The organism is Blautia ammoniilytica (assembly GCF_025566965.1).
Classification (GTDB): domain Bacteria; phylum Bacillota; class Clostridia; order Lachnospirales; family Lachnospiraceae; genus Blautia_A; species Blautia_A ammoniilytica.
Window position 1 is genome coordinate 1 of record NZ_JAOQJL010000002.1, and the last position, 57,671, is coordinate 57,671.

Genomic DNA, 57,671 nt, shown 5'->3' on the forward strand with positions numbered 1-57,671 from the left:
TCCAATTTCAGAAAGAGCAAAAGAGATATGGGAATATATTGCTCCCTGATATGGGATTGTTCTGGAGGAATGGAATCATGATATTGACCATGTGCATGTAATGTTTCGCGCACAGCCAAAAACGGAACTCAGTAAATTTATCAATGCATATAAAAGTGCCAGCAGCAGGCTGTTGAAAAAAGAGCATCCGGAAATCCGGGAAAAACTTTGGAAAGAAGCATTCTGGAGCCAGAGTTTCTGCCTTTTGACGGCAGGAGGGGCACCAGTTGAAGTAATCCGCCAATACATCGAAACCCAGGGAGAGAAAAAGTATTGAACATAGCATATCGTTTCCGGATCTATCCAACAGATGAACAGAAGATACTCCTTGGAAAAACATTTGGCTGCTGCCGTTTTCTGTACAATCAGATGCTTAATGATAAGATCCAGGAGTACAAAAAGACAAAGAAGATGTTAAAAAACACACCAGCTATGTATAAAAAGGAGTATCCATTTCTGAAAGAAGTAGATTCGCTGGCACTGGCAAATGTTCAGCTTCATTTGGAGAAAGCATATAAGAACTTTTTCCGTGATCCTAAGACTGGATTTCCACGTTTCAAGTCAAAACATCACTCCCAAAACAGCTACACAACAAATGTGGTCAACGGGAATATCCTGCTGGAAGGCAACCGGATCCGGCTTCCAAAATTAAAATGGATCTCCATGAAAAAACACAGGGAGCCTGCAGAAAACTGCCGCCTGAAATCAGTGACAGTCAGTATGGAGCCGTCCGGAAAGTATTTTGCAAGCCTGCTGTATGAAGGATACAGCTGTGAAAACCAAGCAGCAGATAAGGATTACAGCAATGCCAAAATACTGGGGATTGATTATGCGATGCAGGGGATGGCAGTGTTTTCAGAAGAGATCGAGCATGAAAAAGCAGGATTCTTCAGAAAAAATGAAAAAAGGCTGGCAAGGGAACAGCGTAAACTGTCAAGATGTGTAAAAGGAAGCCACAATTATGTGAGGCAGAAAAAGAAAGTTGCCAGGTGCCATGAAAAAATACGCAGCCAGAGAAGGGATTATCTGCATAAACTGAGCCGCAGGATTACAGACCAGTACGATATAGTTGCGATAGAAGATATTGATATGAAAGCGATGAGCCAGTGTCTGTATTTTGGAAAAAGTGTGCAGGATAATGGATACGGGATGTTCCGGAATATGCTGGATTATAAGCTTTCCTGGAAGGGAAAAGAATTAGTAAAGATAGACCGCTTTTTCCCTTCAAGCAAAAAATGCAGTAAATGCGGAAAGATAAAAAAAGAGCTGAAATTATCCGAAAGAGTTTACCGTTGTACGTGCGGAAATGAGATGGACAGAGATCGAAATGCAGCAATCAACATCCGTGAAGAGGCAAGAAGAATGCTGACAGCATAAAGCGTCCGTATCCGGACAATAAGCAAAAAACAAGAAAATAATGCCCGTATCCGGGCAAAAGAATCGCGGGGCACGCGAGGATAGCTTGTAGATACTTGGCTCAGTAGAGCCATTGAGCAAGAAGCCCCCACTTCAAAACCTGAGATTTAAGTGGTGGGAGCATGTCACGCTGGGTTCCAAAGATCTGACTTCTCTTACAAGCGGATATTGGATGTTACGTTATAACAAGGTTCCCCAAAAAGGCAAAGTGAAAGTTCAGATTCAGACAACGAAGAATTACAAGATTGATTCTATCACTGTTACTTATAGAAACGGTGATAAATATACATCTAAAAAGATTAAGAATGGGGCAAAAGTTTCTCTGAAAAATGCCATGTCATTGTATGTAGATTATCATACTACCGTGAAACCAAAGTATTATCGGAAACCAAGCTCTGATTATGTGGGATATTTCTTTGGCGGAAATGTTGAGAGTCCGCTTTATGAGAGCTTTTCATTAGTTATGATGTAAATATAACCGTTTGACTGTAGTGATACAGGGTATCGTTCGATCATTTGATTTGATGATTGGGCGATGCCCTTTTTTATTGAGCCGGAGACATATGGACGAATACTACGGAATGTGTATAGATACTGGAATATGAATCCACAGGTGATGTTGCAATCAAAAATCCAAATGTGAAAAAGGGTGATATATACTGAGGATGTTCAACAAAGGAGGGATGAAGTTTATCGGCTGATTATTGAAACAATGGAAGAGTTTGGGGACATTTGGACAGTGGAACAGGTGAAGGACGTGTATAGCAAAAAGACCCTGGAAGAAGCTATTGCAGATCGGCAGTCTTCCCATGCAAAGTTTGCAGACATTATCAGAACTGTTATTAACCGATAATCTTACAGTAAGATATGGAATCATTTGAAATTACTACATATATATAGTTTTTTATTTGTTGCAGATGCCTTTCGCCAAGAATTCACCGAAATTAATTGCACAGCTGGTACAATATCTAAGTATTTGCATTGCGTGGATAATATCGACAAAGTGTTTTTCATGTGTTATGATATTCAACGGATAAATGGTTCTTATAGCTGTGAAGATACGGAACAGTTAATTTTTTGATAATAACCGACGGTGGCTTGTAACAGAATTGACTGAAATCGAGGAGAAAATATTATGATTGGTATTATTGATTATGACGCTGGCAACATACGCAGCGTTGAAAAAGCACTGCATTATCTGGGACAGGAAACTGTGGTATCCAGAGATCCGGATACATTATTGAATGCTGATAAAGTGATACTGCCAGGAGTGGGCAGCTTTGGAGATGCAATGGAGAATCTTAACCGTTATGAACTGGTTCCTGTGATCCGACAGATTGTACAGGAGAAGACCCCTTTCCTTGGAATCTGTCTTGGACTTCAGCTTCTATTTGAAAGCAGTGAGGAGACACCGGGGGTGCCAGGTCTTGGGATCCTGAAAGGGAAGATTCTACGTATCCCACCATGTCCGGGACTGAAGATCCCGCACATGGGATGGAATTCCCTTCATCTTCAGCATGAAGGACGGCTTTTTAAAGGAATCCCGGAGGATACATACGTATACTTTGTTCATTCCTATTATCTGCAGGCTGATGAGCCGGAGATTGTAAAGGCTGTAACGGATTACAGTACCTGTATCCATGCTTCTGTAGAGAAGGATAATGTATTTGCATGCCAGTTCCATCCGGAGAAAAGCAGCCGCTTTGGACTGGAGATCCTTAAGAATTTTGCGCAGATTGGAAGGGAGGACTGACGTATGTTTACAAAGAGAATTATTCCCTGTCTGGATGTAAATAAAGGCCGTGTTGTAAAAGGAGTAAATTTTGTAGATCTTCGGGATGCAGGAGATCCGGTGGAGATTGCAAAAGCCTATGATGCGGCAGGAGCAGATGAATTGGTATTTCTTGATATTACAGCCTCCTGTGAGGATCGTGATACAGTGGTAGACATGGTACGTCAGGTAGCAGCAAGCGTATTTATTCCTTTTACTGTAGGAGGCGGTATTCGTACAGTTGAGGATTTTCGGAAGCTTCTTCGGGAAGGCGCAGATAAGATTTCAGTTAATTCCGCTGCCATTGACCGTCCGGAACTGATCCGGGAAGCAGCACAGAAGTTTGGCAGCCAGTGTGTAGTGCTTGCCATAGATGCAAAGCGCCGTCCGGATGGAGGATGGAATATTTATAAGCATGGCGGCAGGCTGGATACAGGGATCGATGCTGTATGGTGGGCAAAAAAAGCTCAGGAACTGGGAGCAGGGGAGATTCTTCTTACCAGCATGGATTGTGATGGTACAAAGGCAGGATACGATATAGAGCTTACAAAAGCTATATCACAGGCCGTATCTATCCCTGTGATTGCATCAGGTGGTGCAGGTACACTGGAGCATTTTTATGATGCTTTAACTGAAGGCGGTGCAGACGCAGCACTTGCTGCTTCGCTGTTCCATTATAAAGAACTGGAGATCCGTCAGGTAAAGGATTATCTGGCAGATCGTGGGATTTCCGTGAGACGGTAAAAAGACAGAAGGAAAAAAGACGAATTAAATAAATAGTTAAATAAACGAATTAAATAAACATGAACAAACTTATAGAAAAAGATTTTTGTGAAAAACTATGAGAGAGAGGTAGGAAAATGGGGGCAATTTCAGGCGCATGGCTGGAAGCACTGAAAGATGAATTTCATCAGCCGTATTATGCTAAACTGTATAAGACTGTAATGAATGAATATCAGACAAGAAAAATATTTCCACCGCCGCAGGATATGTTTAATGCTTTTGACTTTACACCACTGGATCAGGTAAAGGTGGTGATCCTGGGACAGGATCCATATCATAATGATGGTCAGGCCAATGGCCTTTGTTTTTCTGTGCGTAAGGATGTAGATATCCCTCCGTCTCTGGTCAACATTTATAAAGAACTGCACAACGACTGCGGATGCTATATTCCGGATAATGGATGTTTGGAAAAATGGGCCAGACAAGGGGTGTTGCTTTTGAACACAGTACTTACAGTACGCGCTCATCAGGCTAATTCCCACAGAGGGATCGGATGGGAGCAATTTACGGATGCGGTGATCCGTACACTGAATGAGCAGGACAGACCCATTGTGTACCTGTTATGGGGCAGACCTGCACAGACCAAGCAGTCTATGCTTGACAATCCAAAGCAGCTGGTTTTGACTGCTCCCCATCCCAGTCCTCTGTCTGCATCCAGAGGCTTTTTCGGGTGCGGCCATTTCAGCAAGACAAATGAATTTCTTGAGAAAAACGGACTTCCCCCCATTGACTGGCAGATCGAGAACGTTTCTGCCGGGGAATAAATTTAAAGGAATATAGATACTATGGGTAAAAAGAACGATAATACACTTGTAAAAAATGCATCTTTTCTGATGGTGGCAGCGCTGATCTCCAAGATTATTGGAATGCTGTATAAAAGCCCTTTGTCCAGTACTCTGGGAAGCAACAGCTATGCAATGTTTTCCTATGCACAGAATATTTATTTTATTCTGCTGATGATTGCATCTTTTAGTATTCCGCAGGCTGTATCAAAGATCATGGCTGAAAAGATCGCATTTAAACGATATAAGGACGCACAGAAGGTTTTTAAATGTGCTTTGATCTATGTATCTCTGGCAGGCGGAGCTGTTGCTCTATTATGTTACTTTGGGGCTCCTATACTGGTACCTGATTCCATGTCCGGTGCTAGACTTCCTCTTCGCATGCTGGCACCTACTATTTTTCTGTCCGGTATTCTTGGCGTATTCAGAGGATATTTTCAGGCCTACCGAAATATGATGCCTACTTCCCTTTCACAGATCATTGAACAGATTTTTGTGGCTGTGATGGCGCTTGCGATGTCAAGAGTTATGATCAGCCATTTCAACGGACAAAGTGATGTGGTTGTTCAGTCCTGGGGAGCTGCAGGTGCTACGATGGGTACAGGTGCAGGTGTGTTTTCTGCACTGATCTTTATGCTTCTTGTTTATCAGCTTAACCGGAGAACGATTAATAAAAGGATTCAGAATGATCATGCTTCCGAAAGCAGCAGCACAGGGGATGTGATGCGGAATATTATCCTTGTGGTAATGCCCATTGTGCTCAGTGCGTTTATTTACAATGTGAACGGAACCATTAACAGTTATATGTATTCTGGTATTGATGGACTGAAGGGATTGGATGACCATACTATTCAGACTATGTATGCAGAGTACAGCTTTTATATGACTTTGATCAATATTCCTCTTACTCTGGCAAGTACAGCACCGACTTCCATGATCCCTGAAGTATCCGCTCATTATGCAATGCGTGATATGAATGGAGCAAGAGAGAAGATTGATAAGGCCACCTGGCTGAGTATGTTTATTTCCATTCCCTGCTCTGTTGGGCTGGCAGTGCTTGCAGGACCTATCACAAGACTTTTGTTCCCAAGGACCAATGGTGTGGCAGGGGAGCTGATGATCCTTGGCGTGATCACCATTATCCTGAATGGCAATTCCAATATTTCCAATGGTGTGCTTCAGGGAATCGGAAAGCCGAATATTCCTATGTTCCATGCAGCTATTGCTCTTGTGGCAGATGTGATCGTGATGGCTGTGCTGATGTTTGTTACAAATCTTGGGGTATATACCATTGTGATCGCAATGATCGTGTATGCCATTGTAATGTGTATTTTAAATGAACGGGCGATGAAGCAGTACATGGGTTATAAGAATCCATGGAGAAAAGCCTATCTGTATCCGCTGCTGGCAAGCGTACCGATGGCAGTTGCAGCCGGTGGGGTTTACTATCTGGTATATGCAGTAGTTCATTCTAATGTGATCAGTCTTGGGCTGGGCGTACTTGCAGGTATGGCAGTGTATTTTGTATTCTATCTGAAAGTAAGTCATCCTTCTGATGCAGAGTTTGCCATGATGCCGGGAGGACGTTATCTGAAAAAGATGGCTGTGAAATTCAGACTGGTATAAAAGAAACAAGATAAAGAAAGACAGGTAATAAAGAATAGCAGAAAAAACCAGGAATCACCTGCAGGGCGATTCCTGGTTTTTTGCTTCAGGCTTCTTTATCCTGTTGTTTTTTCAGGTTTTTCTGGGCTGTGGAAAGCATCAGCTTGATACGGTTCAGCTGGTTTACTTCGCTGGCTCCAGGATCATAGTCAATGGCAACAATATTTGCTTCCGGATGTTCCCTACGGATCTCTTTAATAACACCCTTTCCTACAATATGGTTAGGCAGACAGCCGAAAGGCTGGATGCAGACAATATTTGGAACATCACCGTGGATCAACTCCATCATCTCTCCTGTAAGGAACCAGCCTTCACCGGTCTGGTTACCGGCAGAAACGATAGGCTCTGCCATCCGGGCAAGATCACGGATATCTGCGGTAGGATGGAAGTGCCGGCTCTGGGCAAGGGCTTCATTAGCGGCTTTACGCATCCAGTCGATAGCCTTTATTCCTACATTGCCCCAGAAAGCTTTGGATTTCTTAAAGCCAAGGTTGTCTGCTTTGAAATTCTGGTTATAGAAGCAGTAGCTCATAAAGTCGATCAGATCCGGAACAACCGGCTCCGCACCTTCAGACTCCAGAAGGTCTGCCAGATGATTATTGGCAGCAGGAAGGAATTTGACCAGGATCTCGCCTACAATACCTACTCTTGGTTTCTTTTCATCACTGATTGGGATGGTATCAAAATCATGAACCATTTCCCTGCACATTTTCTTGAACTGACTGTGACTTAAAGAACTTCCGGATACAAAGGCAATCACTCTCTGCTCCCAGATTTTGTGCTTTCTGTTTACGATTCCCTTTTCAAGCTCATATGGACGCATTCTGTAAATGCATTTCATCAGGATATCACCAAATACAGCTGCATAAACGACGGCTTTTACAAGGGGATATGTAAGCTTAAAGCCAGGATTGCTTTCCAGACCACTTAAGTTCAGGGAAATAACAGGAATCTGTTCCATGCCGGCTTTTTTCAGTGCCCTGCGGATGAAGGCAATGTAATTGGAAGCACGGCAGCCACCACCGGTCTGAGTCATGACTACGGCTGTTTTATTCAGGTCATATTTACCGGAAAGAAGGGCATCCATGATCTGGCCTACTACGATCAGGGAAGGGTAGCAGGCATCATTATTTACATATTTCAGGCCTACATCTACAGCATGCTTATTGTCATTCGGAAGGATCTCCAGATGATAGCCGTTAGCATTAAAGGCAGCCTGAAGAAGTGAAAAATGTACCGGTGACATCTGCGGGCAAAGAATGGTGTAATCCTTGCGCATTTCTTTTGTAAATACTACCTTTTCGATAGAGGAAGGCTGAATCTGGCGAGGTTTTTTCTGTGCATCCTTTGCACGAAGTGCTGCCAGAAGAGAGCGGACACGGATCCTTGCTGCTCCCAGATTATTGACCTCATCAATCTTCAGACAAGTGTAGATCTTGTCACTCTTATCAAGAATCTCATATACTTCATCAGTGGTAACTGCATCCAGTCCGCACCCAAAGGAATTCAGCTGGATCAGATCCAGGTCATCTCTTGTCTTAACAAAGTTGGCAGCTGCATACAGGCGTGAGTGATACATCCACTGGTCGTTCACACGGATAGGACGTTCTACAGGAACCAGGTGGGATACAGAGTCTTCTGTCAGTACAGCTACACCATAGCTGTTGATCAGATCCGGGATGCCATGGTGGATCTCCGGGTCGATATGGTATGGACGGCCTGCAAGAACGATGCCTCTGTGGCCTGTTTCTTCCATATATTTCAGTGTTTCTTCCCCTTTGCGGCGTACATCTTCACGGACAGCAGCCATTTCCGCCCAGGCTGCATGGGCTGCGGCTTTTATTTCATTTGCAGGAATATCCTTGAAGATTTCTGTCAGACGTTTGGCAACGATCTCTTCAGAGGTCAGAGAAAGGAACGGATTCATGAACTTAATGGAAGGATCATGAAGCTCATCCACATTGTTTTTGATATTTTCTGCGTAAGAGGTAACGATGGGACAGTTGTAGTGGTTGACCGCATCCGGGAATTCGTTCCTCTCGTAGGGGATACATGGGTAGAAAATGAATTTTACGCCATTTTTCAGTAACCAGCTTACGTGACCATGAGCTAACTTGGCTGGATAGCATTCTGATTCACTAGGGATAGATTCGATACCAAGCTCATAAATCTTACGCGTGGAAGTTGGAGAAAGCACTACCTGGTACTTCAGCTGTGTAAAGAAAGTAAACCAGAAAGGATAATTCTCAAACATATTCAGCACACGGGGAATACCTACCTGGCCACGCTCTGCCTTGTCTGCAGATAATGGCGCATAGGAAAAGATCCGTTTGTATTTATATTCATAAAGGTTTGGAATGTGGTCCTTGTTCTTTTCTTTGCCGATACCACGTTCACAGCGGTTGCCGCTAACGAACTGACGGCCACCACTGAATTTGTTGATAGTAAGTCGGCAGTTGTTGGTACACCCATGGCAGTTAGCCATAGCTGTAGTATATTTTAATTCGTTGATTTTCTGGATGGAAAGCATGGTGGTTTCTTTGCCTTCCTGATAACGTTCCCTGGCAATAAGGGCAGCACCAAAGGCACCCATAATACCAGCGATATCCGGTCGGATAGCTTCACAGTCTGCAATACGTTCAAAGCTGCGAAGTACTGCATCGTTATAGAAGGTACCTCCCTGTACTACGATATGGCGTCCAAGCTCTGTTGCATCGGAAACTTTGATAACCTTATAAAGGGCGTTTTTGATAACAGAGTAGGCAAGACCTGCGGAAATATCAGCAACAGATGCCCCTTCCTTCTGAGCCTGTTTTACTTTTGAATTCATGAAAACAGTACATCTTGTACCAAGGTCAATGGGATGTTCTGCAAAAAGAGCGGCTTTTGCAAAATCCTGTACAGAATAGTTTAGGGATTTGGCAAAGGTTTCAATAAAAGAGCCGCAGCCTGAGGAGCATGCTTCATTCAACTGTACGCTGTCCACAGTATGGTTGCGGATCTTGATACATTTCATGTCCTGCCCACCGATATCCAGGATACAGTCAACATCTGGATCAAAGAAAGCAGCTGCATAATAATGGGAAACAGTTTCTACTTCACCTTCATCCAGGATCAGGGCTGCCTTAATAAGTGCTTCACCATAACCGGTGGAGCAGGAGTAGGCAATGTGTGCATCCTTTGGCAAAAGAGAATAAATCTCCTGGATAGAGCGTATGGCTGTTTTTAACGGGCTGCCGTTATTATTGCTGTAGAAAGAATAAAGAAGGGTGCCATCCTCGCCTACAAGTGCAGTCTTAGTGGTGGTAGATCCTGCATCAATGCCCAGGTAACAATTGCCTTTGTAAGAGGACAGATCGCTTTTTTTGACCTGATAAGCACTTTGACGCTGATTGAAGGTATCATAGTCATCCTGTGTGGCAAAAAGAGGCTCCATACGTTCTACCTCAAAGTCCATATGTATGGATCCGTGGAGCCGGTCCTTTAACTGGGTAAGAGATACGGAAGTCTCTTCCTTTGCATTCATGGCAGATCCCATGGCTGCGAAAAGGTGGGAGTTCTCAGGCAGGATGGCATGTTCATCATCCAGCTTCAGAGTACGGATAAAGGCCGCCCGCAGTTCGGAAAGAAAGTGGAGAGGGCCGCCAAGGAAAGCTACATGTCCACGGATCGGCTTTCCGCAGGCCAGGCCGGAAATGGTCTGGTTTACCACTGCCTGAAAAATGGAAGCAGAAAGGTCTTCTTTGGTAGCGCCTTCGTTGATCAGCGGCTGGATGTCTGTTTTTGCAAAAACTCCGCATCTGGCAGCGATAGGATAGAGGGCTTTGTAATTCTTAGCATATTCATTCAGGCCTGTAGCATCTGTCTGCAGAAGGGAAGCCATTTGGTCAATAAAGGAGCCTGTACCTCCTGCACAGATCCCGTTCATACGCTGTTCAATATTGCCACCTTCAAAATAAATGATCTTGGCATCCTCGCCGCCAAGCTCAATGGCAACATCTGTCTGAGGCGCAATCTTCTGAAGAGCAGTGGAAACTGCAATGACCTCCTGGACAAATGGAATCTCCAGATGGTTGGCCAGTGTGAGACCGCCGGAACCAGTGATCACCGGATGGAGAGTCAGCTCTCCAAGTTTGTCATAAGCCTTCTGTAAAAGGTCTGCAAGTGTTTCCTGGATATTGGCAAAATGACGTTCATAATCTGCAAACAACAAGGTTTCGTTTTCATCAAGGATCGCAATCTTGACAGTGGTAGATCCAATGTCAATTCCCAAGGTGTATTTACTCATAAAATTAATATAAGCCTCCTCGTTTTTCGTAAAAAATATCAAAGGCTGATGAACGGGATATCCCTCATCAGCGGAATCTGTGTGATCATACGTTTGCTTTGTAAAAATGCGTTTCATATTATTATACGATATGGGTAAAAAATACGCAACGGACAACTTTCACAAAAACAGTGGCAGGGAAAGGTGGAAATATGGTAATGGAAATCATGGATCAGCAAAGAATTTTTAAAAGTTTTCCAAAGGAAAAAGCAGGGTGCTGGTCCAAAAGTTCTTCCATTTTGTTCAGGTTTGGGTCTGAATGCTCCAGTTCTCTGGAAAAAAGATAACAAATCCGGATCTGATCCTTAAGAGCAAGGGGCTGCCTGGATTTCTGGTACATACCTACACTTAAGTCCTGGATCATCAGAGTACATACAAGGGCAAGCTTTACTTTGGCAAAAATCTGGTCATCGTATACTGCACCACAAAAATAGGTATATAGCCAGTAAAGTACCAGCTGTTCAGCCTGGATCTGCCATTTTGGCATGGTTTTCTTAAAATCCTTATATAATTGCAGGATTTCCTGGTCATTGTATTTTGTATGAAAGATCAGGTTTTCTTTTAAAAAGCTGTGCCAGGAAGGTGACAGAACTTCCATTTCAGGTATCAGAATGTTCCAGAAATCACGGATCAGTTCCGGGGTGGATTTGCTATCGTCTGACCACTGTTTAACTTTTTCCAGAAAATCCGGATCGGTTCCGGTTTGGATATGTTTTCTGCGTATGCCTTCCCAGCGGTACAATTCATTTCTGTCAAGGCATAGCTGAAAATCATGTCCCATGGCCAGAAGCTTCAGAAGGCGGGCATTCAAAGATATACTTCTGTCCTGCAAAATGGATAACATCTGCTCACGGGTATCCATCAGCTCAGTAAAGAGAAGATAATCAAAAGAATCATAAGTTTCTTCTGAAGATGGTTTTTCTTTTGTGATAAAGGCTATAGGCTCCTGCCTGGAAAGAAGCAGCCTGGCGGCCTCTGGACAGGAGAGGGAAAGAGATAATTCACGAAGCCCTTCAAATTCTTCGATATGTCTGGGATACTTGCGGCAGGTATCACACAGCATGTGCGGACCCGCTTCGGCGTAAATGTCACACAGGTTTTCTTCATTTAAAAAAGCACATCTGTGATGGTATTGGCGGAAGACCTGTTCGTTCCAGTTAATATCATTTTTCAACCGGTTTGCGAAGGGACCTTTATGGTGGGAATACCGTTTCAGGCTTTTTTTATCAATCACAATCTGCCATCCGGCACAACAGGTAGCCGGACATTCTCCTGCGATACAGGAAAACTTCTTATAAAAATCAGGTGCTGTAATCTGCATATATCTGACCTCTTTTTTGGTAAATTTTCTGCAGGCTATTATACCTTTTTGAAAGGCCAGGTGCAAGCAATTACAGAACAGGCTGGAGGAAAATAAGTAATTCTTGTTTTTTTTATGTATTCAGGATATAATTGCCAGATAGGCGGGACTTTTGTCCCTAACAATATTAGGAAAAAGGGAGCAGCATATGGCTGAATACAAAATCTTAAAAACAGAAGGCCGGGCTAAGAGAGCAGAATTTAAAACTGTTCATGGTACCATCCAGACGCCGGTCTTTATGAATGTAGGTACGGTAGGGGCGATCAAAGGGGCTGTATCCACCATGGACCTGAAAGAGATCGGCACACAGGTAGAGCTGTCCAATACTTATCACCTTCATGTACGTACAGGAGACAAGCTGATCAAAGAATTTGGAGGCCTTCATAAGTTTATGGTCTGGGATCGGCCTATCCTTACAGACTCCGGTGGATTCCAGGTGTTTTCCCTGGCAGGACTGCGTAAGATCAAAGAAGAAGGGGTATATTTCCAGTCTCATATTGACGGACATAAGATTTTTATGGGACCTGAAGAAAGCATGCAGATCCAGTCCAATCTGGGGTCTACTATTGCCATGGCCTTTGACGAGTGTCCAAGCAGCGTAGCAGACAGAGGTTATGTACAGCGTTCTGTAGACCGGACCACCAGATGGCTTGCAAGATGCAAAGAAGAAATGCAGCGTTTGAACAGTCTTGAGGACACGATCAATAAAGAACAGCTGTTATTTGGTATCAACCAGGGTGCTATTTATGAAGATATCCGTAAGAATCATGCAGATGCCATTTCACAGATGAATCTGGACGGTTATGCAGTAGGCGGACTGGCCGTAGGAGAAACCCATGAGCAGATGTATCATATTCTGGACGAAGTGGTTCCCCATCTTCCACAGGATAAGCCTACTTATCTTATGGGCGTAGGAACGCCTGCCAATATCCTGGAGGGCGTGGAAAGAGGCATTGATTTCTTTGACTGTGTATATCCCAGCAGGAACGGCCGTCATGGTCATGTATATACCAACCATGGCAAGATGAATATGTTTAATTCAAAATACGAGATGGATCCACGGCCAATTGAAGAAGGATGTCAGTGTCCGGCCTGCCGTCATTACAGCAGAGCTTATATCCGCCATCTTCTGAAAGCAAAAGAGATGCTTGGCATGCGGCTTTGCGTACTGCACAATCTTTATTTTTATAACCATCTCATGGAAGAAATCAGGGACGCACTGGATGCCGGAAACTTTGCAGAATATAAGAAAATGCGTCTGGAAGGCTTTGAAGAGGGCAGGATCAACAGTAAAAGAGGATGATTTAGTTATTTTTAAAGGATGATTTAGTTATATTAAAAAAATAACTTGATGAAATTATGTATTTTGTGTATGATATACTTTAGGCTTCGGTATGAATAAAGAAGAAGCAGGGTGCCGGGGTTTGGGACCCGTTATAACAAACGCACAGGAGGTATTTTTAAATGGACCAGAGCAGTGGAATGGGACTTGGTTTTACTATCGTATGGCTGGTAGTCCTTTTCGGAATTATGTATTTTCTGATGGTAAGACCACAGAAAAAGGAGCAGAAGAGAATCCAGGCTATGCTCAATGACATGGCAGTAGGAGACAGTGTGGTAACAACTGGTGGCTTTTATGGCGTGATCATTGATATGACAGACGAGGATGTGATCGTAGAATTCGGTAATAACAAGAACTGTCGTATTCCAATGAGAAAGCAGGCTATTGCAGAGGTTGAAAAGGCCGAGCAGGCAGAATAAGTATGAAATTAGAAGGCGGCAGCTCCTGGTGAGTCTGTCGCCTTTTGTTCTGCAACACTCTGTTGTGTTTTAGATCTTTGAGTCTGTTGACTTTTACACTTTAACAGTCTGTTGTCTTTTATGCTTTAATAGGTTGAAATCTGTTGAAAAGTGCGTTATTATAATGACAATTACCTGTCCAAGGCAGGAGAGTAAGAGAGGAAATTATTATGGATTATAACATTTCGCTGATTCCGGGAGATGGGATAGGACCGGAAATCGTCTCTGAGGCAAGAAAAGTTCTGGACAAAGTATGCGAAGTTTACGGACATACTTTTTCGTATTCCAAGGTGCTTCTTGGGGGAGCATCCATTGATGTACATGGTGTGCCTCTTACAGAAGAAGCCATTGCAACAGCAAAAGCATCAGATGCAGTACTTATGGGTTCTATTGGCGGAGATGCAAAAACATCACCCTGGTACAAACTCGAACCATCCAAACGGCCGGAGGCCGGACTTCTGGCTATCCGTAAGGCACTGAATCTGTTTGCCAATTTAAGACCTGCATATCTTTACAATGAATTGAAAGATGCCTGCCCGCTTAAAGAGCAGATCATCGGGGACGGATTTGATATGATCATTGTAAGGGAACTGACAGGAGGCCTTTATTTCGGAGCAAGAAAAACTACCGAAGAAAATGGGGTAAAGACAGCAGTAGATACTCTTTCCTACAATGAAAATGAGATCCGCAGGATTGCTATCAAAGCTTTTGATATTGCTATGAAACGCCGCAAAAAAGTAACAAGCGTAGATAAGGCAAATGTACTGGATTCTTCCAGATTGTGGAGAAGTGTTGTGGAGGAGGTTGCCAGGGATTATCCGGAGGTAACGCTGGAGCATATGCTGGTAGACAACTGTGCAATGCAGCTGGTACGTGATCCTAAGCAGTTTGATGTGATTCTTACAGAGAATATGTTTGGAGATATCCTTTCAGATGAAGCCAGTATGGTGACAGGCTCGATCGGAATGCTTTCTTCAGCCAGCTTAAATGAGACAAAGTTTGGTCTTTATGAGCCCAGCCATGGTTCAGCACCTGACATTGCAGGCCAAAATAAAGCCAATCCTATTGCAACGATCCTGTCTGCAGCTATGATGCTGCGCTATTCCCTGGATCTGGACAAAGAAGCAGATGCAGTAGAGGCGGCAGTACAGAAGGTACTTACAGACGGATATCGTACAGGAGATATTATGTCAAAGGGCTGTACCCTTGTTGGAACAAAAGAAATGGGCAACCTGATCGCAAAAGAGATCTGGTGATTCGTTAAGATAAAGGAGAGAACAGATATGAGAAGCAATGCAGTAAAGAAGGGGTCCCAGCAGGCACCTCACCGTTCACTGTTTAATGCACTTGGAATGACTAAGGAAGAAATGGAAAGACCATTGGTAGGTATTGTTAGTTCCTACAATGAGATCGTTCCGGGACATATGAATCTTGATAAGATCGTAGCTGCTGTAAAGCAGGGAGTAGCAATGGCTGGCGGTACACCGGTTGTTTTCCCGGCAATTGCTGTCTGTGATGGGATTGCTATGGGACATATAGGGATGAAATATTCCCTTGTGACAAGGGACCTGATCGCAGATTCTACAGAGTCCATGGCCCTTGCACATCAGTTTGATGCACTGGTTATGGTGCCTAACTGCGATAAGAATGTACCGGGACTTCTCATGGCAGCAGCCAGGATCAATGTTCCTACTGTATTTGTCAGCGGAGGGCCTATGCTGGCCGGTCATATCAATGGACACAAAACAAGCCTTTCCAGCATGTTTGAGGCTGTAGGTGCATATGCAGCAGGCAAGCTGGACGAGGAAGGCCTTACAGAATATGAGAACAAAACATGTCCTACCTGTGGTTCCTGTTCCGGTATGTATACTGCCAACAGCATGAACTGCCTGACAGAGGTTCTTGGCATGGGACTTAAGGGCAACGGTACGATCCCTGCTGTATATTCTGAGCGTATCCGTCTTGCAAAGCATGCTGGTATGCAGGTTATGGAAATGTACAGGAAAAATATCCGCCCCAGAGATATTATGACAAAAGAGGCATTACTGAATGCTTTGACTGTAGATATGGCACTGGGATGCTCTACAAACAGCATGCTGCATCTGCCAGCTATTGCCCATGAGATTGGTTGGGATTTTGATATCAGTTTTGCAAATGAGATCAGTGAAAAAACACCAAACCTGTGCCATCTGGCTCCTGCAGGTCCCACCTATATGGAAGACCTGAATGAAGCTGGCGGCGTATATGCTGTGATGAACGAACTGAATAAAAAAGGACTTCTCCACACAGAATGTATGACTGTTACAGGAAAGACGGTAGGGGAAAATATTAAGGACTGCATCAATCTGAATCCGCAGGTGATCCGCCCAATTGACAATCCTTACAGTCAGACCGGAGGACTTGCTGTACTAAAGGGAAATCTTGCACCGGATGGCAGTGTTGTAAAGCGTTCTGCAGTTGCACCCGAGATGATGGTACACGAAGGTCCGGCAAGAGTATTTGACTGTGAAGAAGATGCTATTGTTGCTATCAAAGGCGGAAAGATCAATGCAGGTGATGTGGTTGTGATCCGTTATGAAGGACCAAAAGGCGGTCCGGGCATGCGTGAGATGCTGAATCCTACTTCTGCAATTGCAGGTATGGGACTTGGCTCATCTGTAGCACTTATTACAGACGGACGGTTCAGCGGTGCGTCAAGAGGTGCATCTATTGGACATGTATCACCGGAAGCAGCAGTAGGCGGACCGATTGCTCTTGTAGAAGAGGGTGATATGATCTCCATCAATATTCCGGAGCTTTCCCTGAGTCTGAAAGTATCAGAGGAGGAACTGGAAGCAAGAAAAGCAAAATGGCAGCCAAGAGAGCCAAAGGTTACAACCGGATATCTTGCAAGATATGCAGCAATGGTAACATCCGGCAACAGAGGAGCCATTCTGGAAGTGCCAAAGGCAAAATAAAAGAAATACGATAAGGCAGCAGGAGGAACAAACATGCAGCTTACAGGTGCTGAGATCATTATAGAATGTCTTTTGGAACAGGGTGTGGACACTGTGTTCGGTTATCCGGGCGGAGCCATCCTGAATGTATATGACGCCTTGTACAAATATAGCCATAAGATCAGACACGTACTTACCTCCCATGAGCAGGGAGCGTCCCATGCAGCAGATGGTTATGCCCGTGCTACCGGCAAGGTAGGTGTATGCCTGGCTACATCCGGACCAGGAGCTACCAATCTTGTGACAGGTATTGCAACTGCGCAGATGGATTCTGTGCCGGTGGTAGCCATTACATGCAACGTAGGGACAGCCCTCCTTGGAAAGGATTCTTTCCAGGAGGTGGATATAGCCGGGATTGTTATGCCGGTAACAAAACACAGCTACATTGTCAAAGATGTGACAAAACTTGCGGATACCATCCGTAAAGCTTTTGTGATTGCAGGCAGCGGGCGTCCGGGACCTGTCCTTGTGGACGTTCCAAAGGATGTAACAGCAGCATCCTGCGAATATATCCAGCATAAGATTACAAAACCGGAACCAGTGACAGATACCATTCGTAAAGAGGATGTAGAGCAGGCCGTTCAGATGATCAGCCAGTCTAAGAAGCCATTTCTCTTTGTTGGCGGCGGTGCTGTGATCTCTGATGCATGGCAGGAAGTAAGAGAGCTTGCCCACAGGATCCAGGCACCTGTATGCGATAGTCTGATGGGAAAGGGTGCTTTTTCAGGCGAGGACGATCTTTACACAGGACCAGTTGGAATGCATGGTACCAAAACATCCAATTATGCTATGTGTGAATGCGATCTTTTGATTGCTCTTGGCACAAGATTCAGTGATCGTGTAACCGGAAATACACAGACCTTTGCACCAAATGCAAAGATCCTTCAGATCGATATTGATGCAGCAGAGATCAACAAGAATGTTCAGGTGGATGCCTGTGTAACAGGAGACCTGAAAATGGTTCTTAAGCAGATCCTTGAAAAGCAGGAAAAAATGGATCATTCCCAGTGGGTGGCACATATCATGGAAATGAAAGAAAAGTATCCGCTGAATTATGATCATACCCAGCTGACAGGCCCTTATGTGATTCAGAAGCTTTATGAGCTGACTGGTGGAGATGCAATTATTTCTACTGATGTTGGACAGCATCAGATGTGGGCAGCACAATATTTCAAATTTAAAGAGCCAAGGACATTCCTTACATCCGGAGGCCTTGGGACTATGGGCTATGGTCTTGGGGCAGCCATTGGTGCCCGTATGGGATGTCCGGATAAAACTGTTGTGAATATTGCGGGAGATGGATGCTTCCGCATGAATATGAATGAGATTGCCACAGCTGTACGGTGCAAAAAGCCACTGGTACAGATTGTGTTAAATAACCATGTTCTTGGAATGGTGCGCCAGTGGCAGACACTGTTTTATGGACAAAGATATTCCCAGACTATTCTGGATGATGCGGTGGATTTCGTAAAGCTTTCAGAAGCAATGGGGGCAAAGGCAATCAGGGTTACCAGAACAGAAGAAGTGGAACCGGCACTTAAAGAAGCTCTTTCCAGCAAGGGAACAGTGGTTCTTGACTGCTGGATCGACCAGAATTTAAGTGTATATCCAATGGTTCCCGCAGGTGCAAGTCTGGATGATGTATTTGACGAGGAGGATATGAAAGAAAATGAGCAGAGTATTTAATTTTTCAGCTGGTCCGGCAGTTCTTCCGGAAGAGGTTCTGAAAGAAGTTGCTGATGAGATGTTAGACTATAATGGAACCGGCATGTCCGTTATGGAAATGAGTCACAGGAGTGCTGCCTTTCAGGAGATCATTGATACAGCAGAAAAAGACTTACGGGATTTGATGAATATTCCTGATAATTATAAGGTGCTGTTTCTTCAGGGAGGTGCTTCCCAGCAGTTTGCCATGATTCCTATGAACCTGATGAAAAACAAAGTAGCAGATTATATTGTTACAGGACAGTGGGCTAAAAAAGCATATCAGGAAGCACAGAAATATGGAAAGGCCAATAAGATTGCATCTTCCGAGGATAAAACCTTTTCCTACATCCCGGATTGCAGTGATCTTCCTATCAGCCCGGATGCAGATTATGTATATATTTGCGAAAACAATACCATCTATGGAACAAAATACAAAAAGCTTCCAAATACAAAAGGGAAAACACTGGTGGCAGATGTTTCCTCCTGCTTCTTGTCAGAGCCGGTAGATGTAAGCAAATACGGACTGATCTATGGTGGTGTACAGAAAAATATCGGACCTGCAGGCATGGTGATCGTGATCATCCGTGAGGATCTGATCTCAGAGGATGTACTTCCGGGAACACCTACCATGCTTACATACAAAACACATGCAGACGCAGGCTCTTTATATAATACTCCTAATGCTTACTGCATTTATGTATGCGGAAAAGTATTCAAATGGTTGAAATCCATGGGCGGACTTGAGGAAATGAAGAGACGTAACGAGGAAAAAGCAAAGATCCTTTATGACTTCCTTGACAGCAGTTCTCTGTTTAAAGGCACAGTTGTGCCAGAGGACCGTTCCCTTATGAATGTTCCTTTTGTTACCGGAGATAAGGAAATGGATGCAAAATTTGTAAAAGAGGCTACAGCCGCAGGCCTGGTAAACTTAAAAGGCCACAGAACCGTAGGCGGTATGCGTGCCAGCATTTATAATGCAATGCCTAAGGCTGGGGTAGAGGCTCTGGTTGCGTTCATGAAGAAGTTTGAGGAGGAAAATAAATAATGTATCAGTTTCATTGTTTGAATCCGATTGCCAGTAAAGGTCTGGATATTTTTGATGAGAATTACCGTAAATCCGATACAATGGAGGACTGCAATGCAATTCTGGTCCGCAGTGCCAAAATGCATGATATGCAGCTTCCTTCCACAGTTTCCGTGATCGCAAGAGCCGGAGCCGGAGTTAATAATATCCCGGTAAAGGAATGTGCAGAAAAAGGAATCGTTGTTTTCAATACACCAGGCGCCAATGCAAACGGTGTAAAAGAACTGGTTCTGGCAGGTATGCTGCTTGCATCCCGTGACATTGTAGGCGGTATTGAGTGGGTTCAGAAGGAAAAAGATAAAGAAGATATTGATAAGCTGGCTGAGAAGCAGAAAAAACAGTTTGCAGGCTGTGAGATCATGGGCAAAAAGCTGGGTATCATAGGACTTGGAGCGATTGGCAGCATGGTTGCAAATGCAGCCACAGGTCTTGGCATGGAGGTTTATGGATATGATCCTTATCTGTCTATTGATGCAGCTTGGAATCTGTCCAGAACCATTCATCACAGCAAAACACTGGATGAGATCTACAGCCAGTGTGATTATATTACCATTCATGTTCCACTTCTGGATGCAACTACCAGAATGATCAACCAGGAAGCACTTGCAAAGATGAAAGACGGAGTTGTAATCCTGAACTTTGCAAGAGACCTGTTAGTAGATGAGGATGCACTGATCGCAGCTCTTGACAGTGGAAAAGTAAAGAAATATGTGACAGACTTTGCAAATCATACAGTAGCAGGCCACGAAGGCATCCTGGTTACTCCTCACCTGGGAGCTTCCACAGAGGAGTCCGAGGAGAACTGTGCAGTGATGGCAGTGAAGGAAGTGCGTGATTTCCTTGAAAACGGAAACATCAAAAACTCTGTGAACTTCCCCAATTGTGATATGGGCACCTGTGTGGCAGTTGGCAGAATTGCGATTACCCATAAAAATATCCCAAATATGATCAGTCAGGTAACTAAGATCCTTGGAAGTGAAGGATTGAATATTGCAGATATGACCAATAAGAGCAAAGGTGAGTATGCATACACTCTCATCGATCTGGAAAGTGCAGCTTCCCAGGAATCACTGGAAGCACTGGAAAGTATTGAAGGTGTTTCAAAAGTAAGGGTTGTAAAATAATCCATGAATACAAAAGAATGCAGATCCCGGATAGTAGATGAATTTATTGAACTCACTCAGATTGATGCAGTCAGCTACCGGGAAAGAAAAATCGCAGATGTACTGAAAGAAAAGCTGCTGCAGCTTGGGTTTGAAGTACAGGAGGATCAGGCCGGTACTGCTTATGGAAGCAGTACCGGGAATTTATATGGATTTTTAAAGGGGAGTCTGCCTGGTGGGGCGATTCTCTTTTGTGCGCACATGGATACTGTGGAACCAGGACTTGGAAAGCATGCTGTATTTCATGAGAATGGCAAGATCACTTCTTCCGGAGACACCATTCTGGGGGCAGATGATGTATGCGGACTTGTGGAGATCCTGGAAGCTGTGCGGATCCTTAAGGAAAAACAGATTCCTCACAGGGATATAGAGGTGGTTTTTCCTATTGCTGAAGAGGTATTCATTAAGGGAACCGATCAGCTTGATTTTACAAAGTTAAGGGCAAAAGAGGCTTATGTGCTGGATTTAAGTGGTGCCCCTGGATCAGCAGCCCTGCGTGCCCCTTCCCTTATTTCTTTTTCTGTTACAGTAAAGGGAAAAGCAGCACATGCAGGTTTTAATCCAGAAAAAGGAATACATGCCATTCAGATCATGAGCCAGGTGATCGCTGGTCTTCCTATGGGACATGTTGGAGATGATACCACTTTTAACATTGGTACAGTAGCAGGTGGAAAGCTTGTGAATATTGTGCCTGAGGAATGTACCTGTAAAGGGGAGATCCGCAGTTACAGCCATCAAAAAGCCTTGGAATTGTTGGAAAAGATAAGGGCTTCCTTTGAAAAAGCAGTCAGGGAAAAGGGAGGAAGCTTTTCTATGGAGCATGAAGTAAACCTTCATGCTTATGAAACTGACAGAGAAGCGCCGGTTGTGAAACGGTTTGAAAGAGCCTGCGAAAGGCTGTCTCTGCCGTGCACATTGACCGAAACCTTTGGCGGCAGCGACAATAATAATTTTGCTTTACACGGAATTTCGGGGATTGTGATTTCCTGTGGCATGTACCAGTGTCATTCCACTTTGGAATATACGTATGAGAAAGATCTTAAGACGGGTGCTGCACTGGTAGCTGCCCTTGTGTCAGAAAGGGAAACAGAGTTATGAAAACACCTCTTCGTTATCAAATGACTGAATATGATTGCGGGCCAACCACAATGATGAATGCCATCAGCTGTCTTTTTGACAGAGAGGATATTCCGCCGGAAATCGCAAGAAATATTATGCTGTATTGTCTGGATTGTTATGGAGAAGGAGGTGAACCTGGGAAAAGCGGTACCTCTAGGATGGCTATGCTTTTTTTAAGCAATTGGATCTGCCAGTTCGGACGGATCGGGAATCTTTCCATCCGTACCAGATACCTTTCCGGCAGCTGTGTTTATATCGGACCGGAGAGCAGGATCAATGATGCCCTTCACAGAGGAGGGGTAGTAGTATTGCGTTTGTTTTATGAAGTGGAGCATTACGTACTTCTTACAGGAGAAAAAGACGGTCTGATCTATATGTTTGATCCTTATTATGAGGATGAAAATACATATGAAGAGGATGATATCCTGATGGTGGATGATCATCCCTGTGAATATAACCGTTTGGTACCAGCAAAGTACTTTAATTGTCAGGGATGTTCTACCTATGCACTGGGTCCGAAAGCTGACAGGGAGGCAGTTCTTCTTTTTAATTCAGAAACAGAGCTTACACCTGAAAAAACCATTGAATATTTTATTTGATGAATATCAGGACAGGATTTAAAATAAGGGCGTGTGAAAATGAGATACCATTTTCACGCGCCCTTTTGACGGCTATAATTGGAATTTAAAAGCTTAACGGCCTGATGAAGCAATAAATTCCAGCACTTCTTCACGGCTGGGCATCACTCTTAAAGCTCCTTTTTTGGTGGTAATGAGAGATGCTGCTCCGTTGGCAAAGGTAAGCATTTCCGTAAGATTCTCTTCTGTAAGGTCTGTAAGTCCATGATCCAGCACGTAATTCAGCATACTTGCACAGAAAGTATCTCCGGCACCTGTAGTCTCAATGGTGTTCTCCTGAAGGAAAGGAGCCACTTCTACACGAAGGTCTTTGTAATAAACACGGCTGCCTTCCTTGCCAAGGGTGATACATACAAGAGGAATATTGTATTTCTCACGGATCAGGGCTGCACCTTTGTCATAATCGGTAGTGCCAAAAAGAAATTCAACTTCATTATCAGAAATCTTCAGCACATCGCACTTGGTCAGACCATACTCGATCTCACGCTTTGCATCATCCAGGGATTTCCACAGAGGTGGACGCAGGTTAGGGTCAAAAGAAATGATACAGCCAGCTTTTTTTGCAAGATCGATGGCATATCGTGTGGCTTCCCTTACACCTTCATGAGTGGAGGAAAGGGTGCCAAAATGAAAAATACGGGAGTTTGCGATCAGATCACTGGAAATCTCCTCTTTTTTCAACATCATGTCTGCACCTGGATTACGGTAAAAAGAGAAATCCCTGTCTCCATCCGGATAGGTGTGAACAAATGCCAGTGTGGTATGTACTTCTTCATCGGTTATAAGATTATCAGTATTAATGCCAACTTCTTCCACGGCCTTGCGAAGCTGGTCACCAAACATGTCTTTTCCTACTTTTCCAATGAAGGCTGTTTTCTTGCCAAGGCGTTCCAGCATGGCAAGTACATTACAGGGAGCACCACCTGGGTTGGCTTCCAGAAGAGGATTCCCCTGGGGGCTGATGCCGTTTTCTGTGAAATCGATCAGCAGCTCTCCTAAAGATGTTACATCATAAAGTCTGTTTTCCATAAAGGACCTCCTAAGTTCAAAATAGTCAGTTTCAGCCATTTGGGAAACTGTAGTAACTGCTCAATAGAAAGTATCCCACAAGGGTACTGAACAGTTACAAGCTGTAAACAGTGTATCCCAGAGGTGTTTTTTTGTCAAATAAATTCCTTCTTTTTTCTTCCTTTATTTTTAGTGATAAAGATGGTAAAATTATGTACAGAAACAGATTTTCGTGCAGGGAGATATCCCTGTAGAATAATACACAGAAAAGAATACAGCGAAGGAGCGAAAAATATGAACGAGAAAGCATATAGTTATATGGACTGGCCCAGGATCGAGGCGATTGTATATGCAGAGGAGGCATCCCCAAAGGATGTGATGAGTCCAAGACTTACACCGGATGGAATACTTATCCAGGGCTTTTTCCCGGGGGCAGAGGAAGCCGCCGTTCTTGTTGGAAATAAAGAATATCCTATGGAACAAGAGGATGAGGCAGGATATTTTGCTGCAATGATCCTAGGACGGAAGATCCCTGCTTATCAGTTCCGTGTAAAGACAGAGGGAAAAACAGAAGTTTTCTATGATGCGTATGCTTTTCCAGGAATGCTTACAGAAGAGGACGAAAAGGCTTTTGTAGCAGGCGTATATTACAATGCTTATGAGAAATTAGGAGCGCATTCGGTGATAAAGGATGGCATAGAGGGCACCAGCTTTGCGGTATGGGCACCTAATGCTGTGCGTGTCAGCGTAGTAGGAGATTTTAATCACTGGGATGGCCGCAGGCTTCCTATGCACAGGATGCCCATGTCTGGTATTTTTGAATTGTTTGTTCCAGGAGTTCAGCCAGGAGATATCTATAAATATGAGATTCTGGTAAAGGGTAAAGGGACACATTTGAAGGCAGATCCATATGCCAACAGGGCAGAACAGCCAAGAGCCTGCGGATCAGTGGTAGCAAAAGTAGATGATTTTGTATGGAATGATCAGGCATGGATGGCAGACAGAAAGAAATATGCAGATCGTGATCAGCCGGTTTCTATTTATGAGACAAGCCTGACCAAATGGAAAACAGCTGGAGAGCTGGTGGATTTTGTATCAGATCTTGGCTATACCCATGTAGAACTTCATCCGGTTATGGAATATATGGAGGATCAGACAGACGGGTATTCAACCTCTTCCTATTTTGCACCTACTTCCAGGTTTGGCACTCCTGAGGATTTCCAGAAGCTGGTGGATGCTTTGCATCAGAAAGGCATTGGTGTGATCCTGGACTGGACTCCTGCCCAGTTCCCCAGATATGAGGGCGGACTGGAGAATTTTGATGGCACACCTCTTTACGAATTAAAGGATCCTGCTGCAGCAGTCCATCCTATATGGGGCACGCTGCTTTACAATTACGAAAGCCCTATGGTGAAGGATTTCCTGATCTCCAATGCATGCTTCTGGATGGAAGTTTATCATGTGGATGGGCTTCGCCTGGACGATGTGGACGCTATGCTGTATCTGGATTTTGGCCGGAAGGCAGGAGAGTGGCAGCCGAATATGTATGGTTCTAATGAGAACCTGGCTGCAATTGAGTTTCTGAAGCATCTGAATTCTATTACAAGAAAGAGAAATCCGGGTGTGCTGCTTATTGCCCAGGAGGACGGATTATGGCCTGAGCTGACGGACAGTGTGGAGAATGACCATCTTGGATTTGATTATAAATGGAGCGGTGGATGGACAAGGGATTTCCTGTATTATCTGGCTGTACCGCCGGTAGGCAGGAAGAACTGTCATGATCAGCTGACCCTTTCCAGTGTTTATGCATATTCTGAGCATTATATCCTTACTCTTGGCCTGCGGGATGTGGGAGATCTGGAGGACTTTAAGAACCGTTTGCCAGGGTCTGACCAGGAGAAGGAAGCACAGGTCCGAGAGGCATATGCTTACATGATGCTTCATCCGGGATGCAAGATGAATGCTCCGGATCCGGATATGTCATCTGCACTTCAGGCATGCGTCAGGGATCTGAATCAGGTTTATACACAGCATCCTGCTCTGTATCGTATGGACAATGATTATGATGGATTTGAGTGGATCCAGCTGATGAAATATGATGAGAATGTGATCACCTTTATTCGCAAAACTGACAAGCCGGAGGAAACATTGCTGGCTGTATGCAATTTTGCAGGAATCCCATATAAGGATTATCAGACAGGTGTTCCCTTTGCCGGAAAATATAAAGAGATCTTTAACAGTGATGACAAGAAATACGGTGGAGAGGGCAAAACAAATCCTAGGATGAAACGTGCCAAAAAAGAGGAATGTGATGAAAGGGATTATTCTATCAAGCTTACCCTTCCAGCCCTTGGTGTAGTGATCATGACCTGCACGCCTGAAGAAGAAAAGAAGCCTGTGAAAGCAACTCAAGCAAAGAAGGCAGCTGTAAAGAAAACTGCGGTAAAGAAAACTGCGGTAAAGAAAACTGCAACAAAGACTACGGCTGCAAAGAAGACAACAGCAATAAAGAAAAAATTATCATAAGGGATTTATAAGTTAAAATACAGAAGGCATTACAGTTACAGGTTTTGTAATTGTAATGCCTTTTTTTCTGATGCTGTTTTACGATAGCCGGAAGCTATAATGTGAATATATATTTTTAAATGCATATCCAAAAGGAGCAGGAATCTACAGCAGGGTTTCTTAAATGGGGAAGAAGATTTTTCTGGTTTTCACTTTTGATCCTTACAATAGCGGGTGTGTTGCTGTTAAAACCGGAAAATTAATTTAGTGAAAATTCCATATAAACAGGATCATGGTCAGAATAGGAATAGCCTGTATTCAGATCCTCATAAGAGCCCATGGTGATATTATCTGAGAAAATAAACCCATCCAGAGTAACTGTATAGCTGGCATCCGGGTCGTATGGAATGTCCGTGTTTCTGGAAGTGTTCCACAGGTCAGCTTTTTCCTGCTGAGATAAAAGATCCATACCAAAGGTAAAATGCTCCGGCAGTTCTTTTCTTGGGAAAGGGTAGGCCCAGGAATGGTGCTCACTTGTATCGTCCTCTGAGGCTTTCAGGTCATGATTGAAATCCCCGCCGCATAGTACATAATTGCCGGCCTGATATTCTTTTTCCATGTCCTGGCACAGCATCCGGATCTGTCCCTGACGGATCTGGTCGTCGTTTCCATAGGCAGACATGTGCAGGTTGAAGACCACCAGTTCCTTGTCATTGTCTACCGGAACCCTGGAAATGCTGTAGCACCTGTCAAGATCAAAAAATTTCTTAAAGGTTGTAGCAATGGGAAAGCTTCTTCTTAAAGAGGAAGTCACCGGGTATCTGGAAAACAGGGTGATACCGGATCGGCTTTTGCCATGGGGCTGAGTCAGCGGGTAAAAAAGAAAGGGTGAATCATAATTCTGGGCGAACACGGAATAATAATCAGCAAATGTGTCTTTCAGGATATCATATTGGTTTACATGATAGCTTCTTGTAGAATTAAGATCTACTTCCTGGAAGAGGATAAAGTCAGGATTTTGGGATGCAGCAAAATTTCCGGCACCGTTGATGTTTGACTGGACATTTTCTTTGCTTTTAGCCCAGGAGGACTTACCACCATCCATAAAAAAGCTGAAGTCAGGGGAATAAGCTCCAAAGCCAACATTGTAGGTAAGGGCAGAATAGGTCTGGCCTGTGGTCAGAGATGCTGTGTGTGCCTGTTCTGTTGGGGCTTCAACAGCCAGTTCCTGGTTGTCAGGGATCCTGTGGTAGGCTGCGTAAAGGTAGATCACATAAGCCAGAAGAATGACCAGGATCGCAGCCAGGATGCCAAGAGGGATCTTGACCCATTTGGACAGTTTCTTTTTAGAAGCGTGGGGTATTGATGATTTCTTTTTCATAAGGTACCTCGTTGTTTGATTAATTTGGTGGTGAATATTTCATGGTATTGTTAAACAATATGCATGATATTCTGTAATTGGATTATATTGAGAATAAAGAAAAAAGTCAACTGTGTGTGCAAAGCACGGAACAAAGCTTGGAACATTCCGCGTAATCAGGATTTCGGTGCTTTGACATCAAAATTATTTCTGTCCGCTTCCTTATAATAAAAAAACAACTTGACAAACAAGACAAAAGCATTTAAACTAAACAACAGTTTGGGATGAAAGTTATAGTATGCTGGAACACAGCATATTTACTGGAATCCCAGTAATTACAAGAGTTCTAAGAACAACATGCTGGAATAGCTCAGTCGGTAGAGCACTTCACTCGTAATGAAGGGGTCGTGAGTTCGAGTCTCATTTCCAGCTTATAGGAAGATCCTGCGTCGATGATGACGATGCAGGATTTTTTTATAAAACATATTCCCAAAAAGATAAAACTGTGATAGTTTTATGAAAATTACGCAGCATGTGCCGGTTAAGAACAAAAGGCACAGGTTACACATGAGCAGTTACGCCGCAATGAAAGGTGATAAAAGAGATGAATCAGTACGCAGCAGGATATGCTTTTTATTATGACGAGAGAACCGCAGCAAAAGCAGCGGCTTTTTTGCGTACCCTGGAATCTGCAATTGATACATGCCTTAGAAGCACTGGCGTACGTGCAGACTGGATGGAGCAGGACGGACCTGCTCTCGCTTGGCATACAATTAAATATAGATGCAGAAAGTATACGGATACCATAGCTGTTTCATAACTGGCAGCAGGTGCCGTATCTTTTTTTGTCTAAAAAGACTTGTCTGCAAAGATGGACAGCTTACTATATGAGAAAGGAAGAGTTACATGTCAGTTTATTCTCTGGAATTAAAAAATATTACCAAAAGCTTCGGTAAGGACGAAGATGTGTTAAGAGGGATCAGCCTTTCCATTGAAAAAGGTGAGTTTATCACACTGCTTGGAGCATCTGGATGTGGAAAGACTACCACATTAAGGATCATAGCAGGGCTGGAAGCGCCGGATAGCGGAAATGTATATCTGGATGGCAAAGATGTTACAGACCTGGAACCAAACCAGAGAGGTGTAAACACCATTTTCCAGAACTATGCCCTATTTCCTCACATGACTGTAGCAGATAATGTAGGCTATGGACTGAAACTGAAAAAAGTACCAAAGCAGGAAATAAAGAAACGAGTATCAGAAATGCTGGAGCTGGTACAGCTTTCAGGATTTGAAAAACGAAAACCGGATCAGCTTTCCGGCGGGCAGAGACAAAGGGTGGCAATCGCCAGGGCGCTGATCAATAATCCCCAGGTACTGCTTTTGGATGAGCCTTTAGGGGCATTGGATCTGAAGCTTCGTCGGGCTATGCAGACAGAACTGAAGCGTCTTCAGAAAAAGCTGGGTATAACGTTTATCTATATTACCCATGACCAGGAAGAGGCTATTAACATGTCTGACCGGATCGCTGTGATGCGTGAAGGACACTTTGAGCAGATCGGTACACCGGATCAGATCTATAATCATCCCAAAACCAGTTATGTAGCAGATTTTGTAGGAAACGCCAATATCCTAGAAGGGATTTGCCAGGGAATGGAAGGAACACAGGCGGTTCTTCTTACAGGAGAACAGAAACTGCTGGTGGCAGCAGAAGGCATATCCCTGGAAAAAGGCGAAAAGGTTACATTTGCACTTCGCAGCGAAAGTATTCATGTGGATGAAAGCGGTACAGGAAGCCTGACAGCTACTGTGAAAGAAAAGTCTTTTGCTGGCGGTCAGCTGCGTATGCTTTTGGAATTGCCGGATGGCAGTGAGATAACAGCCAGCAGATACGGGATTGATGCAAATGTTAAGATCGGTCAGAAGGTTGGCTGGAGCTTTGAACCTGGAGACGGAGTGATCGTAGACAGGGAGGATCAGGATGAGCAATTATAATACTGAGAAAAAGAAACACAAGGTGAAAAGCCACTCTGTAGGCATGATCCTGCCATTATATATTTTTACCATCCTGTTTGTAGCATGTCCCTTGATCTATATGGTTGCGCTAAGCTTTGCTACACCTGGAGCCGTACATGGGGTAGAATGGATATTTACCCTTGATAATTATAAAAAGATCCTGGAACCGGTATATCTGAATACCTTTGTACAGTCTTTTAAGCTGGCTGTGACAAGTACTCTGATCATTGGACTGGTAGGCTATCCCTTTGGTTATTTTATGGCAAAGCTGCCTGCAGGAAAAAAGAAAAAGGCCATGCTGATCCTGATGCTTCCTTTCTGGGTGAATTCTTTGATCCGTCTGTACGGATGGATCATTATCCTTCAGAAAAAAGGAATTCTGAATTTTGTACTGAAAAAGCTGGGGATCATTGATAAGTCATTAAAGCTGCTGTACAGCTATCCGGCCATTGTAGTAGGTATGGTATACGTGCTTCTTCCTTTTATGATCCTGTCTGTGTATTCCAGTGCAGAAAAGATGGATTGGTCATTGGTAGAGGCAGCCAGAGATCTGGGCGCAGGAAGGATCAAAGCATTCTGGACGATCACCTGGAGGCTTACCCTGCCAGGCCTGTTATCCGGTGTGATCCTTACTTTCGTGCCGTCCATGGGACTGTTCTTTATAGCAGACATTTTGGGTGGAAATAAGATCGTGCTTGTAGGAAGCCTGATCCAGGATCAGATGACAAGAGGGAATAACTGGCCGTTTGCAGCAACACTGGCAGTAGTCATGATGATTCTTACAACTTTGATGATCTGGTTATACCGAAAGCTTACAAATGCAAAGGATTTGGAGGGAGTAGGATGAAAAAGAATTCAAAATTTGCAAATCTTTATCTTGTTATTATATTTTTGCTGATGTATCTGCCTATTGGGGTAGTGATCGTTTTTTCATTTAATGAGGCAAAGCTTCCGGTAAGATTTACCGGATTCTCCCTGAAGTGGTATCAGGAACTGATGGGGGACAGTGCCATGCTTCAGGCGCTGGTGAACAGCCTGATCCTTGGCGCGGCCAGCTGTTTTGTATCTGCATTGATAGGTACATTTGGGGCTGTAGGGCTGTCCAGGCTGCATCTGAAGTCCAAAGGCATTCTGGAATACATTTCCATTTTGCCGCTTATGATCCCTGAGATCATTCTTGGTATGGTCCTGATGGCATTCTTTTACATGCTGAACCTGCCATTTGGCATGCTTACCCTTCTGATCGGCCATACTGTATTTTGCGTGCCTTATATACTAATGGAGGTGAAAGCAAGGCTTGTGGGGATGGATCCGTCCCTTGAAGAGGCTGCCAGGGATCTGGGAGCATCCTCCATGCGTGCATTCTTTGATATTACACTGCCTTTGATCATGCCTGCAGTTGTATCCGGATCTTTGCTTGCATTTGCCATGTCCATGGATGATGTAGTTATCAGTATTTTTATTAATGGTCCTAAGCTGTCTACTTTGCCTATCAAGGTGTATACCCAGATAAAAACAGGGGTTACACCGGAGGTAAATGCCCTTTGTACCATTATGCTTGCTTTTACTGTGATCGTGCTGCTTCTGTACAGCCTGATCCGCAGCATACGCAGGAAAAAGAACCGGTAAAGATTTTTTTCAGCAGGAATTCCTGCTATGGAACCAAGTATTTACATTTACTGAGGAGAAAAGAGTATGAACAAACTGATCCAGCTTAAGAATCTTACGAAAAATTTTGATGACCAGCAGGTACTGCGAGGCATCAACCTGGATATTTATGAAAATGAGTTTCTCACCCTTTTAGGACCCAGCGGGTGTGGAAAAACAACCACTTTGCGTATCATAGCAGGGTTTGAGGAGCCAAGCGGCGGGGAAGTACTGTTTGACGGAATTGAGATTTCCAAGCTTCCGCCCTACAAAAGGGAGGTAAATACAGTTTTCCAGAAGTATGCCCTGTTTCCCCATCTCAATGTAGCTGAAAATATAGCCTTTGGATTAAACCTGAAAAAGGTGGAAAAATCCGTGATCGATCAGAAAGTAGGCAAAATGCTGAAAATGGTAGGTTTGGAAGGATTTGAAAAAAGGGATGTAACCCTTCTGTCCGGCGGTCAGCAGCAAAGGGTGGCTATTGCCAGGGCACTGGTAAATGAACCTAAGGTGCTGCTTCTGGATGAGCCCTTAGGTGCTCTTGATGCGAAGATCCGCAAGCAGATGCAGATCGAGCTGAAAAAGATCCAGCAGGAAGTAGGGATTACTTTTATCTATGTCACCCATGATCAGGAAGAGGCTCTTTCTATGTCAGATACAGTGGTAGTTATGAATAATGGAGAGATCCAGCAGATCGGCTCTCCTACAGATATTTACAATGAGCCGGAAAACCGTTTCGTTGCAGGCTTTATTGGTGAATCAAACATTATTGAAGGAATTATGATCCGTGATTATCTGGTGGAATTTGATGGATTCCAGTTTGAGTGTGTAGATAAAGGGTTTGAAGACAATGAAGAGATCGAAGTAGTCCTTCGCCCGGAGGATCTGGATATTGTGGAACCACAGGATGCAAAGATCACAGGAGTAGTGAAAAATATTACATTTAAAGGTGTACATTATGAGATTCTGGTAGAAACTGAGAATAGGATCTACAAGGTGCAGACAACTGATTACGCAGAAGCAGGACGGGAAGTAGGGCTGAAATTCGGTCCTGAGGATATTCATGTCATGTACAGGATGGGGGCATACTGATGAAACAGTTTAAAAGATTGATCATACCGTATTTTATCTGGGCAGTGGTCATTTTGCTGATACCGCTTTTTCTGATTGCCCTGTACGCTGTCACAAAAGAAGGAAATGAAGTCCTTACTGTTACTTTTACCTGGGGAAACTTTGCAAAATTCCTGGAAGCAACATACCTGAATGTAATCCTGAAATCCTTCTGGCTTGGTTTATTAACTACAGTTATTTGCCTGGTGCTGGGATATCCACTGGCTTATATGATTTCAAAATTCCCGGAAAAAGTACAGAGTATGCTGATCCTTCTTGTAACCATTCCTATGTGGATCAATATGCTTCTCCGCACCTATGCATGGATGAATCTGCTTTCCGACAACGGGATCATCAATCATCTGCTTTCTATGATAGGGCTTGGGCCGGTGTCTATGATGTACACGGATTTTTCCGTTATGATAGGCCTGGTATGTAACTTTATGCCATTTATGATCATTCCTATTCATACATCTTTGACCAAAATGGATAAATCCCTGATCGAGGCTGCTTATGATCTGGGCGCCAATAAGATTCAGACTTTTTGGAAAGTGATCTGGAAGCTTTCCCTTCCAGGCGTGGTAAATGGGATCATGATGGTATTTCTTCTGGCTATTTCCTCTTTCGTTATCCCAAAGCTTCTTGGAGGAGGACAGTATATGCTGATCGGTAATCTGATCGAATCCCAGTTTATCTCTGTAGGGGACTGGAATTTCGGAAGTGCGATTTCTCTGATCCTTGCTGTGATCATCCTGATATTTATGGGACTGATGAAGCGTATGGATAAACAGGATGAATAGGAGGGGACAGATGAAAAGAAAAAACGGAATATTTTCAAGATTTTACATTGCATTATGCCTGATCTTCTTTTACCTTCCTATTCTCGTCACTATGATTTTTTCCTTTAATTCATCAAAATCACTGACAAAGTTTACAGGATTTTCTCTTAGATGGTATGGTGAACTTTTACACAATGGGGAAGTGATAAAGGCGGTATATGTTTCTCTGACCATTGCCATTTTGGCCACTGTGATCTCTACCGTTCTTGGTACGATCACAGCCATTGGGCTTTCAAAGTCAAGGAAAGTGGTAAAAGAACTGCTTTTAAATATTAATAATCTGCCGATTCTGAATCCGGATATTGTAACAGCTATCGGACTGATGCTTTTGTTTTCGTCCCTTGGCTTTCGGAAGGGTTATCTGACCATGCTGCTGGCACACATTGCCTTTTGTACTCCCTACGTGATCACCAGCGTATATCCCAAAGTCAGAAGCCTTGACCCAAATCTGGCCAATGCGGCTATGGATCTGGGGGCAACGCCGGCACAGGCACTTATTAAGGTAATCGTTCCGATGATAAAGGATGGGATTTTTGCAGGTGTGCTTCTTGCATTTACCATGTCCTTTGATGATTTTGTGATTTCGTATTTTGTGTCCGGAAATGGTGTGAAAAATATTTCTATTGTTGTATATAATATGACAAAGAGGATCAATCCTACGATTAATGCCTTGTCTGCCATTGTGATCGCAGTGATTGCAGTGGTACTGATTGGGGGAAGACATATTCCTAAATTGCTGGAAAAGTTTCAGGGAAAGCGCAGCAGGAAGGTTGTACGGCTGGTCACTGTGCTGGTTGCATTGGCTCTTTTTGCCGGATTGATCCGTATGGGACAGACGGCAGGAGGAACTCATGTACTGAAGGTATATAATGCTGGAGAGTACATGGATCTGGAGCTGCTTCAGGAATTTGAAAAAGAGTATAACTGTACAGTGGTATACGAAACCTTTGAATCCAATGAGATGATGTATACCAAGCTTTCTGGCGGTGAGTCTTATGATGTGCTGATTCCTTCGGACTATATGATCGAACGTCTGATCAAGGAGGAGTACCTTCAGTATCTTGACTGGGATCTGATCCCAAATGGGAAAAACCTTCTGACAGAAGTCAAGAACAGAAGTTATGATCCGGGAAACCGGTATTCCTGTCCTTATTTCTGGGGAACGGTAGGAATTCTTTATAATAAAAATGTAGTGTCCCAGGAAGATTTGAAAGAAGGCTGGGAACTGCTTCGGAATCCGAAATATAAAGGAAACCTGTATATGTATGATTCAGAAAGGGATTCCTTTATGATTGCACTGAAAGCGCTTGGTTATTCCATGAACACAACAGAGGATGCACAGATCCAGGAGGCATTCCAGTGGCTGATCGATCAGAGAAATACCATGGAACCAATCTATGCAGGCGATGATGTGATCGACAATATGATTTCGGGAAATAAAGCTTTGGCTGTGGTATATTCTGGCGATGCTTCGTATATTATCAGTGAAAATCCGGAACTGGATTATTTTACACCGGATCAGGGTACCAACCTGTGGTATGATGCAATGGTGATCACCAAAGACTGTAATGAGGTAGAGCTGGCACATCAGTTTATTAATTTTATGCTGGATGATGAATCTGCTCTTTCCAATACTGAGGAAGTAGGTTATACTTCTTCTGTAAAGAGTGCATATGACGAAATGATCCAGGGTACATATGAAGGGATTTCTTCTTATATTCCGGATATTGATAATCCAGATAATGAGATCTTCCGTTACCAGAAGCCAAAGATCAAACAAAAGTATGCAGAGCTTTGGACAAAGATCAAGGCCGAGTAGGCCGGTACAACATGGTAGTTACCGGAGATAAAAGGCTTCGGTGATTATAAATAAGTAGAAGAGGAGAAACTATTATGAAAAAAAAGATTTTTGCAGCTGTTTTATGTGCAGCATCTGTTGCAGCATCTGTTACTCCTGCTTATGCAGATGATTCCGAGCTTGTGCTTTATACCTGGCAGGGCATGTTTCCACAGGAAGTACTGGATGATTTTGAAAGTGAGACAGGGATTAAGATCACATATTCCAACTTTGATACAGACGAGACCATGCTGGAGAAGGTTTCCATGGCAAAGGGCGGAGACTATGATGTGGTGATCGCAGATGACTATATTCTGGAAAAAGTGGTCCAGGAAGGCCTTGCTGAAAAACTTGATAAAGATAAGCTTTCTAATTTTGAAAATATCAATTCTCTGTATCAGGGACAGTTCTACGATCCTACAGATGAGTATACCGTACCTTATGGTGCAGGTATTCCGCTGATCGTGTATGATCCGGACGAAGTGGACATTGACATTGAAGGCTATAATGACCTTTGGGATCCGTCCCTGGAAGACAGTATTGCCTTGACAGCCAACTACAGGGTTATCAATGGTATCACAAACCTTGCACTTGGAAAGAGCATGAATGAAGAGGATGTGGATTCTATTAAAGAAACCGGAAAGAAACTTCTGGAACTGGCTCCCAATGTACGTATGATCCAGGATGATAATACCCAGGATGCACTTCTTAATGGGGAAGCATCCGTAGCATTCCTTTATACTTCACAGGTTACTTCTGTACTTGCAGAAAATCCGGATCTGAAGGTAGTATATCCGAAAGAGGGTCTTGGATTTGGTATTATGGGTATGTTTATTCCAAGTGAAGCACCGGACAAGGATGCAGCTTATCAGTTTGTAAACTATATCCTGCAGCCGGAAGTATCTGCTAAGTGCTTTGACTATATCGGTTACTACTGCACCAATAAAGCAGCAGATGAGTTCGTAGATCCTAACCTGGTAGTACCGGAGGATGTAACAAAGGGCGAGATTATTCAGAATGTAAGCGCAGAGGCTGACGAGCAGTACAATAAGAATTGGACGGAGTTTAAAGCAGCCTGCGATTAAGGGGATCATTTTATTATGGAAATTTATAAAGGCATGTCTACATTTGCAGGGATCGCCATTGGGAAGATCTTTTATTATGACCGGGCAGAGTATCAGCTAAGCCAGTATCTGATCAATAATGTAAAGTATGAATTGACCAGATTTGAACAGGCAAAAGACCAGGTTTTAAAAGACCTGCAACATCAGCTTAAGATGGCAGATCAGGAAGAACAAAAAGAAGATCTTCAGCATCAGATCAGCGTACTTTCCATGGGAAGCTTTGAAAAAGCAGTGGAAAGTATGATAAAAGCGGAAAAAGTCAGTGCAGTTTATGCTGTGATGACTACAAAAGAGGAATTGTCAGCCACCTTCGCCAGTCTGGAAGATCCAGCTGTGAAGGAGCAGATCCGATGTGTCCGTCAAAATGCTGACCATCTGATCACAGTTCTTGGCGGAGTACTTCCCAGGATCGATCTGGGAAAGGAACCGGTGATCCTTGTATCAGACAGCCTTTCCCCAACAGAGATCATGGAAATGGATAAGGGACAGCTGCTTGCGGTTGTGACCCAGCAGGGATCGCAGGTATCCCACGCTGCGATCTTGGCCCGCACCATGGCAGTCCCTTCTCTGGTGGGGATTTCTCCCAAAGAAGAGTGGAATGGATCAAATGCCATTGTCGATGGATATACAGGTACATTGTATATCCAACCGGACGGAGAATTTTTGAAAGAATATGAGATCCGCAGGATCGCAGATATAGAAGAACGGGAAGACCTTCTGAAACTAAGGCATCAGAAGGACGAAACAGTAGATGGACGTATAGTGCCGATCTATGCCAATATTGGCAATTTAGATGACCTAAACAGTGTGCTTTATTATGAGGCGGCCGGTATTGGTCTTTTACGAAGTGAATTTCAGTATCTGGGAAGAGAGAATTATCCCAGCGAAGAGGAATTATTTGCTGCTTACAAAAGAGTAGCCCAGACGATGGGCAAGAAAAGGGCAGTGATCCGTACAGTAGACCTGGGAGCTGATAAACAGGCGAAATACTTGAAGATCCCCGAGGAAATCAATCCTATCATGGGGAATCGGGGAATTCGTCTCTGCCTTGACAGAAGGGAAATGTTTAAGGTTCAGCTGCGTGCTATTTACCGTGCTTCCGCGTATGGCCGTCTGGCACTGATGTATCCAATGATCGATTCCATGGAGGAGATGGATGCTATAGAGCAGATTCTTGCTGAAGTAAGAGCAGAGTTGGACGAAAAAAGACAGCCATACCAGGAGATTCCAAAGGCTATTATGATCGAGACACCTGCTGCAGTAATGATTAGTGAAGAATTGGCTAAAAGAGTGGATTTCTTAAGCCTTGGCACCAATGATCTGACCCAGTATACCCTTGCCATGGACAGGCAGAATCCTTTACTTCGTAACAAGTATAATGATCATCATCCGGCTGTATTGAAGATGATCCAGATGGTGGTGGATGCAGGACATAAAAATGGACGTAAAGTATACATCTGTGGCGAGATAGCTGCAGATACAAAGCTTACACACACATTTATACAAATGGGAGTAGATGGCCTGTCTGTAGTTCCTGCTTGTATCCTTCCGGTACGCCGGGCAGTGAGAAATACAGATCTTACAGAAGGGAAGGACTGATTTATGGAGCAAAAAAGCAGAGTGATTCTTCTTCCTTGTAAGGAATATGAGGAAGAAGAAATTTATTCTCTTCTTAAAAAAGGGCTTGCACTGCTTGGAGGTGTTGAAAGCCTGATCGGAAAAGAAGAACAAATCCTTTTAAAACCAAATCTTCTGAAAAAAGCAGAAATAGAAAAGGCTGTGATCACGCATCCTATTGTGGTCGGTGCGCTGGCAAGGATCCTGCGGGAAGAAGGTTATAACCGGATCATGCTGGCAGATTCTTGCGGAAATGGAACTACCAGTAAGGTGATACAAGGAACAGGGATGGATGCTTATTTGGAAAAGTATCACATCCCTGCTGTTGATTATAAAGAACCAGTAATGGTTTCCTATCCTCAGGGGATCCAGGCAAAGGAATTTATATTGCCTAAGGAGCTTACAGAGGCGGATTGTGTGATTTCTGTGTCAAAAATGAAAACACATGCACTGGAGCGGATCACAGGGGCAGTAAAAAACAGTTATGGATTTATATATGGAAGACAAAAAGCCATTGGACATACCAAGTATCCCAGTGCGGATAGCTTTGCCAGAATGCTGGTTGATTTGAACAAGATGGTAAAGCCCAGGCTGTATCTGATGGACGGCATTGTTGCCATGGAGGGCAATGGTCCGGGAGCAGGTGATCCTGTGCCTATGAATGTACTGCTTATGTCCACAGATCCTGTGGCCCTTGATAGTATGTTTGCAAGACTTGTCTATCTGGATCCTGCATTGGTTCCAACAAATTATCATGGAGAAAAGATGGGGCTTGGTACATGGAAGGAAGAGGAAATCTTAGTTCTCCTTCCTGAAGGAAAAGAGATTTCCATTTCAGATGCTGTGAAACTGTTTGGCAAACCAGATTTTCATGTGGATCGGAAAAGACTCCGGCAGAACCTGTGGACCAGGATGGCTAAAGCATTGAATCTGTTCCAGAAAAAGCCCTATATTCAGGCGGATTTGTGTGTTAAATGTGGTATCTGTGTGAATAGCTGTCCTGTGCCGGAAAAGGCGGTGGACTTCCGTAAGGGGAAAGACCAGCCGCCTGTTTATGATTATAAAAAATGTATCCGGTGTTTTTGCTGTCAGGAAATGTGTCCTAAAAAGGCAATTAAAGTAAGATAACAGAAGGGGAATCAAAGGCTGCGGATCAGTTGTGCGGTCTGACGGATAAATTCCGGTGTGGTGCCGCAGCAGCCTCCTATCACAGAGGCACCATTTTCTATCAGTACTTTCATATGTCTGGCAAAATCTTCTGCGGTCATATTGTATACAGCATGTCCCTGGTCATCAATGGAAGGCATACCTGCATTGGGCTTGGCAACTACAGGTATGGATACGTTTTCGTGTATATTCCGTATCACAGATACCAGCTGATCTGGTCCCACAGAGCAGTTCACTCCTACAGCTGATGCACCGGCTGCCTCCAGGGCAAGTGCTGCTTCAACTGCATTGCCGCCGCTGAAAATACTGCCATCTGCTTCTACAGTCATGGTGCAAAGGATAGGAAGATCGCATATACTGGAGACAGCATCTACAGCTGCCAGTGTTTCTTCGATATTGATCATGGTTTCTGCTGCAAAAAGATCCACACCGGCATCTACCAGGTATCCAGCCTGTTCTTTGTACATTTCATAGGCGTTTTCATACGTCATTTCGCCTGCCGGAACCATCATCTTGCCGGAGGTGGTAATATCACCGGCTACATAAGCCCTGCCCTTGGCAATCTCTTTCGAATAGCTGACCAGTGTATGATTGATCTGGCTGGCTTGATCCTGAAGATTGTGCAGGCTAAGACTGCACCGATTGCCGCCAAAGGTAGGAGCGTAGATGATCTGGCTTCCTGCTTCGATATATTCTTTCTGCAGTTTCTGAATCACATCTTTGTGGCTGAGCACCCATTCTTCGGTGCATACGCCTCTTGGCATTCCTGCTGCCATCAGATTGGAGCCTGTGGCGCCATCAAGGAGCAGGATTTGGTCTGCAAGCTGTAAAAAAGTATCTTTGGTCATGTATAATGCCTCCTATAATGTGAGATTTTCCGCAATTTGGTTAGAATTATAGCATACACGTTGAAAAATATCCATTTTAATCCCATAATTTATAAAAAGAATCTTAAATTTAAGCTGCATAAGGATTCTCCTCTTGATTTTCATGTATCCAGCGTATAAAATATGGGGTGATTTTGAATATCAGCTGGGAGATGACTCCCACCTCTATAGGTGGTGAGAAACAAGCTGGTATCAGTGGTGGGAGTCAATCCCCCAGCTGATATAGCCTCCGGCAGGATTGCAGAGGTGCGCAGGAGAAGTATGTCATGCAATTGCATGACGCGCACCTCGCAGCAAGAATGCCGAGGCATTCTTGAAATATGTGATGAAAAGGAGAATGCAAGGATGAATTGGAAGAAAAAGTTTGACAGGGTGCCAGGTCTGGTGATCACTGTGCTTTTACTGGTGGTTTCCGTGATCTTTATGGTTATGCTTGCCAGAACAAAGATGATTCCAGATACCTACATGATTGTTGCCGGTGTGATCCTGCTTTTGTTTGTGGTCCTCACTGCAGCCCTTGTATGGCGAATGAGCAATAAGATCCGGTTTACTGTCGGGGCTTTGCTTGGGTTTGTATTTATTGCAATTCTTGCCATTGGCGGTGCTTACGTGAATCAGACAAGGACAGCCATCACCAGGATTTCCGGAGAAAAGACTGAGATCACCAAGATATCTGTTTATGTAAAGGCTGAGGATACAGCAGATTCTGTGGACGCCACCAAGGGGGACACTTATGGTATCCTTCAGGCTCTTGACCGTACCAACACAGACGGAGCTGTTGCCCATCTGAAAAGCCAGTTTGATACAGATGTGAATACAGTAGAGTTCCCAGGGCTTACAGAACTGGCAGATGGTCTTCTGAACGGTCAGGTACAGGCACTGATCCTTAACCAGGCTTATGTGGAAGTCTTGTCCGAGATGGAAGGATATACAGACATCCAGTCAAAGATCAAAGAAGTTGGTACAGTAGATGTGGAGAATGTGATCGCCGAGAAGGATGAAGAGCCGGTGAAGCCGGTAGAGACTGCTGGCGGCGGCAAGATCTATACCATTTATATTAGCGGTATTGATACAAGAGGCGAGATGACTGCGTCCAGCCGAAGTGATGTGAATATCGTGGCCACCATCAATACAGAGACAAAGCAGATCCTGCTTGTGTCCACACCACGAGATTATTTTGTTCCTCTTTCTATTTCCAATGGAGCAAAGGATAAGCTGACCCATGCCGGTATCTATGGTATTGATGTATGTATGGATACATTGGGTATGCTTTACGATGAAGATATTCATTATTATTTCCGCGTGAACTTTGGAGGATTTACAAAGATCATTGATGCACTTGGCGGCATTGATGTGGATTCTGATTATGAATTTGATTCCAGAAACATTCTGGGATGGCATTACAACAAAGGCGTCAATCATCTGGATGGAGAGTCTGCTCTTGTATTTGCAAGAGAGAGATATGCATTTTCTGAAGGTGACAGACAGAGGGGCAAGAACCAGATGGCTGTGATCAAAGCAGTGATCGCAAAGGCAATGTCTCCGGACATCCTGAAGAATTATTCCAGTGTGATCGAAGGCCTGGATGGCTGTTTTGGCACGAATATTACTTATGAGGAGATTGCTGAGATCCTCCAGGATCAGCTGAAGAATGGGGGTACCTGGAATGTGGTTACTTACAGCGTGAATGGTACTGGTGCAAAGGAAAAGCCATACTCCTTAAGTCAGCCTGCTTACGTTATGATCCCGGATGAGACTACAGTAGATAAGGCCAAAGAGCTGATGGCAAAGGTACGTGACGGACAGACCATCACTCAGGATGAGGCTGCTTCTGATACATCTACCCAGGATATGGGAATCCCGGAGGACGGTCCTATCACTCCATCCCCTGTTCCGGGGCAGGAGGGCAGTTCAGATGCACAGGAAGGTACAGCTGCAGATACTGCAGCAGACACTACAACAGCAGATAGTGCTGCATAAATTTGGGTAAAACGAATATGTTAAAAAAGACCTGCAAAAGTATTTTTCGTACTTTGCAGGTCTTTTGCTGTCAGGGATAAACCAACCTGAAATTGTTTTTAATTATCAGAAATCCAGTTCTTTTAAGTATCTAGCAAGTGCATCCTGCCAGGTGGGAAGAGGAGTAAATCCGCATTTGGCCAACTTGCTTTTATCCAGACGGCTGTTAAATGGTCTTGCTGCTTTTGAAGCACCATATTCAGCAGTAGTCACCGGATATACGTGGCAGTGATCAGGAGCATATTCTGGATGTCCAAGGGCTTCCGCCTGACGGAAGATCTCCTTTGTGAAGTCATACCAGCTGATGTAGCCCCCCTCATTGGTAGCATGATAATATCCGTATTTGTCGGTCAAAATCATATCTACCATCAGACGGGCCAGGTCAAAGGTGTAGGTAGGGGTGCCAATCTGGTCATTTACCACACGAAGGGTATCGTGTGTTTTACCAAGACTTAGCATGGTTTTGATAAAATTCTTTCCGTTTTTTCCAAACACCCAGGCAATACGGATAATGAAGAATTTGGAAACAAGACCGGAAACAGCAAGTTCACCGTCCAGTTTGGTCTGTCCGTAAACATTTAATGGCTTGTAATCCTTGCAGTCCGGATCCCAAGGCGACTCTCCTTGTCCGTCAAATACATAGTCGGTAGAAAGGTACATCATTTTAATGTCCAGCTTCTGGCATACCTTTGCAATATTTTCTGTGCCTGTTACGTTTACCAGGCGAACCTTTTCCTGTTTATCCTCATCTTCGGCAGCATCAACAGCTGTCCATGCAGCACAATGGATCACAGCATCCGGTTTGATCTGTGTCAGGATATTTTCTACGGCCCTGGCATCTGTAATGTCCATGGAAACATAAGGCATTTCAGTAACCGGGGAATGATCCTGTATACCGCTGTAGACCGGTGCAATATCAGACCCAACGCCTTTAAAGCCCCGCTTGTGCAGCTCATTCATCACATCATGGCCAAGCTGTCCTGCCACACCTGTTACAAAAAACTTCATAGCGTCCTCCTTACGATCCTTATATCAGCGATTGCCGTACATTTTTTCGTAGTAATTCTGATACTCACCGGAAATAATGGTTTCCCACCATTCCTTATTGTCAAGATACCAGCGGATGGTTTTTTTGATTCCGTCTGCGAATTTTGTTTCCGGAAGCCAGCCAAGCTCATTATGGATCTTGGTAGGATCGATGGCATAACGCATGTCATGCCCCTTACGGTCTGCTACATAAGTAATAAGGCTTTCCGGTTTGCCTAGTTCTTTACAGATGATTTTTACAATATCGATGTTCTTCATCTCGTTATGTCCGCCGATGTTGTAAACTTCGCCTACGCGGCCTTTATGAATGATCAGGTCGATTGCCTTGCAGTGATCTTCTACATACAACCAGTCACGTACATTTTCGCCCTTTCCATAAACCGGAAGAGGCTTGTCATTCAGCGCATTTGCGATCATAAGAGGAATCAGCTTCTCAGGGAAGTGGTATGGACCGTAATTGTTGGAGCAACGGCTGATGGTTACAGGCAGGCCGTAAGTTCTGTGGTAAGCAAGTACCAGAAGGTCAGCGCCTGCTTTGGAAGAACTGTAAGGGCTGCTTGTATGGATGGGAGTTTCCTCAGTAAAGAACAGGTCCGGGCGGTCCAGAGGCAGATCTCCATAAACTTCGTCAGTGGAAACCTGATGGTAACGCTGGATTCCGTATTTGCGGCATGCATCCATCAGAACAGCAGTGCCGATAATATTGGTGTTCAGGAAAACCTCAGGGTTTTCGATAGAACGGTCTACATGGCTTTCTGCTGCAAAGTTTACAACCATATCCGGATGCTCTTCTTCAAAAAGTTTGTATACAGCTTCTCTATCTGTAATGCTTTCTTTTACAAAACGGAAATTTGGATTGTCCATTACAGGTGCAAGAGTGGAAAGATTACCTGCGTAGGTCAGGCAGTCCAGGCAGATGATCCGGTAATCCGGATATTTTTTTAACATGTGAAAAATAAAGTTGCTTCCGATAAATCCGGCACCGCCGGTAACAATGATCTTCATTTTATAAATTCTCCTTTCAGTGCAGAACATCCAGATATTTACCATCCAGAACGTCTTTTAAATACTGTCCATACTGATTCTTTTTCAGAACTTCGTATACCTTTAAAACGTCTTCCTTTGTGATCCAGCCATTTAAGTAGGCAATTTCCTCCAGGCAGGCAATCTTTCTGTGCTGATGGCTTTCCATAGTTTTTACAAAGTTGGTTGCCTCCACCAGACTCTCATGTGTGCCGGTATCCAGCCAGGTAAAGCCCTGTCCCAGAAGCTCTACATTTAAGGTGTTATTCTCAAGATAGATACGGTTCAGATCTGTGATCTCCAGCTCTCCTCTGGCACTTGGCTTCAGGTTCTTTGCATATTCAACCACCCGGTTGTCATAGAAATAAAGGCCTGTTACGCAGTAGTTGCTCTTTGGATTTTCCGGCTTTTCCTCGATGGAAACTGCTTTTCCGTCTTTGTCGAACTCTACGATACCGAAACGCTCCGGATCATCTACATAGTAACCGAAAACAGTGGCTCCTTTGCCGGATTCTGCATTTTCAACAGCTGCTTTTAATCTTTTTTTCAGGCCATGTCCAGCGAAAATATTATCGCCAAGAACCATTGCAACGGTGTCATTGCCGATAAAATCGGCACCAATGATAAAGGCCTGTGCAAGTCCGTCCGGGCTTGGCTGTACAGCATAGGTAAGATGTACACCGAACTGATGTCCATCCCCCAGAAGCTCATGGAATCTTGGGGTATCCTGAGGTGTGGAAATGATCAGGATATCACGGATCCCTGCGTTCATCAATACGGACATGGGATAGTAGATCATAGGTTTGTCATAAATCGGTAACAGCTGTTTGGATGTTACCATGGTAAGCGGATAAAGACGGGTACCGGAGCCTCCGGCAAGAATAATTCCCTTCATAGTAATATCTTCTCCTTTGTTTTGTAAATGGTGCGTTATTTATGATAGTTTCAGTATAAAAGATAACGTAAGGTCACTTTCAAGGACTTTTTTACAATTTTTTTAAATTTGTTACTTTTTCACAAAGAAAAAGTCCTGCATCTTTAGTAATGTGAAACCCATGCTCTGTTTTTTTCTCCACAAAGGAGCGGAATTCCTTGTAATGATCCAGAATATATTGATTCTGATTGCCGTGGCAGGAAAGGATATAGGAGATCAGAGGCTGGGCATCAGGAACCACAAGGTGATCAGGATAGGATTCCCAGGTTACTGAGGAAAAATACCTGGACAGAATCCCGGCTCCGTTTTCTCTGCCAAATTTCTCATAAAGCTTTTCTGCGGAAAGAACGATCCGGTCATCAAAATCCTGAACAAGCTGACTTACCTCTCGCATATGGCTGCTGCTGTATGTGGAACACAGGAACAAACCGCCAGGCTTTAATACACGGCTTACTTCCTGGCATACATCCCCGATTCTGTCACAGTAAAAAAGTACGTGGCCTGCGATCACCAGGTCAAAGATTTCATCTGGGAAAGGTATCTGATGGCAGTCAAAGGCAGTATAGGAAAAACGGGGATCCACTCCTCCTATGGCTCTTCGGGCATCACGGAGAATACCGCTTGAAGTGTCGGAAAGGGTTACGGAAATATTCCTGGGAAGGCAGGAAAGATTCTCTGTCCATAAAGTACCGTCGCCACATCCAATCTCAAGCACTTTCATACCATCTGTCAGATGACAATGCTGGTAAAACCAGGGGAACCATCCCTGGTGGTTCACAGAATAAAGACTGTGCAGATTGATTCTGGCAGAAATATTGGAGGCATCCTGGTACTGGTTCTTCAGGCTGTTTTCCATGCCTGTAAGATGAATCAGGTTCAGCATCTGGCTCCAGTTTACTGTGTGCTCCTTTCGGATCATGTCTGCAGTATCCAGTATAGCCTGTTCTACCATTTCCATTTGTTCAATCCGGTCCCGTACAAGCTTTAGCTGCACATCCAGGGAATTAAGCATGAAGTGATAATCTGAATCATCAATGGTCATTTTACGGATATCGTCCAGAGAAAAACCTAAGTATTTTAAAAGAAGGATCTGCTGCAGACGGGCAAAATCCTCATCTGTATAAAAACGTGCTCCTGCAGGGGATACATATGAGGGCTTCAGGATGTCCTGTTTATCGTAATAACGGATGGTGCGAAGGGTAACGTGGGCCATCCTTGCAAATTCACCGGAAGAATAGTAGCCGTTTTTTTTCATGGGAAAAGTGCCTCCTTATATTCAGGGCGTGTCTTAAGGCATTCCCCCACATATGGCTGGCACAGATGGGCTCAGACCTTTTGACGCTGTAATCATATTATAAATGGAATTCTGTGACAGAACAAGAATATGTATGTTTATTTCTGAGAAAGTATGGTATCATATATAAACATTATGAAATGAAAACGAGGGATTTTATGAGAATTGAACTGGAAGATGAAAATAAAAAAAAACAGCAGGAGGAACATACCTGTCAGCAGCTGAGTCAGAAACATGAATCAGATCTTACTAAAAAAGAAAAAAGACTTCTGGAAAAAGAAAAATTAAAAGCAATGGACTGGAAAGGAAAGCTGCAGTATATCTGGATGTATTATAAAGTATGGATTTTTGTGGCAATAGGGGTGGTGTTCCTGGCTTTTGGCATACGAAGCTGGATAGAAAATGCCAGGATCAAAACAGTTTTATCCATTGCTGTGACAGATTCAGCAGGTTCTGAATCTGAAATTGTGGAAGAAAACCTGAAAGAATTATTGGGGATTGACCAGGATCCATACCAGAAGGTTGATATTACAGAAACATTTGTGACAAATGAAGATGGTACCCAGCTGGATACATACAGCCAGGTGGCTTTTGTGACAAAGGTACAGGCACAGGCCTTCGATGTGGCACTAATGCCGGAAGCACTTTGCAGTTCCTTTGAAAAGGAAGGCTATTTTATGGATCTTGATCAGCTGTTGGATCAGGATATCCTTCAGGCTGCAGGGCAAAAGATACAGGGAAATCACATTCTGGTTTCAGATCAAAGTCTGAAAGAACAGTTTGGGGTTGAATATGAGCCGGTATGTGTGGCTGTGCTTGTAAATGCCCAGAATACGGAAACGGCTTCAAAGTGGCTGAAGCAGCTGCTTATGTAGGCCGGAGAAAGACTCCGGCAATTAGTGCTTTCTCACTTTTCTTTCAATAAGATTCAGGATTCCATATAAAAGCATGGCAATGATCATCAGGATCACAATGGACATCAGTACCCAGGTAAGCTTAAAAGTCTGGCTTCCATAGATGATCAGGTATCCCAGTCCCTGTCTGGCACCGATGAACTCCCCGATGATCACTCCAACCAGGCAAAGACCTATGTTTACCTTCATGTTGCTTAGTATGGTAGGTACAGAAGAGGGAAGGACGATCTTAAATAATTCATCTATCCTGCCACCCCCAAGGGTTCGTATCAGTTTCAGCTTTTCCTGGCTGATTTCGGTAAAGCCTGTATACAGGTTGAGAATACAGCCGAAGATGGCGACGGATATGCCGGATACAATAATAGTTTTCTCGCTGGCACCCAGCCAGACAATAAGAAGTGGAGCAAGTGCGGATTTTGGCAGGCTGTTCAGAACCACCAGGTAGGGCTCCAGGATTCTGGAGATTTTTGGGAAAAGCCATAGGATCACTGCACTTAAGATACCAAGACTCATTACAAGAAAAAAGCTGATCAGGGTTTCTGACAGTGTGATGCGGATATGCAAGGTAAGAGATTGTTCTTTCAGCATTTTTACAAAGGTTTCCAGGACCAGGGAAGGACTGGAAAAAATAAAGGAATCGATCCATTGTTTCCTGGAAGCGGTTTCCCAGAAAAACAGGAAAAAAGCTAGAAGCAGGAGCCTGAATGCATGGATCAGGATTCTGTCTCTTTTTAACCTGAAAAGATATTGCTGTTGTCTGAAAGAGTGATTATTCATTCTGATTTAGCTCCTTCCATATTAGATTAAAATAATATTTAAAAAGCGAGGCATTTCTGGAGGACATAGGTGTTCTGTCTTTTAGGCCAAGCTCAATGGGGACGATCTTTTTCACAACAGCAGGACGTTTTGACAGGATCACTACACGGTCAGCCATACTAATGGCTTCTCCGATATCATGAGTCACCAGAATTGCAGGTTTATTTTCTTTCTTCAGGATTTTTCCAATATCATCGTTTACATTCAGACGTGTCTGATAATCAAGGGCAGAAAAGGGCTCATCAAGGAGTAGAAGCTCCGGCTTCAGCAGCAGGGTACGGATTAGGGCAGCACGCTGCCGCATGCCTCCAGACAACTGGGACGGTCTGGCATTTCTGAATTTATCCAGACCATAAGTGGCCAGCATCTGATCTGCCAGCTCTTTTTTGGCGGGAGTAAGCTGATGACGGATCTCCAGCCCCAGGATAATATTTCTGTATATGGATCTCCATTCCAGCAGATGGTCTTTCTGCAGCATATATCCTATACGTGTGTTTGGGGTTCCTACAGGCTGATCTCCCATATAGATGGAGCCTTTTTCAGGAGTTAAAAGTCCGCTGATCAGGTTCAGGAGCGTAGACTTCCCACATCCGGATGGACCGGCAATGGCAAGAAACTCGCCAGGCATCAGGTCAAAGGATATATTAGAAAGGGCTGGTGTTTCCCCGGAAAGGCTGTGGTAGGAGAGGCTTACATCTCTGACTTCCAGTAGTGGCTTCATATATTTTGCCTCCAATTTAATATATTTTATCATATGCTTTTGTAAGAAATTATGATATAATGCTGAGAAAAGGAATTTTAAATGAAAGAGATAATCCAATGTCAAGCAAAAGAAAAACGATTTTTAATCTGGTATTTCTGGTTGTTGTTTTTGTACTGACCATCCATTTTGTATTTCGAGGAGAGGATATCGGTGATATTCTTCAGGCAGTGAGGGATGCTGACTGGCGGTATCTGCTGCTGGGATTGGTCTGTGTGATACTTTTTATTTTGGGAGAATCAACGATCATTTTCTATATGATGCGTACTTTGGGAGCAAAGGTAAAGATGGGACACTGCGCCCTGTATTCCTTTGTAGGCTTTTTTTTCAGCTGCATTACTCCATCTGCGTCCGGAGGACAGCCAATGCAGATCTATTTCATGAAAAAGGACAAGATGCCTGTCCCTGTGACCACGCTGGTATTGATGATCGTTACCATTACATATAAGGCTGTGCTTGTACTGATCGGTGTGGTAGCAGCTATATTTGGCAGTGGTTTTCTCAGAGGATATCTTGGAGATTACATGTGGGTCTTTTATCTGGGATTGGGACTTAATATTTTTTGCGTTACCCTGATGCTGACTCTGGTATTTGCTCCTGGTCTTGCAAAATGGCTGATGGTAAAGGGACTGAAGCTTCTGGAGCATGTAAAGTTCCTGAAGAAAAAGGAAAGCCGTTTGAAAAAGCTGGAAGAGTCTATGGATCAGTACCATGCCACTGCAGCTTTTTGGGCAGGCCATAAAAGGATCATCCTGAATGTATTTCTTATTACTCTGGTTCAACGATGTATTTTGTTCACCATCACCTATTGGGTGTACCGTTCGCTGGGACTTCATTCAGTGGGCTTTTTTGCCATTACACTGCTGCAGTCCATGATTTCCGTATCAGTGGATATGCTTCCGCTGCCTGGCGGTATGGGTATCAGTGAGACTCTTTACATCCGCATGTTTGAGCCGGTGTTTGGCGATCTGCTTCTGCCGTCCATGCTTCTTAGCAGAGGATTGTCTTATTATGGACAGATGCTGATCAGTGCCATAATGACCTGTGTTGCATATTTTGTGATACGGGATGATACACAAACAGAAAAAAAGGAGAAAAGCGTATGTTAGGTTTTTATGATTATACAGTTGTTTTGACTTATATAAGTCTGGGGTTTTCCATTGTGGGTATGACACGGGCATTGGAAGGGGATTTTCGGGTAGCTATTCTGTGTCTTGCCCTGTCCGGGCTTTGCGATATGTTTGACGGGAAGATCGCCCGTACCAAGAAGAATCGTACAGAAGATGAGAAGAGATTCGGCATTCAGATCGATTCCTTGTGTGATGTGGTCTGTTTTGGAGTTTTTCCCATTATGATCTGCTATTGCCTGGGGATGCGGGGAGCATTCAGTGTGTTCATCCTTGCTCTTTACGGAATGGCCTCTGTGATCCGTCTTGCTTTTTTTAATGTAATGGAAGAAAAGCGTCAGAATGAAACTGCAGAAACCAGGAAATATTATCAGGGGCTGCCCATCACATCCATGGCGATCATTTTACCTTTCCTGTATCTGTTAAGAAAATATTGTGGCAGGTACTTCCTTTTTGTGATCAATGTGGCAGTGGTGGTTGTAGGAGTACTGTTTATCAGCGACATTAAAGTAAAGAAGCCACAGAATCCAATGATCATTCTGCTGGTTGCACTGGTAGGCATTGCACTTGCATTTATGTTCCATTTGTTATAAAGATGAAATCCGCAGGTATCACAGCCCAAACCTTTTGATCCTGGTATCATTATTTTTATTTTGGCTCTGGTACCATCATTTTATTATAAAGGTGTTGAATACAAATGAACTATATAGACAGAAAAGGAAATATCACAATTGAAGAAAACGGACAGGACAAGCTTCTCCACTTTCTGTACAATGACCGGGGAGGAAGACTTTGCCTGAAACTGCTGGTACGTCCATTTGTCTCAAAGGCAGCCGGTGTTTTCCTGAATAGTCCGCTATCAGCAGGGATGGTTCCTGGTTTTGTGAAAAAAAATCAGATTGATCTGTCTGTGTATACAAAGCAGAGATTTCGCTCTTACAATGATTTTTTTACCAGAAGGATCAGACCCGGGGAACGTATGATTGCCCAGGGAGAGAATCTGCTGATCAGTCCCTGTGACGGGAAGGTTACTGTATGCAGGATCGGGGCAGATACCAGGTTCTATATAAAGGACACTTTGTATACTGCTGCACAGCTCCTTAGAAACGAAAGACTGGCAGACCATTATAAGGGTGGATATGCTGTGATCCTTCGCCTGACGGTGGATGATTACCATCATTACTGTTATGTGGCAGACGGACAGAAATCAAAAAATGTTACGCTGCCCGGGATCTATCATACTGTTAATCCGGCAGCTAATGATGCGTTTCCTATTTACCGTGAGAATGCAAGAGAATATACTTTGATCCGTACAGAGAAGTTTGGCACCATAATGATGATGGAAGTAGGTGCCATGATGGTTGGAAAGATCACAAACCTGGAAAAGGATTCCTGCCAGGTGAAAAAGGGAGCAGAAAAAGGCTATTTTGAATTTGGAGGCTCCACGATTATTCTGTTTTTACAGCATGGAAAGGTGCGGCTGGACAGTGACCTGCTGGAGAATACAGAAGCTGGATATGAGACGATTGTAAGGATGGGCGAGAGAATTGGCGAATGTAAATTATCAAAAAGAACTGGAAAATCTGATTAAAAAAGAACAGGAGCAGGGGCATGTACCAAGGCTTTTTTTACATGCCTGCTGTGCTCCATGCAGCAGTTATGTGCTGGAATACCTTTCACAGTATTTCAGGATCACAGTTTTTTTCTATAATCCTAATATAGCACCTGCAGAAGAGTATGCCAAACGTGTGGCAGAGATTCGCAGGTTGATACAAGAGATGAAATTTGAACATCCTGTGGATCTTCTCGAAGGAGAATATTGTCCGCAGGATTTTTATGATATGGCGAAAGGACTTGAGAATGTTCCTGAAGGAGGAGAACGGTGTTTTGGCTGCTATCGGCTTCGGATGGAGCAGGCAGCCCGCCTGGCCAAAGAAGGCGGGTATGATTACTTTACAACTACGTTGTCGATCAGTCCACTGAAAAATGCGGTAAAGATCAATGAGATCGGAGAAGAACTAGGAGAGATTTATCAGGTATCTCATCTGCCGTCAGACTTTAAGAAAAAGGATGGATATAAGCGGTCTATCCAGCTTTCCAGGGAATATGGACTGTACAGGCAGAATTACTGCGGATGTGTGTTTTCCAGGAGAGACAGGAAGGAAGAACTTTCCAAACTGGATAATCTGTGATAAACTGTCATAGAAAAATGTAATGGTGCAGCAGACTTTAAGGATATGGCTGCTGAACTGTTTGCAAAAAAATAAAAGAAATGAGGAAGAAACATGGCACAGCTTTGGGGCGGACGTTTCACAAAAGAAACAGATAAACTTGTATACAATTTTAATGCATCGATTTCTTTTGACCAGAAGTTTTACGAGCAGGACATCAGAGGCAGTATGGCCCATGTGGAGATGCTGGCAAAGCAGGGGATTCTTACAGCGGAAGAAAAGGACAAGATCATGGAAGGGCTTGGCAGCATTATGGAGGATGTAAAGGAAGGAAGACTTGCCATAACTTCCGAGTATGAAGACATCCACAGCTTTGTGGAGGCCAACCTGATCCAACGTGTAGGCGATGCAGGTAAGAAGCTGCATACCGGCAGGAGCCGTAATGACCAGGTAGCCCTGGATATGAAGCTTTATGTGCGTGATGAGATTGATGCGATTGACGGTGAGGTAAAGGATCTTCTGAAGGCTCTTCTTAAGATCATGGAAGGCAATGTACAGACCTGGATGCCTGGTTTTACCCATCTTCAGAAAGCACAGCCGGTTACACTTGCCCATCATATTGGTGCATATTTTGAGATGTTCCGAAGAGACAGAGGGCGTCTTATGGATATCCGCAAAAGGATGAATACTTGTCCTTTGGGAGCCGGTGCACTTGCAGGTACTACATATCCGCTGGACAGGGCGTATACAGCACAGCTTCTGGGATTTGATGAGCCCACCAGGAACAGTATGGATTCTGTTTCTGACAGAGATTATGTGATCGAACTTTTATCAGCCCTTTCTATGATCATGATGCATCTCAGCCGTTTTTCTGAGGAGATCATTATGTGGAATTCCAATGAATACCAGTTTGTGGAGATTGATGATGCCTACAGTACAGGCAGCAGTATTATGCCGCAGAAGAAGAATCCGGATATTGCAGAGCTGGTACGTGGCAAGACTGGTCGTGTATATGGTGCTCTTATGTCTATTCTTACAACTATGAAGGGGATTCCACTGGCATATAATAAAGACATGCAGGAAGATAAGGAACTAACCTTTGATGCCATTGATACAGTTAAAGGCTGCTTGGCATTATTTACAGGTATGGTATCTACCATGGAGTTTAAGAAGGACAATATGGAAGCCAGTGCAAAGAATGGCTTTACCAATGCTACAGATGCGGCAGATTATCTGGTGAACCATGGTGTGCCTTTCAGGGATGCCCACGGGATCGTAGGCCAGCTTGTATTGAAGTGTATTGAACTTGGTACTTCCCTGGATCATCTTCCTCTTGCCGAATATCAGGCGATCAGCCCTGTTTTCCAGGAAGATATTTACCAGGCTGTAAGTATGAAGACCTGTGTGGAAAAGCGTACTACTTACGGAGCTCCGGGACCGGAGGTTATGCGTCAGGTGATCCAGGAAAACAAAAAATATCTGGAAGAGAATTAATAACAGCATAAATAACAAAAAAAGGCTTGCTTTTTTGGTAAGATTGTTATAGTATTTGATGAAAAGACAAATGTACGTGGAATAAAGACATGCCAATAGGATGTATGCGTGCAAAAAACACTGAGGAGATCATATTATGAGTGAAAAATTAAAAGTTGGTATTTTAGGAGCAACCGGCATGGTAGGTCAGAGATTTATTTCTCTGCTTGAGAATCATCCATGGTTTCAGGTAGTAACAGTAGCTGCAAGCCCAAGAAGCGCAGGAAAGACATACCAGGAGGCCGTTGGCGGCCGTTGGAAAATGGATACTCCTATGCCGGAGGCTGTAAAGGACCTGATCGTTATGAATGTTAATGAGGTTGAAAAGGTTGCTTCTACTGTAGACTTTGTATTTTCTGCTGTTGATATGACAAAAGAAGAGATCAAGGCAATCGAAGAAGAATATGCGAAGACAGAGACACCAGTTGTTTCCAATAACAGTGCACACAGATGGACACCGGATGTTCCCATGGTTATTCCGGAGATCAATCCTGAGCATTTTGAAGTGATCAAACACCAGAAAGAACGTCTTGGCACAAAGAGAGGATTTATTGCAGTTAAACCGAACTGTTCTATTCAGAGCTATGCACCTGTTCTCACTGCATGGAAGGAATTTGAGCCATATGAAGTAGTTGCTACTACTTATCAGGCTATTTCCGGTGCAGGCAAGACCTTCAAAGACTGGCCGGAGATGGAACACAATATTATTCCGTATATCGGCGGTGAGGAGGAGAAGAGTGAGAAAGAGCCTCTTCGTATCTGGGGCACGATCCAGAATGGTGAGATCGTACCTGCAAAAGAGCCGGTTATTACCTGTCAGTGTGTACGTGTGCCGATCCTGAATGGACATACAGCAGCTGTTTTTGTAAAATTCAGAAAGAAACCAACCAAAGAGCAGCTGGTTAATGCATTAAGAGAGTTTAAAGGCATTCCCCAGGAGCTTCAGCTTCCAAGTGCGCCGAAGCAGTTTATCCAGTATCTGGAAGAGGACAATCGTCCACAGGTTACAGCAGATGTTGATTTTGAACATGGTATGGGCGTTTCTGTAGGACGTCTTCGTGAGGATACGGTATATGACTGGAAGTTTATCGGACTGTCCCATAATACAGTAAGAGGTGCAGCTGGCGGTGCTGTTCTTTGTGCTGAGACTTTGAAAGCAAAGGGTTATATCCAGGCGAAATAAAAAGGAGGTGGCGATTTGGACCAGAGAGAGAAGATCCGGCTGACCACTCTTTCCCATACATCTGGGTGAGCGGCCAAATTAGGTCCGGGGACCCTTGCTCAGGTTCTGAGCAAGCTGCCAAAATTTTACGATTCAAATCTTCTGGTAGGCACAGAAACATCAGATGATGCTGCTGTCTACCAGATCAACCAGGATCTGGCCATGATACAGACTGTAGATTTTTTTACACCTGTCGTGGACGATCCTTATACCTTTGGACAGATCGCTGCAGCCAATGCATTAAGCGATGTGTATGCCATGGGTGGAGAGCCGAAGCTGGTTTTGAATATTGCTGCTTTTCCAAACTGCCTTTCTCCGGATATCCTTGGGGATATTATGAGGGGAGGAGCAGACAAGGTAAAAGAAGCAGGCGCCGTTCTTGCAGGCGGACATACGATCCAGGATGATGAGCCTAAGTACGGATTATGTGTTACCGGTTTTGTACATCCGGATCATCTATGGAAAAATATAGGGGCTTTGCCAGGGGATCGTCTGATCCTTACGAAACCTGTTGGTACAGGGATTTTGACTACCGCCCTGAAGGCTGATTTCTTAAGCAGGGATGCGGGGCAGGAAGTGATCCGGGTAATGAGCTGGCTGAACAAATATGCCAGGGATGCGGTGGCAGATCTGGAGATCCATGCATGTACGGATATTACCGGATTTGGTCTTGCAGGTCATTGTCTTGAAATGGCCCAGGGCAGTGGTGTGAGTCTGTGCATCGATCCGCTTTCAGTGCCTATACAGAAAGGAGCCCTGGAATATGCTTCCATGGGAATGGTACCAGCCGGTGCTTACCGGAATAAAGAGTTTGTAAAAGACAAATGCAGCTGGGGAGATACTGCTCCTGAGCTTATAGATGTGCTTTGCGATCCCCAAACATCCGGTGGACTTCTTCTTGCAGTATCTGAGAAGGATTCTTTGGAAGCTGTGAAAAGATTATCAAGTCTTCAATTCCCAGGCGCAATAATTGGCAAGGCAATTCCCAGGAAAGATGCTGATTTGCTGTTTATGAGAGAATAATAACAGGTATTATTATAAACTATAAAAGCCCTGAATAGGTTATTGGTAATTATTTCTCAAAGTCTATTGTGAAAAAAACATCAAAGTGTTATAATATACCGGTAGTAAAAATTAGCGACTGTAAAAATACTGTTGCAGTTGCACAAATTTCATAAACCAGCGGAGGTGTTTTTTATGAACTACGAGGATGTACAGAAACTTGCTAACGCCGCAAAAGCCAAGATCGGTCTTTTAAACGGCAATTTCCTGAAATACTTTCTTCGGGCTGTCATGGCAGGATTTTTTATTGACATGGCCATGATCTACAGTAATGTGGTGGGAAATGTATTTTCAGCGAATGCACCTGAATGGGGAAAATTTCTGGGGGCTTTGGTTTTCTCTATTGCAGTGCTTCTGATCTGCCTGGTAGGTGGAGAGTTATTTACCGGCAATAATATGGTCATGGCATTTGGCGCTTATGATAAGAGTGTGTCATGGAAGGATGCCGGAAAGGTATGGCTGGTAAGCTATATCGGTAATTTTGTAGGATGTCTGATCCTGGCTTTGATCTTTGTATGGGCAGGGGCATCCGGTACAGCAGATTATTTCGGAGGATTTATCAACAACAAGCTGACAATGCCTGCAGGCCAGATGTTCTTCAGGGCAGTGCTTTGTAACTTCTTTGTATGCCTTGGCGTGCTTTGCGGAATTAAGTTAAAAAGCGAAACAGGAAAATTCCTGATGATCGTTATGTGTATTTCAGGATTTGTTGTAAGCGGATTTGAGCATAGCATTGCCAATATGGGAATTTTTGTTACTTCCTATTGTCTGGTAGATGGGCTTTCCATCGGACTGATGCTGAAGAATCTTCTGATCGTAACACTTGGAAATATGGTAGGCGGTGCTCTGCTGCTTGCATGGCCGCTGAGAAAGATGAGTGCAGATAAATAATGTCAAAAGCTTTATACATAGCCGAGAAGCCCAGTGTGGCTCAGGAATTTGCAAAAGCTTTAAAGATCAACGGACAAAGAAGGGATGGTTATCTGGAGTCTGATACTTCTGTAGTGACCTGGTGTGTAGGGCACCTGGTCACTATGAGCTATCCTGAAAAATATGATATGAAATACAAAAGGTGGAGTTTTGATACCCTGCCTTTTTTGCCCCGTGACTTTAAATACGAAGTGATTCCAGGCGTTCAGAAACAGTTTCAGATTGTAAAGGGCCTTTTAAACAGGCCGGATATAGAGACCATCTATGTGTGTACGGACTCTGGACGGGAGGGAGAGTATATCTACCGGCTGGTGGCACAGATGGCTGGTGTAAAAGGAAAAAAAGAAAAAAGAGTTTGGATTGATTCTCAGACAGAAGAAGAAATTATGCGAGGGATCCGTGAAGCAAAGGATATTTCAGAATATGACAATCTTGCAGCTTCTGCTTACCTTCGTGCAAAAGAAGATTATCTGATGGGGATCAATTTTTCGCGTGTACTGACTTTGCGTTATGGGAACAGTGTATCTAATTATCTAAGTTCCAAATATCAGGCTATTTCTGTAGGAAGAGTAATGACCTGTGTGCTTGGGATGGTAGTACGCAGGGAACGGGAGATCCGTTCTTTTGTGAAAACACCATTTTACCGTGTGGTCAGTAGTATTGTACTTGAAGGAGAAAAATTCGAGGGTGAATGGAGGGCAGTAGAAGGCAGCTCTTATTTCCAGTCCCCTGTATTATATAAAGAAAACGGTTTTAAGAAAAAAGAAGATGCCAGAGGGCTGATCCAAAGCCTGTCATCTGTGCAGCCTTTGTCCTGTACAGTAGAGAAGGTGGAGCGGAAAAAGGAAAATAAGAATCCACCGCTTTTGTTTAACCTGGCAGAGCTGCAGAATGTGTGCTCCAAGCTATTTAAGATTAGCCCGGATGAAACGTTGGCAGTAGTGCAGGAATTATATGAGAAAAAGTTGGTAACCTACCCCAGGACAGATGCAAGGGTACTGTCAACAGCAGTGGCAAAGGTAATCTCTAAGAATATATCCGGGCTGCAGAAT

49 protein-coding genes, 1 tRNA gene and 1 pseudogene (1 of these 51 running past the window's edge) are annotated in these 57,671 nt (G+C 43.9%); 40 read left to right on the forward strand and 11 right to left on the reverse strand.

The genetic code is table 11. The features are described 5' to 3' along the window. From tnpA to OCV61_RS01100, 8 genes and pseudogenes are all read left to right on the forward strand, one after another. Nucleotides 1-316, forward strand: a pseudogene (gene tnpA / locus OCV61_RS01065) (IS200/IS605 family transposase); the annotation flags it as partial. Beyond that, the gene (locus tag OCV61_RS01070; protein WP_158420228.1) at nucleotides 313-1,416 is read left to right on the forward strand and encodes an RNA-guided endonuclease TnpB family protein; all 1,104 of its coding nucleotides are present in this window, start codon (nucleotides 313-315) and stop codon (nucleotides 1,414-1,416) included. The pseudogene tnpA and the gene OCV61_RS01070, both read left to right, overlap by 4 nt. 211 nt (nucleotides 1,417-1,627) lie before the next feature. Continuing rightward, complete coding sequence (locus tag OCV61_RS01075; protein WP_262582576.1) at nucleotides 1,628-1,927, forward strand: hypothetical protein; 300 nt, start codon at nucleotides 1,628-1,630, stop codon at nucleotides 1,925-1,927. A 177-nt stretch (nucleotides 1,928-2,104) separates the two neighbouring features. Next, nucleotides 2,105-2,308, forward strand: coding sequence for a hypothetical protein (locus OCV61_RS01080; protein ID WP_262582577.1), 204 nt, complete (start codon nucleotides 2,105-2,107; stop codon nucleotides 2,306-2,308). A 282-nt stretch (nucleotides 2,309-2,590) separates the two neighbouring features. Beyond that, nucleotides 2,591-3,208 (forward strand): imidazole glycerol phosphate synthase subunit HisH, encoded by a 618-nt coding sequence (gene hisH / locus OCV61_RS01085; RefSeq protein ID WP_158420230.1) that lies wholly within the window; start codon nucleotides 2,591-2,593, stop codon nucleotides 3,206-3,208. A gap of 3 nt (nucleotides 3,209-3,211) precedes the next feature. After that, nucleotides 3,212-3,970 (forward strand): imidazole glycerol phosphate synthase subunit HisF, encoded by a 759-nt coding sequence (gene hisF, locus OCV61_RS01090; protein ID WP_158420231.1) that lies wholly within the window; start codon nucleotides 3,212-3,214, stop codon nucleotides 3,968-3,970. A gap of 116 nt (nucleotides 3,971-4,086) precedes the next feature. After that, nucleotides 4,087-4,773, forward strand: coding sequence for a uracil-DNA glycosylase (ung, locus tag OCV61_RS01095; protein WP_158420232.1), 687 nt, complete (start codon nucleotides 4,087-4,089; stop codon nucleotides 4,771-4,773). 21 nt (nucleotides 4,774-4,794) lie between these two features. Beyond that, the gene (locus OCV61_RS01100) at nucleotides 4,795-6,417 is read left to right on the forward strand and encodes a putative polysaccharide biosynthesis protein (protein ID WP_158420233.1); all 1,623 of its coding nucleotides are present in this window, start codon (nucleotides 4,795-4,797) and stop codon (nucleotides 6,415-6,417) included. Nucleotides 6,418-6,502: 85 nt separating this feature from the next. On the opposite strand, the gene OCV61_RS01105 is transcribed toward OCV61_RS01100, so the two are convergent. Continuing rightward, a complete protein-coding gene (locus tag OCV61_RS01105) occupies nucleotides 6,503-10,744 on the reverse strand; it encodes a 2-hydroxyacyl-CoA dehydratase (RefSeq protein WP_158420234.1) in 4,242 nt (1,413 codons plus the stop codon). Between the two features lie 211 nt (nucleotides 10,745-10,955). Beyond that, nucleotides 10,956-12,104: a flagellin lysine-N-methylase gene (gene fliB / locus OCV61_RS01110; RefSeq protein ID WP_158420235.1), complete on the reverse strand. Its 1,149-nt coding sequence runs from the start codon at nucleotides 12,102-12,104 to the stop codon at nucleotides 10,956-10,958. 187 nt (nucleotides 12,105-12,291) lie between these two features. On the opposite strand from fliB, the gene tgt reads away from it, so the two are divergent. The 9 genes from tgt to OCV61_RS01155 all read left to right on the forward strand — a co-directional run bounded on the left by tgt (nucleotide 12,292) and on the right by OCV61_RS01155 (nucleotide 22,611). Then, entirely contained in the window at nucleotides 12,292-13,446 is a 1,155-nt protein-coding gene (gene tgt, locus OCV61_RS01115) for a tRNA guanosine(34) transglycosylase Tgt (RefSeq protein ID WP_158420236.1), read from the forward strand. 161 nt (nucleotides 13,447-13,607) lie between these two features. After that, nucleotides 13,608-13,904, forward strand: coding sequence for a preprotein translocase subunit YajC (gene yajC, locus OCV61_RS01120; protein WP_158420237.1), 297 nt, complete (start codon nucleotides 13,608-13,610; stop codon nucleotides 13,902-13,904). Nucleotides 13,905-14,113: 209 nt separating this feature from the next. Then, nucleotides 14,114-15,199, forward strand: a complete 1,086-nt coding sequence (leuB, locus tag OCV61_RS01125; RefSeq protein WP_158420238.1) for a 3-isopropylmalate dehydrogenase — start codon at nucleotides 14,114-14,116, stop codon at nucleotides 15,197-15,199. A 27-nt stretch (nucleotides 15,200-15,226) separates the two neighbouring features. Further along, nucleotides 15,227-16,900 (forward strand): dihydroxy-acid dehydratase, encoded by a 1,674-nt coding sequence (gene ilvD, locus OCV61_RS01130; RefSeq protein ID WP_158420239.1) that lies wholly within the window; start codon nucleotides 15,227-15,229, stop codon nucleotides 16,898-16,900. Between the two features lie 33 nt (nucleotides 16,901-16,933). Beyond that, complete coding sequence (ilvB, locus tag OCV61_RS01135; protein ID WP_158420240.1) at nucleotides 16,934-18,625, forward strand: biosynthetic-type acetolactate synthase large subunit; 1,692 nt, start codon at nucleotides 16,934-16,936, stop codon at nucleotides 18,623-18,625. Next, nucleotides 18,609-19,691 carry a 3-phosphoserine/phosphohydroxythreonine transaminase gene (serC, locus tag OCV61_RS01140; RefSeq protein ID WP_158420241.1) on the forward strand — a complete coding sequence of 361 codons (1,083 nt, stop codon included), beginning with the start codon at nucleotides 18,609-18,611 and terminating at the stop codon, nucleotides 19,689-19,691. The genes ilvB and serC overlap by 17 nt, the downstream gene beginning before the upstream one ends. Further along, nucleotides 19,691-20,854 carry a phosphoglycerate dehydrogenase gene (locus OCV61_RS01145; protein ID WP_158420242.1) on the forward strand — a complete coding sequence of 388 codons (1,164 nt, stop codon included), beginning with the start codon at nucleotides 19,691-19,693 and terminating at the stop codon, nucleotides 20,852-20,854. Before serC ends, OCV61_RS01145 begins: the two co-directional genes overlap by 1 nt. Before the next feature lie 3 nt (nucleotides 20,855-20,857). Continuing rightward, on the forward strand, nucleotides 20,858-21,991 hold the full coding sequence (locus OCV61_RS01150) for a M20/M25/M40 family metallo-hydrolase (protein WP_158420243.1): 1,134 nt from the start codon (nucleotides 20,858-20,860) through the stop codon (nucleotides 21,989-21,991). After that, nucleotides 21,988-22,611 carry a peptidase C39 gene (locus OCV61_RS01155; protein WP_158420244.1) on the forward strand — a complete coding sequence of 208 codons (624 nt, stop codon included), beginning with the start codon at nucleotides 21,988-21,990 and terminating at the stop codon, nucleotides 22,609-22,611. The genes OCV61_RS01150 and OCV61_RS01155 overlap by 4 nt, the downstream gene beginning before the upstream one ends. 93 nt (nucleotides 22,612-22,704) lie before the next feature. Here OCV61_RS01155 and OCV61_RS01160 read toward each other — a convergent pair whose 3' ends face one another. Then, the gene (locus OCV61_RS01160) at nucleotides 22,705-23,679 is read right to left on the reverse strand and encodes a carbohydrate kinase family protein (protein WP_158420245.1); all 975 of its coding nucleotides are present in this window, start codon (nucleotides 23,677-23,679) and stop codon (nucleotides 22,705-22,707) included. Nucleotides 23,680-23,952: 273 nt separating this feature from the next. Between OCV61_RS01160 and glgB the strand changes: the two genes are divergently transcribed. Next, on the forward strand, nucleotides 23,953-26,184 hold the full coding sequence (gene glgB / locus OCV61_RS01165; protein ID WP_158420246.1) for a 1,4-alpha-glucan branching enzyme: 2,232 nt from the start codon (nucleotides 23,953-23,955) through the stop codon (nucleotides 26,182-26,184). 238 nt (nucleotides 26,185-26,422) lie between these two features. On the opposite strand, the gene OCV61_RS01170 is transcribed toward glgB, so the two are convergent. Next, nucleotides 26,423-27,544: an endonuclease/exonuclease/phosphatase family protein gene (locus tag OCV61_RS01170; protein ID WP_158420247.1), complete on the reverse strand. Its 1,122-nt coding sequence runs from the start codon at nucleotides 27,542-27,544 to the stop codon at nucleotides 26,423-26,425. A 338-nt stretch (nucleotides 27,545-27,882) separates the two neighbouring features. Between OCV61_RS01170 and OCV61_RS01175 the strand changes: the two genes are divergently transcribed. From OCV61_RS01175 to OCV61_RS01225, 11 genes are all read left to right on the forward strand, one after another. Next, a tRNA-Thr gene (locus OCV61_RS01175) sits at nucleotides 27,883-27,955 on the forward strand. Between the two features lie 172 nt (nucleotides 27,956-28,127). After that, nucleotides 28,128-28,343, forward strand: a complete 216-nt coding sequence (locus OCV61_RS01180; RefSeq protein WP_158420248.1) for a hypothetical protein — start codon at nucleotides 28,128-28,130, stop codon at nucleotides 28,341-28,343. Between the two features lie 86 nt (nucleotides 28,344-28,429). Continuing rightward, the gene (locus OCV61_RS01185) at nucleotides 28,430-29,518 is read left to right on the forward strand and encodes an ABC transporter ATP-binding protein (RefSeq protein WP_158420249.1); all 1,089 of its coding nucleotides are present in this window, start codon (nucleotides 28,430-28,432) and stop codon (nucleotides 29,516-29,518) included. Then, entirely contained in the window at nucleotides 29,505-30,386 is an 882-nt protein-coding gene (locus OCV61_RS01190; RefSeq protein WP_173726665.1) for an ABC transporter permease, read from the forward strand. Before OCV61_RS01185 ends, OCV61_RS01190 begins: the two co-directional genes overlap by 14 nt. Next, nucleotides 30,383-31,168: an ABC transporter permease gene (locus OCV61_RS01195; RefSeq protein ID WP_158420250.1), complete on the forward strand. Its 786-nt coding sequence runs from the start codon at nucleotides 30,383-30,385 to the stop codon at nucleotides 31,166-31,168. The genes OCV61_RS01190 and OCV61_RS01195 overlap by 4 nt, the downstream gene beginning before the upstream one ends. Before the next feature lie 66 nt (nucleotides 31,169-31,234). Next, a complete protein-coding gene (potA, locus tag OCV61_RS01200) occupies nucleotides 31,235-32,278 on the forward strand; it encodes a spermidine/putrescine ABC transporter ATP-binding protein (RefSeq protein WP_158420251.1) in 1,044 nt (347 codons plus the stop codon). Next, a complete protein-coding gene (locus OCV61_RS01205) occupies nucleotides 32,278-33,096 on the forward strand; it encodes an ABC transporter permease (RefSeq protein ID WP_158420252.1) in 819 nt (272 codons plus the stop codon). The genes potA and OCV61_RS01205 overlap by 1 nt, the downstream gene beginning before the upstream one ends. 10 nt (nucleotides 33,097-33,106) lie before the next feature. Next, a complete protein-coding gene (locus OCV61_RS01210) occupies nucleotides 33,107-34,954 on the forward strand; it encodes an extracellular solute-binding protein (protein WP_158420253.1) in 1,848 nt (615 codons plus the stop codon). 74 nt (nucleotides 34,955-35,028) lie between these two features. Further along, a complete protein-coding gene (locus OCV61_RS01215) occupies nucleotides 35,029-36,057 on the forward strand; it encodes an ABC transporter substrate-binding protein (protein ID WP_158420254.1) in 1,029 nt (342 codons plus the stop codon). Nucleotides 36,058-36,072: 15 nt separating this feature from the next. Then, nucleotides 36,073-37,695 carry a phosphoenolpyruvate--protein phosphotransferase gene (ptsP, locus tag OCV61_RS01220; RefSeq protein WP_158420255.1) on the forward strand — a complete coding sequence of 541 codons (1,623 nt, stop codon included), beginning with the start codon at nucleotides 36,073-36,075 and terminating at the stop codon, nucleotides 37,693-37,695. A 3-nt stretch (nucleotides 37,696-37,698) separates the two neighbouring features. Further along, nucleotides 37,699-38,841 carry a DUF362 domain-containing protein gene (locus tag OCV61_RS01225; protein WP_158420256.1) on the forward strand — a complete coding sequence of 381 codons (1,143 nt, stop codon included), beginning with the start codon at nucleotides 37,699-37,701 and terminating at the stop codon, nucleotides 38,839-38,841. Nucleotides 38,842-38,852: 11 nt separating this feature from the next. Here OCV61_RS01225 and OCV61_RS01230 read toward each other — a convergent pair whose 3' ends face one another. After that, nucleotides 38,853-39,728: a homocysteine S-methyltransferase family protein gene (locus OCV61_RS01230; protein ID WP_158420257.1), complete on the reverse strand. Its 876-nt coding sequence runs from the start codon at nucleotides 39,726-39,728 to the stop codon at nucleotides 38,853-38,855. A 384-nt stretch (nucleotides 39,729-40,112) separates the two neighbouring features. On the opposite strand from OCV61_RS01230, the gene OCV61_RS01235 reads away from it, so the two are divergent. Next, a complete protein-coding gene (locus OCV61_RS01235; protein WP_158420258.1) occupies nucleotides 40,113-41,747 on the forward strand; it encodes an LCP family protein in 1,635 nt (544 codons plus the stop codon). 105 nt (nucleotides 41,748-41,852) lie between these two features. Here the strand turns inward: OCV61_RS01235 and rfbD are convergent, their stop codons facing one another. From rfbD to OCV61_RS01255, 4 genes are all read right to left on the reverse strand, one after another. After that, nucleotides 41,853-42,794 carry a dTDP-4-dehydrorhamnose reductase gene (rfbD, locus tag OCV61_RS01240; protein ID WP_158420259.1) on the reverse strand — a complete coding sequence of 314 codons (942 nt, stop codon included), beginning with the start codon at nucleotides 42,792-42,794 and terminating at the stop codon, nucleotides 41,853-41,855. Between the two features lie 24 nt (nucleotides 42,795-42,818). Then, the gene (rfbB, locus tag OCV61_RS01245; RefSeq protein ID WP_158420260.1) at nucleotides 42,819-43,838 is read right to left on the reverse strand and encodes a dTDP-glucose 4,6-dehydratase; all 1,020 of its coding nucleotides are present in this window, start codon (nucleotides 43,836-43,838) and stop codon (nucleotides 42,819-42,821) included. 16 nt (nucleotides 43,839-43,854) lie between these two features. Continuing rightward, nucleotides 43,855-44,751, reverse strand: a complete 897-nt coding sequence (gene rfbA, locus OCV61_RS01250) for a glucose-1-phosphate thymidylyltransferase RfbA (protein ID WP_158420261.1) — start codon at nucleotides 44,749-44,751, stop codon at nucleotides 43,855-43,857. Nucleotides 44,752-44,842: 91 nt separating this feature from the next. Further along, complete coding sequence (locus OCV61_RS01255; RefSeq protein ID WP_158420262.1) at nucleotides 44,843-46,045, reverse strand: MerR family transcriptional regulator; 1,203 nt, start codon at nucleotides 46,043-46,045, stop codon at nucleotides 44,843-44,845. Between the two features lie 197 nt (nucleotides 46,046-46,242). Here OCV61_RS01255 and OCV61_RS01260 point away from each other — a divergent pair, with 197 nt between their 5' ends. Beyond that, complete coding sequence (locus tag OCV61_RS01260; RefSeq protein WP_158420263.1) at nucleotides 46,243-46,959, forward strand: hypothetical protein; 717 nt, start codon at nucleotides 46,243-46,245, stop codon at nucleotides 46,957-46,959. Between the two features lie 21 nt (nucleotides 46,960-46,980). Here OCV61_RS01260 and OCV61_RS01265 read toward each other — a convergent pair whose 3' ends face one another. Together OCV61_RS01265 and OCV61_RS01270 are read right to left on the reverse strand one after the other, a co-directional pair. Next, on the reverse strand, nucleotides 46,981-47,775 hold the full coding sequence (locus OCV61_RS01265) for an ABC transporter permease (protein ID WP_158420264.1): 795 nt from the start codon (nucleotides 47,773-47,775) through the stop codon (nucleotides 46,981-46,983). Continuing rightward, entirely contained in the window at nucleotides 47,768-48,535 is a 768-nt protein-coding gene (locus tag OCV61_RS01270; protein ID WP_158420265.1) for an ABC transporter ATP-binding protein, read from the reverse strand. The genes OCV61_RS01265 and OCV61_RS01270 overlap by 8 nt, the downstream gene beginning before the upstream one ends. 98 nt (nucleotides 48,536-48,633) lie before the next feature. Here OCV61_RS01270 and OCV61_RS01275 point away from each other — a divergent pair, with 98 nt between their 5' ends. The 9 genes from OCV61_RS01275 to OCV61_RS01315 form a co-directional block, all read left to right on the forward strand. After that, entirely contained in the window at nucleotides 48,634-49,683 is a 1,050-nt protein-coding gene (locus OCV61_RS01275; RefSeq protein ID WP_158420266.1) for a lysylphosphatidylglycerol synthase transmembrane domain-containing protein, read from the forward strand. Beyond that, entirely contained in the window at nucleotides 49,677-50,294 is a 618-nt protein-coding gene (locus tag OCV61_RS01280; RefSeq protein WP_158420267.1) for a CDP-alcohol phosphatidyltransferase family protein, read from the forward strand. The genes OCV61_RS01275 and OCV61_RS01280 overlap by 7 nt, the downstream gene beginning before the upstream one ends. Before the next feature lie 104 nt (nucleotides 50,295-50,398). Next, a complete protein-coding gene (locus OCV61_RS01285; RefSeq protein WP_158420268.1) occupies nucleotides 50,399-51,292 on the forward strand; it encodes a phosphatidylserine decarboxylase in 894 nt (297 codons plus the stop codon). Continuing rightward, complete coding sequence (locus OCV61_RS01290) at nucleotides 51,249-51,893, forward strand: epoxyqueuosine reductase QueH (protein ID WP_158420269.1); 645 nt, start codon at nucleotides 51,249-51,251, stop codon at nucleotides 51,891-51,893. The genes OCV61_RS01285 and OCV61_RS01290 overlap by 44 nt, the downstream gene beginning before the upstream one ends. Before the next feature lie 93 nt (nucleotides 51,894-51,986). After that, nucleotides 51,987-53,366, forward strand: coding sequence for an argininosuccinate lyase (argH, locus tag OCV61_RS01295; protein ID WP_158420270.1), 1,380 nt, complete (start codon nucleotides 51,987-51,989; stop codon nucleotides 53,364-53,366). Nucleotides 53,367-53,502: 136 nt separating this feature from the next. Next, nucleotides 53,503-54,588 (forward strand): aspartate-semialdehyde dehydrogenase, encoded by a 1,086-nt coding sequence (gene asd, locus OCV61_RS01300; protein ID WP_158420271.1) that lies wholly within the window; start codon nucleotides 53,503-53,505, stop codon nucleotides 54,586-54,588. A 15-nt stretch (nucleotides 54,589-54,603) separates the two neighbouring features. Continuing rightward, a complete protein-coding gene (gene selD / locus OCV61_RS01305; protein ID WP_158420272.1) occupies nucleotides 54,604-55,650 on the forward strand; it encodes a selenide, water dikinase SelD in 1,047 nt (348 codons plus the stop codon). A gap of 174 nt (nucleotides 55,651-55,824) precedes the next feature. Further along, on the forward strand, nucleotides 55,825-56,580 hold the full coding sequence (locus OCV61_RS01310; protein ID WP_158420273.1) for a formate/nitrite transporter family protein: 756 nt from the start codon (nucleotides 55,825-55,827) through the stop codon (nucleotides 56,578-56,580). Next, nucleotides 56,580-57,671 carry the 5' portion of a DNA topoisomerase gene (locus OCV61_RS01315; RefSeq protein WP_158420274.1) on the forward strand. It continues 990 nt past the right edge of the window, so the window shows 1,092 of its 2,082 coding nt (coding positions 1-1,092); its start codon is at nucleotides 56,580-56,582; its stop codon lies off the right edge, out of view. The genes OCV61_RS01310 and OCV61_RS01315 overlap by 1 nt, the downstream gene beginning before the upstream one ends.

Coding starts and splice junctions, on each gene's coding strand:
- argH (WP_158420270.1), top strand. CDS start 51,987: ATGGCACAGCTTTGGGGCGGACGTTTCACAAAAGAAACAGATAAACTT.
- OCV61_RS01160 (WP_158420245.1), bottom strand. CDS start 23,679: ATGGAAAACAGACTTTATGATGTAACATCTTTAGGAGAGCTGCTGATC.
- OCV61_RS01150 (WP_158420243.1), top strand. CDS start 20,858: ATGAATACAAAAGAATGCAGATCCCGGATAGTAGATGAATTTATTGAA.
- hisH (WP_158420230.1), top strand. CDS start 2,591: ATGATTGGTATTATTGATTATGACGCTGGCAACATACGCAGCGTTGAA.
- fliB (WP_158420235.1), bottom strand. CDS start 12,104: ATGCAGATTACAGCACCTGATTTTTATAAGAAGTTTTCCTGTATCGCA.
- ilvB (WP_158420240.1), top strand. CDS start 16,934: ATGCAGCTTACAGGTGCTGAGATCATTATAGAATGTCTTTTGGAACAG.
- tgt (WP_158420236.1), top strand. CDS start 12,292: ATGGCTGAATACAAAATCTTAAAAACAGAAGGCCGGGCTAAGAGAGCA.
- OCV61_RS01285 (WP_158420268.1), top strand. CDS start 50,399: ATGAACTATATAGACAGAAAAGGAAATATCACAATTGAAGAAAACGGA.
- OCV61_RS01180 (WP_158420248.1), top strand. CDS start 28,128: ATGAATCAGTACGCAGCAGGATATGCTTTTTATTATGACGAGAGAACC.
- ilvD (WP_158420239.1), top strand. CDS start 15,227: ATGAGAAGCAATGCAGTAAAGAAGGGGTCCCAGCAGGCACCTCACCGT.
- OCV61_RS01105 (WP_158420234.1), bottom strand. CDS start 10,744: ATGAGTAAATACACCTTGGGAATTGACATTGGATCTACCACTGTCAAG.
- potA (WP_158420251.1), top strand. CDS start 31,235: ATGAACAAACTGATCCAGCTTAAGAATCTTACGAAAAATTTTGATGAC.
- OCV61_RS01185 (WP_158420249.1), top strand. CDS start 28,430: ATGTCAGTTTATTCTCTGGAATTAAAAAATATTACCAAAAGCTTCGGT.
- OCV61_RS01265 (WP_158420264.1), bottom strand. CDS start 47,775: ATGAATAATCACTCTTTCAGACAACAGCAATATCTTTTCAGGTTAAAA.
- OCV61_RS01205 (WP_158420252.1), top strand. CDS start 32,278: ATGAAACAGTTTAAAAGATTGATCATACCGTATTTTATCTGGGCAGTG.
- OCV61_RS01270 (WP_158420265.1), bottom strand. CDS start 48,535: ATGAAGCCACTACTGGAAGTCAGAGATGTAAGCCTCTCCTACCACAGC.
- rfbD (WP_158420259.1), bottom strand. CDS start 42,794: ATGAAGTTTTTTGTAACAGGTGTGGCAGGACAGCTTGGCCATGATGTG.
- OCV61_RS01275 (WP_158420266.1), top strand. CDS start 48,634: ATGTCAAGCAAAAGAAAAACGATTTTTAATCTGGTATTTCTGGTTGTT.
- glgB (WP_158420246.1), top strand. CDS start 23,953: ATGAACGAGAAAGCATATAGTTATATGGACTGGCCCAGGATCGAGGCG.
- rfbB (WP_158420260.1), bottom strand. CDS start 43,838: ATGAAGATCATTGTTACCGGCGGTGCCGGATTTATCGGAAGCAACTTT.
- OCV61_RS01235 (WP_158420258.1), top strand. CDS start 40,113: ATGAATTGGAAGAAAAAGTTTGACAGGGTGCCAGGTCTGGTGATCACT.
- OCV61_RS01195 (WP_158420250.1), top strand. CDS start 30,383: ATGAAAAAGAATTCAAAATTTGCAAATCTTTATCTTGTTATTATATTT.
- yajC (WP_158420237.1), top strand. CDS start 13,608: ATGGACCAGAGCAGTGGAATGGGACTTGGTTTTACTATCGTATGGCTG.
- ung (WP_158420232.1), top strand. CDS start 4,087: ATGGGGGCAATTTCAGGCGCATGGCTGGAAGCACTGAAAGATGAATTT.
- OCV61_RS01230 (WP_158420257.1), bottom strand. CDS start 39,728: ATGACCAAAGATACTTTTTTACAGCTTGCAGACCAAATCCTGCTCCTT.
- asd (WP_158420271.1), top strand. CDS start 53,503: ATGAGTGAAAAATTAAAAGTTGGTATTTTAGGAGCAACCGGCATGGTA.
- OCV61_RS01310 (WP_158420273.1), top strand. CDS start 55,825: ATGAACTACGAGGATGTACAGAAACTTGCTAACGCCGCAAAAGCCAAG.
- ptsP (WP_158420255.1), top strand. CDS start 36,073: ATGGAAATTTATAAAGGCATGTCTACATTTGCAGGGATCGCCATTGGG.
- OCV61_RS01215 (WP_158420254.1), top strand. CDS start 35,029: ATGAAAAAAAAGATTTTTGCAGCTGTTTTATGTGCAGCATCTGTTGCA.
- OCV61_RS01260 (WP_158420263.1), top strand. CDS start 46,243: ATGAGAATTGAACTGGAAGATGAAAATAAAAAAAAACAGCAGGAGGAA.
- OCV61_RS01225 (WP_158420256.1), top strand. CDS start 37,699: ATGGAGCAAAAAAGCAGAGTGATTCTTCTTCCTTGTAAGGAATATGAG.
- rfbA (WP_158420261.1), bottom strand. CDS start 44,751: ATGAAGGGAATTATTCTTGCCGGAGGCTCCGGTACCCGTCTTTATCCG.
- OCV61_RS01280 (WP_158420267.1), top strand. CDS start 49,677: ATGTTAGGTTTTTATGATTATACAGTTGTTTTGACTTATATAAGTCTG.
- serC (WP_158420241.1), top strand. CDS start 18,609: ATGAGCAGAGTATTTAATTTTTCAGCTGGTCCGGCAGTTCTTCCGGAA.
- OCV61_RS01145 (WP_158420242.1), top strand. CDS start 19,691: ATGTATCAGTTTCATTGTTTGAATCCGATTGCCAGTAAAGGTCTGGAT.
- OCV61_RS01255 (WP_158420262.1), bottom strand. CDS start 46,045: ATGAAAAAAAACGGCTACTATTCTTCCGGTGAATTTGCAAGGATGGCC.
- OCV61_RS01075 (WP_262582576.1), top strand. CDS start 1,628: ATGTTACGTTATAACAAGGTTCCCCAAAAAGGCAAAGTGAAAGTTCAG.
- leuB (WP_158420238.1), top strand. CDS start 14,114: ATGGATTATAACATTTCGCTGATTCCGGGAGATGGGATAGGACCGGAA.
- OCV61_RS01100 (WP_158420233.1), top strand. CDS start 4,795: ATGGGTAAAAAGAACGATAATACACTTGTAAAAAATGCATCTTTTCTG.
- OCV61_RS01210 (WP_158420253.1), top strand. CDS start 33,107: ATGAAAAGAAAAAACGGAATATTTTCAAGATTTTACATTGCATTATGC.
- OCV61_RS01155 (WP_158420244.1), top strand. CDS start 21,988: ATGAAAACACCTCTTCGTTATCAAATGACTGAATATGATTGCGGGCCA.
- OCV61_RS01190 (WP_173726665.1), top strand. CDS start 29,505: ATGAGCAATTATAATACTGAGAAAAAGAAACACAAGGTGAAAAGCCAC.
- hisF (WP_158420231.1), top strand. CDS start 3,212: ATGTTTACAAAGAGAATTATTCCCTGTCTGGATGTAAATAAAGGCCGT.
- OCV61_RS01170 (WP_158420247.1), bottom strand. CDS start 27,544: ATGAAAAAGAAATCATCAATACCCCACGCTTCTAAAAAGAAACTGTCC.